This is a genomic window from Bradyrhizobium sp., assembly GCF_036735945.1.
GTDB lineage: Bacteria > Pseudomonadota > Alphaproteobacteria > Rhizobiales > Xanthobacteraceae > Bradyrhizobium.
The window spans coordinates 1-57,671 of record NZ_DAINNI010000022.1; the positions used below are offsets into that span (position 1 = coordinate 1).

Sequence of the window (57,671 nt, forward strand, 5' to 3'; positions counted from 1 at the left end):
TCTTCGCCCGCATCGAACAGTGGACGATGACCAAGACCAAGTTCGAGGCGATGGAGATCCTCAACAAGGACGACATCCCCTGCGGGCCGATCCTGTCGATGAAGGAAATCGCGGAAGACCAGTCGCTGCGCGCCACCGGCACCGTGGTCGAGGTCGATCACCCGACCCGCGGCAAATACGTCTCGGTCGGCAACCCGATCAAGCTGTCGGATAGCCCGAGCGATGTAACCCGCTCGCCCCTGCTCGGCGAGCACACCGACGAGATCCTGCGCCAGGTACTGGGCTTCACTGACCACCAGGTCGCCGACATCCACGATTCCGGCGCCCTCGATCCGCCGCGCAAGCAGGCGGCCGAATAAGCCCCGCTGTACCCAGAATGCAAAGGCCGCCGGGTTCCGGCGGCCTTTTTGTTAGGGCGAGAGGAAGTCAGGTTCAATCGGTTCGACGGCCGCCCCGCGGCACCTCTCCCGCTCGCGGTGAGGCTGCATCGAAGATGCGGCCCCCTGACTTTCCCCATTGATCATATCCCTTTGCAGGACTGGCGGCTTTACGTCGCAGAGGCGGACATGAGGCTTTGCTGCATTGGGCGCGCCTCTGGAACGGTCGTCTGATCCATCCTACACTGGTCGTCAGGTGGAGCGGCCATGGAGCAAGAGCGACCACGGCGAGGACGAAGACTGGCGGCCATAGTGGCCGCCGACGTAGCCGGCTATTCCCGGCTCATGCACGATGACGAAGAAGGCACGCATGCACGCCTTACCGCCCTGCTGGCGAATGTCGTTGAGCCAGCGATTGCCGAACATGGCGGCCGCGTCGTCAAGTATACCGGCGACGGCTTTTTGGCCGAGTTTCCCAGCGCGGTCGAAGCGGTTCGCGCAGCCCGGCATTTTCAGGAGAATATTCGGGAGCGCACGTCCGGAGAGACGGAAGACCAACGCCTCGTCTTCCGTGTCGGCATTAACATTGGCGATGTGATCGTCGAGGCGCACGATATCTTCGGCGATGGCGTCAACATCGCCGCTCGGCTCGAGGGCATCGCGGAGCCGGGTGGCATCTGCATCTCGTCCTCGGCGTACGATCAGGTCCGGGGCAAGGTTGCGGCTGATTTCATCGATATGGGCGACCAAAACCTCAAGAACATCAGCTGTCCTATCCGGACCTACGCGATTGGCCCGAAAGCAAATGTTCGCCGAGTTGCCCCGGCGCCTTCTCTTCCCCGACTGTCGATCGTCGTTTTACCGTTCGCAAACATCGGCGGCGATCCCGAGCAAGAGTACTTCGTGGACGGCATGGCCGAAAGCCTGACCACGGACCTTTCGCGGATCAATGGCGCGTTCGTGATTGCGCGCAACACCGCATTTACGTTCAAAGGCAAAGTCGTGGACGTAAAGAGACTGGGACGCGAACTGAATGTCCGCTATGTGCTGGAGGGCTCGTTGCAACGGGGCAGCCAGCGGTTGCGCGTTAACGTGCAGTTGATCGACGCCGAAACCGGCAAGCACCTGTGGGCCGAGCGCTTTGATAAGCCTCTTGCCGACCTCTTTGACATGCAGGACGAAATCGTATCGAGGCTCGCCAACGCCTTAGATGCCGAACTCGTCGCGGCCGAAGCTCGGCGAGCCGAGCATTCAGCAAACCCGGACGTGATGGATCTGGTTTTCCAAGGCAGAGCATTGTGGAACCGCGGGTGGACACCCGAATACACGGCACGAGCGCGCGGCTTTTTCGAGCGAGCCTTGGTACTCGATCCCGAAAACATCGAAGCAATGGTCGGATTGGCATCGGTCGATGTTACGGAGGGAGCCGCCCTTTTGACCGACGACCCGTCAGAGCGCTTAGCGGCAGCCGAAGCAATCTCCACCAAGGCCCTGTCCCTTGCGCCGAACCACGCTGTAGCGCACATCACTCTGGGCACCGCCCTGATATGTACGAAACGCGTGGCCCAGGGCATCGCAGAGTTCGAACATGCGTTGGCGCTGGACCGCAATTCAGCCCTCGCTCATGGCCTTATCGGGTGGGCAAAAAATCTTCTTGGTCGCAGTGCGGAGACCGAAACTCACATTATTGAGGCGCTTCGCCTTTCTCCTCGTGACACTCATGCCCACCAGTGGCTCGTATGGGTCGGCTTCGCCAAGGTGGTGCTCAACGCCGACACAGAAGCAGTAGCGTGGATGCGCCGGGGTCTTGAGGCAAACCGGAATTACCCCACCGCGCATTTCCATCTCGCGGCTGTTCTCGCGCGGCGCGGGGAGATAGATGAGGCGCGAGCGGCCGTGATAGCCGGACTTGGGCTCGATCCAAATTTTACAATGCGTCGCTGGCGCGCGGGCAACATGTGGAGCGACAATCCGGCTTACCTTGCCGGGCGCGAACGTCAGTGCGAGGGCATGCGGTTGGCGGGGGTGCCGGAGGGCTGATGCCCGCTGCCGGTCCAATCGCGGCAACCCGATCAAATCGTCGGACAGTGTGAGCGAGGTGACCCGCTCGCCTTGCTCGGCGAGCACAGCAACGAGATCCTGCGCCAGATGCTCGGCTTCTCGGACCATCAAGTCGCCGACATCCACGATTCCGGCGCCCTCGATCCGCCGCGCAAGCGGGCGGCGGAATAAGCGACACCGCCTTGAGTGAGACGAAAGGGCCGCCCGACGAGGCGGCCCTTTTTGCATGGCAATGCCGCGCGGTCGCGGCTCTCACCAAAAAATTGAAAAACAACCCCATGCAAAGTAGCAAGCCCGCCTTGTCGTCTGACATACCAAGGCCGCTGGGTTCCGGCTGCCTTTTCGGTCTGGAATGCCAAATCCGTTAATTTTGCTGCAATGCAACCAGCCAATTGCTGCCATGCAAACAAGAGCGTTGTACGTGGCATCTGGTATACATATTTTCTCCCCAGACACGAAGCGGAGCCGCTCCGCTGCTTCAGAAAGGGGACACACATGTCCAAGACTGCCGCCATCGGCCTCCGGCCCTCCAGTTCCCTGCTCGGCCGCCTGATGGCTTTGATCGACCGCCTGCTGACCCAGAGTGCCCGCATCGCCGTGCGCAATGGCGATCTCCCCTATTTCGGTCTCTGAGCCTGAAAACACAGGACTTGCGCGCGCCAGACGCGATCGGTTGAACGACGAGCCTTCGACGGCTTGAACAAATGGCCCCGGCTTCCGGGGCCATTTTTCGTTTTGCAACCCAAGTTCGGCTCCAACTGCCATCTGCGACAAATTGGCCGGGCCGACGATCCCCAGCATTATACAGTTGCTTCCTGGCATATCGCATACAAAGATGCCTTCCATAGCGTTCGGCTGAACAAGAGCGCTTTCGGGAGGGGTGGCCGTGCAGTCCAGAAGGACAGTCAGGTCGATGGGGCGAATGCCGCGAACGGATTTCGCGCGCCGCTTCCTGCTTTCCACAACTCTTCCCACGATTGGCCGAAAGGAGCGGATGCCGCTCCGAAAGGCCACGCCTACAATCCGACAATTCGAATTTTCAATCCTTGCATCGATGGAACCGTTGCGGTGTAGCGGTCTTGAGTGCGAGAACCCGCATGGGTGAATGACCAAGCCGGCAGCAGACCGGCGTAACGACAATTGGATGGGAGTGAAACAAATGAAGCATGCTGCACATACTGCGTTGGGGGTGCTCGCTGCGTTTTGCGCGTTCGGGATCCCGGCTCCTGCACTCGCCGCATGGGAGCCCGTGAGGCCCGTCGAATTCATCGTTCCCGCCGGCACCGGCGGCGGCGCCGACCAGATGGCGCGGACCATCCAGGGCATCGTCACCAAGCACAATCTGATGAAGCAGCCGCTGGTCGTCATCAACAAGTCGGGCGGCGCCGGCGGCGAAGGCTTCCTCGACGTCAAGACGTCGGCCGGCAATCCGCACAAGATCATCATCACGCTGTCCAACCTCTTCACCACCCCGCTCGCGACAGGCATTCCGTTCAACTGGAAGGATCTCACGCCGGTGGCCATGCTGGCGCTCGACGAGTTCGTGCTGTGGGTGAATGCGGAGAAGCCGTACAAGACCGCGAAGGACTACATCGACGCGGTGAAGGCCGCGCCGTCCGGCTCCATCAAGATGGGCGGCACCGGCTCGAAGCAGGAAGACCAGATCATCACCGTCGCGGTCGAGAAGACCACCGGCAGCAAGTTCACCTATATCCCCTACAAGGGCGGCGGTGAAGTGGCCGTTCAGTTGGTCGGCAACCACATCGATTCGTCCGTCAACAATCCGATCGAGGCGGTCGCGCAGTGGCGCGGCGGCAAGCTGCGTCCGCTCTGCGTGTTCGACGGACATGCGATGAACTATGACGAGCAGATCGCGGACGGCAAGAGCTGGAAGGACATCCCGACCTGCAAGTCGCAGGGCCTCGACATGGAATATCTGATGCTGCGCGGCATCTTCATGTCGCCGAAAGCGACCAAGGACCAGGTCGAATATTATGTCGAGCTGTTCAAGAAGGTCCGCGCCACGCCGGAGTGGCAGGACTTCATGAAGAGCGGTGCGTTCAACACGACTTTCCTGACCGGGGCCGATTACGCCAAGTGGGTCGAAGCCGAGGAGAAGCGTCACGAGACGTTGATGAAGGACGCGGGCTTCCTCGCTGGCGCAGGAAACTGACTGAACGATCGGCTCACGACGACCGCAGCACCGACGCCGGGCCTATCAGGCCCCAGGCCCGGCTTCGCATGGAGTTTTGATGACAACAGGCAGTTCCAGCAACGCCGGCCCCACCCACAAACTGGTGGAGGCAGGGGTCACGCTTCTGATCGCGCTCTTCGGCGTGATCGTCATCGCCGGCAGCCTGAAGGCAGGCATCAACTGGGGCGCAGAAGGCCCGCGCGCCGGCTTCTTTCCATTCTACATCGGAATCATCATCGTCGTATCCAGCGCGATCAATCTGTGGAACGGGCTTCACGAAGGCGATGACGGGCTGTTCGCGGAATGGGGACAGCTTCGCCAGGTCATGAGCGTCGTCGTTCCGACCGCGGTCTACGTCGGCGCCATGCCGTTCACCGGGCTGTATGTCGCCTCGATGGTCTTCATCGCATGGTTCATGCGGCGGCTGGGCAAATACCCCTGGCTGACCGTGCTGGCGGTCGCGATCGGCATGCCGGTCATCACCTATTTCATTTTCGAGCGCTGGTTCCTGGTCCCGCTTCCGAAGGGGCCGGTCGAAGAATGGCTCGGTCTGTAACTACTGGCAGCGGCAGGGATCGCGGGGATCACGGCGATGGAAGAACTCGTCAATCTTTTTCACGGCTTTGCGGTAGCGCTGCAGCCCTTCAACATCATGGTGATGCTCGTCGGCATTGTGCTCGGCGTCCTGATCGGCGTGCTGCCTGGACTGGGCGGCGCCAATGGCGTGGCGATCCTGTTGCCGCTGACCTTCAGCATGCCGCCGACGTCGGCCATCATCATGCTCTCCTGCATCTATTGGGGCGCGTTGTTCGGCGGCGCCATCACCTCGATTCTTTTCAACATACCGGGCGAGCCATGGTCGGTCGCGACGACGTTCGACGGCTATCCGATGGCGCAGAAGGGCAAGGCCGGCGAAGCCTTGACCGCGGCCTTCACCTCGTCCTTCGTGGGCGCCCTCTTCGCGGTGATCATGATCACGCTGGTCGCGCCGCTGGTCGCGAGCTTTGCGCTGCAATTCGGACCTGCGGAAAAATTCGCCGTCTATTTTCTGGCGTTCTGCAGTTTCGTCGGCCTCAGCAAGGAACCGCCGTTCAAGACCATCGCGGCGATGATGATGGGTTTTGCGCTGGCCGCGGTCGGTCTCGATTCCATCACCGGACAGTTGCGGCTGACCTTCGGCATTACCGAGCTGCTCAACGGCTTCGACTTCCTGATCGCCGTCATCGGGCTGTTCGGCATCGGCGAAATCCTGCTGACGATGGAGGAAGGGCTCGCCTTCCGCGGCGGCAGCGCAAAGATCAATCTTCGCGTGGTGCTGCAGACCTGGAAGGAGCTGCCGTCCTACTGGATCACCTCGCTGCGTTCCTGCGTGATCGGCTGCTGGATGGGCATCACGCCGGCGGGTGCGACGCCGGCATCCTTCATGAGCTACGGCATCGCCAAGCGCGTGGCCAGGAACGGCAACAATTTCGGCAAGGGCGAGATCGAGGGCGTGGTCGCGCCGGAAACCGCGGCGCATGCCGCCGGCACCGCGGCGCTGCTGCCGATGCTTTCGCTCGGCGTGCCGGGTTCACCGACCGCCGCCGTGCTGCTCGGCGGCCTCCTGATCTGGGGCCTGCAGCCCGGCCCGATGCTGTTCGTCGAACAGAAGGAATTCGTCTGGGGCCTGATCGCCTCGATGTATCTCGGCAATCTCGTCGGCCTGCTCGTCGTGCTGACCTGCGTGCCGATCTTCGCGGCGATCCTGCGCGTGCCCTTCAGCATCATCGCGCCGCTGATTCTCGTGCTGTGCGCGATCGGCGCCTATTCGGTGCACAGTTCGACATTCGACGTGGTGCTGATGCTGGTGTTCGGCGTGATCGGCTACCTGCTCAAGAAGTGCAACTACCCGCTCGCCCCGCTGGTGCTCGCCATCGTGCTCGGCGACAAGGCGGAAGAGGCCTTCAGGCAGTCGCTGCTGGGATCCCAGGGATCGCTCGGCATCTTCTTCTCCAACACGCTGGTCAGCACGATCATGATCCTGGGATTGATTGCGCTGTTCTGGTCGGTGATCCAGCAGGGTTATTCGCGTCTGCGAGGCGCCCACGCCTGAGGCGGTCCGTTAATGATGTAAAATCAAACACTTTCCCGCTTCGAAGAAGGGCCGCGCAACGTTTGCGCGGCCCTTTTCCTTCGCGCCTGCAGATCTCGCGGACGCAGACGATTTGTGATAACTCGGCAAGATTCCGCTTGTCTACTGGCATTACATATACCAAACTCCACGCTTGAGCTGTCGGCAAACAGATAGAACAGCCTTTGGAGGGAAGATGACTGACACTGTGCACGGAGCGGCAGCCCCAGTGGCGGCCCGCGTCAGCGATACCTATCGCTGGACGCAACTGGCCATCGGCGTGCTCGCGATGGTGATGATCGCCAATTACCAATACGGCTGGACTTTCTTCGTCCCCGACATCCAGAAAAAATTCGGATGGGATCGCGCCTCGATCCAGTGGGCCTTCACGTTGTTCGTGCTGTTCGAGACCTGGCTGGTGCCGGTCGAAGGATGGTTCGTCGATAAATACGGCCCGCGCGTCGTCGTCCTGGTCGGCGGCATCCTCTGCGCCGTCGGATGGGCCATCAATGCCCAGGCGACATCGCTCAACGGCTTCTATCTCGGCATGATCATCGCAGGAATCGGCGCCGGTGGCGTCTACGGCACCTGCGTCGGCAATGCGCTGAAATGGTTTCCCGACAAGCGCGGCCTCGCCGCCGGCATCACCGCCGCCGGTTTCGGCGCCGGCTCCGCGCTCACGGTCGCGCCGATCCAGGCGATGATCAAGGATTCCGGCTTCCAGACCACCTTCCTCTATTTCGGTCTCGGGCAAGGCATCGTCATCGTGCTGCTGTCGTTCTTCCTGTTCGCGCCGAAATCGGGCCAGGTGCCCGCTGTGACCCAGAACGCCAACATCATCCAGAGCCGGCGCAATTTTCAGCCGACCGAGGTGATCCGTCAGCCGATCTTCTGGCTGATGTATTTCATGTTCGTGATCGTCGGCGCCGGCGGATTGATGGTCACCGCCAACCTCAAGCCGATCGCCGTCGACTGGAAGGTCGATGCCGTCCCGGTCACGCTGATCGGGATGACAATGACCGCGGTGACGTTCGCAGCCACCATCGATCGCGTCCTCAACGGCCTGACCCGCCCGTTCTTCGGCTGGATCTCGGACATGATCGGCCGCGAGAACACCATGTTCATCGCGTTCGGCATGGAAGGCGTCGGCATCTGGGGCCTTTACATGCTGGGCCACGATCCCGTGTGGTTCGTGTTGCTGTCGGGCTTCGTGTTCTTCGCCTGGGGCGAGATCTACTCGCTCTTCCCCTCGACCTGCACCGATACCTTCGGCGCGAAGTTCGCGACCACCAATGCCGGCCTGCTCTACACGGCAAAGGGCACCGCGGCGCTGCTGGTGCCGGTTGCCAACTACATGCAGCAGTCTTCGGGAACGTGGGACAGCGTGTTCATCGTCGCGGCCGGCGCGAATATCCTGGCCTCGCTGCTGGCGATCGCGGTGCTCAAGCCCTGGCGCAAGGTGGTGGTCGGGAAGTCACAATTGGCGGCCTGACCCACAAATCACGCATCGAAAGACACGCGCTCATCCCTCGGGGTGGGCGCGTTTTCTTTTACGCAACTGGTATACCTGATCGGATTTATGATCGTTGGATTCCGCATCCCTACTCCCGACATGTCCCGGGCGCGAGGTCAGAAACGTCAGTAATACTGCCGGTTTATCTCCATTTTTTCCGACAGATTTGATCTGACGTGTTGACATATGGCATTATGTATACCAGACTTGCGCTTAATAATTCACCCCAAGGAGGTTGCCATGCAAGTCGGAGATATCCTGCGCAAGAAAGCCGCCCGTGTCGCAACGGTTCGCATGAACGAGACCGTCGCCATTGCCGCGCAACTGATGCGCTCCGGCAATATCAGCGCGCTGGTCGTCAAGGACGTTGTCCGCACCGAGGGCAACACGCCGGTGGGCATGTTCACCGAGCGCGACGTGGTGCGCGCGATTGCGCAATATGGCGCGGCCGGCGCCAACCTGAAGGTCTCGCAGTTCGTCTCCGTGCAGCAGCTCATCTCCTGCAAGCCATCAGATACGCTCGAGCAGGTTCGTCGCGTGATGAACCGCGAGCACATCCGCCACCTCCCCGTCATCGACAATTACAGCCTGATCGGCGTCGTCAGCATGCGCGATATTTCCACCGCATTCGATGAAGAGGCCACCGCGAAAGAGACCGTGTACGCCGCCTGAGCGGTCGCCTCGAACGCCGCCGGCTCCGGGGAGCGCGCCCGGGCCGGACGGCATCGCTCCGCATATTCAATTTAATTCCTGTCGCAAAGCAGGCGCTCGCAACTGCGCCGGCGCGATGACGCGCGCCGGACAACATCATCTGTGGGAGGGCGCATGGCGCGTAACATTCTGATCCTTGGAGCCTCGTATGGCTCACTGCTGGCGACAAAGCTCCTGATGGCGGGTCACAACGTGACCCTGGTTTGCCGCAGGCAGACGGCAGAGCTCATCAATCGCGACGGCACCGAGGTTCGCATCAAGCTGCGCGACGAGGCGACCCACCGGCCGATCTTCTCGCGCGGCCTGCCCGGAATCCTCGACGCGGTCGAGCCCGCCGACGTCGATCCTTTCCGCTACGATCTGGTTGGTCTCGCGATGCAGGAACCGCAATACGCCGCCCCCACGATGCGGCTTCTGCTGATCAAGATCGCCGAGGCGAAGCTGCCGTGCCTTTCGATCATGAACATGCCGCCTTTGCCCTATCTCAAGCGGATTCCGGCGCTGGCGGAAATGGATCTGGAGAAGGCCTACACCAACGCCGCGGTATGGGATCGCTTCGAGCCGGGCCTGGTGTCGCTCTGCTCGCCTGATCCGCAGGCCTTCCGTCCGCCGGAGGAAGCGGCGAATGTTCTTCACGTCGGCCTGCCGACAAACTTCAAGGCCGCGTCGTTTGCCGACGGGAAGCACAATCTGCTGCTTCGGGAACTGGAAGCCGACATCGATGCGGTGAAGCTGGATGGACAGGACGTTCCGGTAAAGCTCAAGGTGTTCGATTCGATGTTCGTCCCGCTGGCGAAATGGTCGATGCTGCTGACGGGCAATTACCGCTGCATCACCCCGCACGAGCCGCGCTCGATCCGCGACGCCGTGCATGGCGACATCCATCTCTCGCAGTCGATCTATGACCATGTCGATGCCCTCGCCCAGCGACTCGGCGCCGATCCCGGGGACCAGGTGCCTTTCGAGAAATACGCCAAGGCGGCCGAAAGCCTGCTCAGGCCCTCCTCGGCAGCCCGGGCGGTCGCCGGCGGCGCGACGTTCATCGAGCGCGTCGACCTGCTGGTGAAGCTGATCTCGCATCAGCTCGGCGTACCCAATGCCGAGATCGACCGCACGGTCCGGATCGTCAATCAGAGGCTGAACGAGAGCGTCGAGGCTATATCGGCCTAAAGCCACCACCGGCATCACCGCGCCCGGCGCGGTGATCGAGCGCCCCTCTCCTGTGACGGCAAGTCAACGGGCCACTATCATTCCAACATTCCGGCGAGGCGATAGGCTTCTTCTAACCTCGCAACGTCCTGATCTTTCCACCGAGATCGCTTCCGTGTCGCGGACACGCGATCACATGGAGAGAGCACAGCAACTTGCTGCCACAGCTTTTGTGCAGCTTCTGTGTCGCCCAACATTGCATGACAAGCCATCGTTATGCGCAGGCCCTGCACATAAGTTGGGTGATGACACAACACATCGGCAGCGCACCTAAGCGCCTCCTCATAGTTCCCAAGAAAGAAGTGAGCGAAAGCCAGCCCTTCGTGTGCGAAAATGATGCGGACATCCAGCGGGCTTAGTCTCAATGCGCGCTGATGGTAGTCAATTGCTGTTCTGTGGTCGCCCAAAATCGATTTGGTCCATCCACCCCACATCCATCCCGACATCCCGTTAGGATCGAGGCGAATTGCTTCATCCAAAAGACTGTCGGCCAGTTCGACTTCATCGCTGTTAAACGTCAGAACAAGTGCTGATCGCGCCAATACCAACGCGTCTTGCCTCCCCAGACGTAAAGCGGTTTTGGCGTACGTGATGGCTAGAGATTTGTCGGCTTCTGGATCGGCACTCCACCCCCAGGCTTTGCGAGTGCTCATCGTCACCGCCAGTGCTGCGTTAGCAAGCGCAAACTGCGGGTCCAACACAATAGCCAGCTCGTAGAGATCAACTGCTCGATCCGTGGCGTCCTTTGTATATTCGAAATGCGCGGCCTCCGCGCGCAGATAGTAGTCGTACGCATCGAGATTGTCGGTGGGCTTTCGTTTGGCACGTTCCATTTCAGCTTGGCTCACGCTAGGGGCGATTGCGCCAACCACGCTGGAAGCTACTTGATCCTGCAGCTCAAAGACGTCCTCCAGTGCTCCGTCATACCTGTCAGCCCAGAGATGCATGCCGGAAGCCGCATCTATCAACTGACCCGTTATTCTGACGCGACTCCCGGATTTCCGGACGCTCCCCTCGAGAATGTATCGAACACCTAAATCCCGAGCCACTTGCTTGATCTCGACAGACCTGCCCCTGAACGCGAAACTGGAGTTCCGGGCAATGACAAAAAGCTGCTTGTTTCGAGAAAGCGCCGTAACGATTTCCTCCACCATCCCGTCCGCAAAATACTCCTGCTCGGGATCGCCGCTCATGTTCTCGAACGGCAGTACGGCGATAGAGGGCTTATCGGGAAGCGCGAGCGTCAGTTTTTCCGATTCTACCCTGTGGCCAGGGACTGCCGGGCTTTTTCTCCCCTCTTCCCGTACCGGCCCAATGAAACGGAACCCCTTCCGCGGCAATGTCTTGATGAGGCGCTGCTCCTCGCCAGAATCGCCGAGCGTGCTCCGGACAACATTGAGGCGGGTCGTCAGCGCAGCATCCGAGACGAAGCGCCCATTCCAGATGGCGTCGATGAGATTATCTTTGCTGACGACACGTTCTCGATTGCTGATCAGGTAGTCCAGCAAGTCGAATACCTGCGGCGCGACGGCAACGATGTCCGCCCCGCGATGCAGTTCACGCGTTTCGGTATCAAGCGTGTAATCCTCGAAGAGATAGCGCAAATTGCCATTCCTTCTCGGGGTCACCTCTTAAACCCGCTGGAAGCGAAAGAATAAGCTGCCGGTAAGGGAAATGTAAGCCTCCGGTTAAGCGCGCCGACGCATCTTGCGGCAACCTTGCCTGGTGAAACAGTCCTGACAGGACACCGCCATGAGCACGATCCACGCGACCACCGAGCTGGGACCGGCAACCGCAAAGCGGCAGGTTTACAGTCCTTTCGAAACATATTGGAATGCACTTCTGGAGTGGCGCAGCCGTGATAAGGTGCGTACCCGATTGTGCCACCTGACCGACAGCGAGCTTGCGGACATCGGTATCTCGCGCGGCGACATCGACTACGTTGCATCGCACCGAGATACAGACCCGCGAAGCATCCTATCCGGCAGGTGAACGTCTGTTGCCTCCCCGGGGCGGCGTATCCCGCGACAGCAATCAGTTGGAACGGACGTGCGGGGTTGAGCTTCACACCTCGCGCAAGGCCGCTGCGGGTCAATAACTGTAGCGGCGATGCTTTTTTGGCTTTGGCGAAGCCGCCGGCGCCCGAGCGTTGGCATCGAGCGATGTCGACGCCACCGGCGTCGCACCCTTGATTCCTTCGCGTCCTATTTCGCGTCGCGGCCAGGCAAAATCGTCGGCGCGACCGGCGGGTGCCGACAAAGGCTCCCCTTTGATCAAGAACCGCGCTGCCTGCGCGTCGATCGTCACCGACCGCGACCCGGGACCACCGAGCAATTGATCCGTACCGACAGAAGAGGCCACCAGGGGAAGGATCGGCCCGGCGAGCGGACGCGGCTCCGGCTGATCCGGCCGCGCGCTCGCGTCGGGGGTTGCCGGTTCGGTGGGCAGCACGATCGGCGCGGAACGCGCGGCCAACAGCCGGTTGAGTTCGCGCTCGACATAATGCGCCAGCTTGAGCGCGCCGGCCTTGGTGAAGTACACGCCATCGGAGGAGCGCAGCCGGCGGATCTGGCCTTCGAAATCGGGACCTTGCTGCAAGAACTGCCCGGCTTCATCGACAAATCCGTCCCAGACATCGACATAGGCGATGCCCGCCTTGCCGGCCGAATCGCGATAGAGCGTATCCAGAAACGCCGTGTCGGCGGTCGCCTTGGCACCACGTACCGCCGGCAGACCCACCCACAGCACCGGCACCCCCTTGGCCTTGAGTATGCCGATCATCTCGTCGATCTTTTCTCTGTAGAGTTCGACCCAGCGTTTGTCACGAAACTCATGGAGCCCCCTCGGCGAGCCCGCGCTCTTTTCCGATTCCATGACCCGCCGCACATCATTGTCGTCGGCTGAATCTTCCGGCGGCAATTCGGGATCCGCCGCCTTGGATGCGCCATCCAGCTTCGCCGCAGGTTTTTCGCCCGAAGGCTTGCCGTCGGGCTTGGCCTTGGCGTCCTTCTTGTCCCCCGATCTTTTGTCGGATTTATCGGCTGCCAGCTCGCGGATTGCGACGCGGTCGTCAAGCCCAAGCATGACGACAATGGCGTCCGCTTTTTCGGTGGCGAGAATGCCTTTGGCAGCGGCGGCCCAATCGGCCGGATTGCCCTTCGGCTGATACTGGATCAGGCCGGAGGCCGTCTTGTGCTTGCGGATCACACCTATCTCAGGCTGATCGGCATAGACGTCCTCAAGCCCGTAGGCGAGCCAGTCCGCCATGGAGTCGCCGAGCACAACAATTTGGCGCTCGGCTACGGCGTTCCGCTTCTCGGGCGGCGGTGCCCTGGAAAAATCCTCGCGCGCCGCCTGGGTCGCTTGCCGCCTGTGCGAACGGGGCGGCGGCGCGTATTGCTGCTGGTACGGCGCAAACATGTCGTTGCCAAACCAGCCGCCCCCCCGTTGTTGGTTGCCAAACCAGCCGCCGCGTTGCGGTTGCGGTCGCTGCTGAAATCCACCGTAATTGAAAAACTGTGCAGAGGTAGGTCCCGCCATGCCCAGCACCAACCCCACCGCAACGGCCAACGCCGTCAGCCGACCACGCTCGGTAAAGATGCTTTTCTTTTTTGATTCCTTTGGCATGCGTCTGGACCACACACATGCAGAGCTTGGTTCCCTTAGACTAGCACAATCGCGCTATGGTAGGTCTCAGTTTACCGTGAAGCCTCCACTACGAATCAACAAGCAACAGCCCATATTCGCTTCGTGGCCGAAAGCGTCGCTTTGGCATGTCCGCAGCACGCCGGCAGCTTCGCAATGCCGGACGCCATTCGGAATTGTTCGCACTGCGGAACAAGTCCCCGCTTTTGCATGATGGCGTTGCCCTGACGCCCGTCTGCCCCCGTGGACTTTTGCGGGGGGTGACGGCATCCTGCCTCTCGAAATCTCACAACATGGCGTGCGCGGGTGCTTGCGGCCGTGCCGGGGGAAACAGAGGGCAGACATGATCAAGACGCGATTCACCGAGCTCGTCGGCGTCGAGCACCCGATCGTCCAGGGCGGCATGCAATGGGTCGGCCGCGCCGAGCTGGTGGCAGCGGTCGCCAATGCCGGCGCGCTCGGGCTGATCACCGCGCTGACGCAGCCGACGCCGGAAGATCTGACCAGGGAAATCGCGCGCTGCCGCGACCAGACCGACAAGCCGTTCGGCGTCAACCTGACCATCCTTCCCGCGATCAAGCCGCCGCCCTACGCCGAATACCGCCAGGCCATCATCGAGGCCGGCATCAAGATCGTCGAGACCGCCGGCAACAAGCCGCAGGAACACGTCACCGAATTCAAGAAGCACGGCATCAAGGTCATCCACAAATGCACCAGCGTCCGCCACGCGCTGTCGGCGGAACGAATGGGCGTCGACGCCATCTCGATCGACGGATTCGAGTGCGCCGGCCATCCCGGCGAGGATGACACCCCTGGCCTGATCCTGATCCCCGCCGCCGCCGACAAGGTCAAGATACCGATGATCGCCTCGGGCGGTTTCGGCGACGGCCGCGGCCTGGTTGCCGCGCTTGCGCTCGGCGCCGAGGGCATCAACATGGGCACGCGCTTCATGTGCACCAGGGAAAGCCCGATCCATCAGCTCGTGAAGGAGCGCATCGTCGCCAATGACGAGCGCGAGACCGAGCTGATCTTCCGCACCATGCGCAACACCTCCCGCGTCGCCAGGAACACGATCTCGACCAAGGTGGTGGCGATGGAGAAGGAAGGCGCAAAATTCGAGGACGTGCGCGAGCTCGTTGCCGGCGCCCGCGGCAAGATGGTCTATGCAACCGGCGATGCCGACGAGGGCATCTGGTCCGCCGGCCAGGTCCAGGGCCTGATCCACGACATCCCGACCTGCGCCGAACTGGTGTCGCGCATCGTGCGCGATGCCGAAGCGATCATCGCCGAACGGCTCGGAGGCATGACCTCGGGCGCGCAGCGCCAGGCCGCCGAGTAACCAGCTTTCGCAAGCCGAGAGGCCGCCCCCGTGGCGGCCTTTCGGCGAAAAACGAGAAGAGCCCATGAAAGCCTATGTCTACGGCGCCAGCGGCGCTGCAATCACCGATGTCGCCAAGCCAACCCCGAAGGGCACGCAGGTGCTGGTCAAGGTCCAGGCTTGCGGCCTCAACCGCGCCGACCTCGGCATGACCAAGGGCCACGCGCATGGCTCGGCCGGCGGCGTCGGCACCGTACTCGGCATGGAATGGGCCGGCGAAGTCGCCGAGCTCGGGCCCGACGCGAGGGGCGTCAGGGTCGGCGACAAGATCATGGGCTCGGGCGGCGCGGCGTTTGCCGAGTACACCCTGGCCGACGATCGCAGGCTGTTCCGGGCTCCCTCGAACATGAATTTCGAGGAGGCCTGCACCCTGCCCGTCGCCATCACGACCATGCACAACGCGGTCGTGACCAACGGCGCGCTGCAGCCGGGCCAGACCGTGCTGATCCAGGGCGCCAGTTCCGGCGTCGGGCTGATGGCGATGCAGATCGCGAAGTTCAAGGGCGCCAGGCTCGTGATCGGCTCCTCGACGGACGCGATGCGCCGCGGCCGCCTGAAGGAATTCGGCGCCGATCTCGCGGTCGATTCCAGCGATCCCGGCTGGGTCGATCAGGTGCTGAAGGCGACGGGCGGCGAAGGCGTCGACCTGATCGTCGACCAGGTCTCGGGCCCGGTCGCCAACCAGAATCTGAAGGCCACCAAGGTCAAGGGCCGCATCGTCAATGTCGGCCGGCTCGGCGGCACCCATGGCGATTTCAATTTCGACCTGCACGCCGCCCGCCGCATCAATTATATCGGCGTCACCTTCCGTACCCGCACCATCGAGGAAGTCCGCGAGATCTTCGACGAAGTCCGGAAGGACATCTGGGGCGCGGTGGAATCGCGCAAGCTGCAATTGCCGATCGACAAGGTCTATCCGTTCGCCGAGATCGGCAAGGCGTTCGAGCACATGGAAGCCAACAAGCACCTCGGCAAGATCGTGGTGACGATGTAGCTCACCGCGCCTCTCCCACAAACGCCTGCCGCAACGCCGACAGCCGGTCGAGCGCGGCTTGCGGCAGCGGGCCGTTCTGAACCGCGGCGAGTGCGTCCTCGAACTGCTGCGGGGTTGCCATGCCGACGAGGATCGTGCCCATCGCCGGATGCGAGATCGCGAACCGCGTCGCGGCTTCGGTCAGGCTCGCGGCAAAGCCCCCCTCGATCAGCGGCGTCAGGCGGCGTGCGCGATCGACATCTCCCGCGTAGCTCATCGCCGATCCAATCGGCTCCGGCGCCGGTCCCGCGATCGGGTGGCGTTCGGCCGAGCCCGACAGCGCACCGCCGGCCAGCACGCGGATGCCGACGACGCCGACACCTTCCGCCTTCGTTGCATCGAACAGCCGCCCATAATCCTGCGCCGGATAGCTTTGCGGCAATGCATCGGCGGCGGACGGATTGAGCATGTTGTAGACCACCTGCGCGCTGTCGAAGGCGCCGGCGCTGATCACCTCGTGCAGCGCCGCGGTATCGCCGAGCGCGGTCAGGCCAAGAAAGCGGATCTTTCCCTGATCACGCAGGCGCTGGAACGCCGGCACCACCTGCTCGAGCACCTGCCGCACGCTCAGCGCCGGTCCGCCGCCTTCCCTCGTGACTGAATTGTGCAGATGAAGGATGTCGACCCGGTCGAGCCGGAGCCGCGAAAGGCTGCCTTCGAGCGATGCCGTTACCGCGCCCTCGATGCGACCGAGATCGCCGGGCTGCAGGCGGACCTTGGTGCCGACGACCGCGTCCGCCGGCTTCAGCTTCTGCAGGATGCGGCCGAGGTTCTTTTCCGATTCCCCATCGCCGTATAGCACCGCCGTATCGAAGTAGTTGACGCCGACGGCGAGCGCCCGCGCGACGGCGCGTTCCTGGTCGGCCGCCTCGCCGCGTACCATCAAGCCGCCAACGGCGCCGCAGCCGAAGCCCAGCACCGAGAGCCGCATTCCGGTGCGGCCAAAGGTCCGAAATTCCATCACATCACCTCCCGAACACGCGGAATTCTCAGCGAACCGGGCTCGGCATCGGGCGCTGCTGGTAGCGAAGCCAGATGACGGCAACGGTGGCAGCCAGCATCAGCAGCACGGAGAACCAGTTGAGCGGTTGCCAGCCCCAGCGCTCCTGCAGAAAGCCCGCCATGAAGCTCGACGTCGCGGTCGTGCTGAAAACCAAGAGGTCGTTGAGCGCCTGGGCCTTGCCGCGTTCGTTCGGACGATAGCAGGTGGTCACCAGCGTGGTCGCGCCGACGAACAGGAAATTCCAGCCGACGCCGTTGACGGTGAGCGCGATCCGGAAATTCCATTCCGCCGTGCCGCTGAGTGCGGCCACGACGCCGGCCAGCATCAGCGCAATGCCGGCGAACATCACCGTCGTGGCGCCATAGCGATTGATCAGGTTGCCGGTGAAGAACGACGGCACGAACATGCCGAGCACATGCATGAAGATGACCCAGTGGGCTTCCGCATGCGGGTATCCGCAGCCGACGATCGCAAGCGGCGAAGCGCTCATGATGAAGGACATCGTGCCGAACGCCAGCATGCCGGCCATGGCCGATGCGATGAACCGCGGCTGGCTGGCAATCACCGATAGCGGACGCGGGGGTGCGGCGGCCTCGGCCGGGCTCAGTGTCGAACTCGCCGCCGCGACCGAAGGGAACGAGATGAAGGACATTACGGTGAAGACGATCAGGTGCAAAGCGAGAATGGCCGCGTAGGTCGCGAGATAGAGCGGCATCGTCAAATCGTGCGTCAGGCGCACGAGGCTCGGGCCGATCACGGCCGCCGCGACGCCGCCGGCCGTCACCCACGAGATCGCCTTGGCACGGTAATGGATCGGCACCAGTTCCGCGGCGGCGAAACGGTACATCTGCAAGCAGGCCACCGCGTAGCCGAGAATGAGGCCGCCGGCGCACATGATCAGGAAGTTGGCGGTGTACAATCCGAGGCACATCACGATGGCGCCCGCCATGCCGAACAGCGAGCCGACGCGAAAGCCGATGCTGCGGCCGACCCGCTGCATCAGCAGCGCCGCCGGGAACACCCAGATCATCACGCCGATGTGCTGCATCGTCACAGGCAGATTTGCGAACTCGGGATGACGATAGAAGGTGATGACGGACAGGCCGGTGGCCGCGAACATCATCGTGTTGCAGGATTGGCCGACCGCCTGGCAGCACGCCAGCAGCAGCAGATTGCGGCGGGCGCGTCGGTTCAGCCCCTGCTCGACTTCCGGCCTGAGATCGGACTCTGGATTTAATGCATCCATTGTTGTTCTTGCCCAACTGGCCGCGGGAGCGCGCACGGACGAAGCGTCTGTGGCCACGCTGACGTTCTGTAGGAAAAACAGCTCCAACTCAAGGCTTTGGCGGAAGATTCCTGCTGCCCTAACCGCATGGGAGCCATAAAAATTCCGCGGACGTTGACCTCTTCAAATCGCGTAAGCTTGCAACAAAGCGCCGGCCTGAAATCTGGCGGTATTGCAAGGGGGGCACCGGGGCACATGTCCGATGATCTGACCTTCACGGTCCAGCGCCCGCCGGCCTATGGCGAGCTGACCGACGTGCTCTCGGGCCTGTTCTGGGTGCGGCTGCCGATGCCGACGCTGCCCAACCACGTCAATTGCTGGCTGCTCGACAACGGCCCGGGATGGACGCTGGTCGATTGCGGCCTGAACACCGATGACACCTTCGAGATCTGGGACAGACTGTGGCGCGGCCTGCTGCGCAGCCGCCCCTTGCAAAGCCTGGTGCTGACGCACGCGCATCTCGATCATGCCGGGCTCGCCGCATTCCTGGTGAAGGAAATGAAGTGCACGGTGCGCCTGCCGCTGGCCGAATGGCTCAATGGCTGGAAGATGTGGCATGAGCGCGAGGAGCAGCCGGACGAGCAGTTGGCCGTCTTCATGAAACGAAACGGCGCCTCCGCCGACGACGTCGCGCAGATTATCGGAGGGTTGCGCCGCCCGACCTATCTCGGCCTGCGGCCGGTGCGCGAATTCATCCGCATCCGCGACGGCGACACCGTCGCGATGGGGCAACGCGAATGGCGGGTGATCACCGCGGGCGGGCATTCGCCCGAACATGCACTGTTTTACTGCGAGAGCGACAAGCTCCTGATCGCGGGCGACCAGATCCTGTCGCACATGACGCCATCGGTCATCGTGCCCTCCGCGCAGCCGGAGGCCAACCCGATGAAGGAGCACCTGGATTCTCTGACGCGGCTCGAAGCGCTGCCGCCGGATACGCTGGTGCTGCCGTCGCACGGCCTGCCGTTTCGCGGGCTTCATCCGCGGCTTGCGCGGATGCGCGAGCACCATATGGCGCGGCTCGACGACGTCGCATCCGTCGTCACGGGCAAGACATCCGCGTTTGCGGTCGCGCAGGAAGCATTCCCGCGCGTGCTCTACGCCAATCCGCGGCAGGCCTTCGGCGAATCGCTGGCGCACCTCAACATGCTGGCCTCGATCGGTCGGTTGACGCGCGATGTCGACGCCGATGGCGCGATCACCTTCGAACCGGCGTGACATCAGCGTGCCGTCGACGACCGAACCCGATCCTCCCAACGCATCGTCCGGCCTGCTCCGCTCCAGGGGATGGCAGGTCGCCATGATCGGGCTGGGCACGGCGACGGCGCAGCTCGACACGTCGGTCAACATCGCCTTCCCCGCCATCACCCGGGGCTTCGACCTCACGATCGGCGATATCCAGTGGGTCGTGATCTCCTATGTACTGACCTACGCAAGCCTGCTGCTGTCGCTCGGGCGCATCGGCGACACCATCGGTCACGCCGTCGTCTACCGGACCGGCCTGATCTGGAGCGCCGTGGCGTTGCTTCTTGTCGGCTACGCGCCGAGCTACGGCGCGATGCTGCTGTTTCGCTGCCTGCAAGGAATGGGCGCGGCGCTGGTGCTGAGCTGCGGCGTCGCGCTGGTGACATCCCTTTACGGCGAAGAAAGGCGCGGCCGTTCGCTCGGCATCTATACGATGATGATGGCGCTCGGCCTGATGGTCGGCCCCCTGCTCGGCGGCGTCCTGACCGCGATCTGGGATTGGCCTGCGGTGTTCTGGTTCCGCGTGCCCATCGCGATCGCGGCGTTGCTGCTGTTGCGCGGCCTGCCGGTATCGCCACCCCGCCTGACGAACGGTGGCTATGATGTCCTGAGCAGCATCGCGCTGATACTGGGACTCGTGACCATGCTGATGGCGCTCAACCGCCTGCGTGAATTCTCCGCCGTCTGGCTCGGCCTGCTGTCGGCGCTCGCCCTTGCGGGCTTCATCTTCCGTCAGTCGCGCTCGGCGCACCCGATCATCCCGATCGAGATCCTCCGCCTGCCCGGCTTCGCACTGCTGAACCTCGTCAGCGTGCTGGCCAATCTCGCGGCGTTTTCGGTGTGGCTGCTGGTGCCGTATCATCTTGCGCGCATACAAGGCTATTCGCTTGTCGAGAGCGGCGCCATCCTGGCCGCGGGTGCAGCCGGCGCGGTGCTGGCTTCCCCGATCGGCGGCCGCCTGATCGAGCGGCAAATCACTGCCGAGCGGCTGGCAATCGCAGGCGCCGCCGCCATCGGCGCCGGACTTCTGATGCTGAGTGGATGGACCGAGCAGACCCCGACAATCCTGCGGGTCGCCGGGCTGGTCGTGCAGGGCATCGGCCTCGGCCTGTTCCAGCTCGCCTATTCCGACATCGTGACCGCAACACTCCCGCTCAGGGATCGCGGGGTGGCCGGCAGCCTCGTCCTGCTGACCCGAACGCTGGGCACAGTGACCGCAGCCTCTGTGATCCTGATGCTGTTTGAAGTTCTGCAAGTCGGGAACGGATTCTTTGCAGCGTTTCATCAAACATTTCTTACTGCCGCCCTGCTGGCGTTCGTCTCTGCTGGGCTTCTGGCACTGTCTCCGCGCAAGGCCGCCAAGCCGTAGGTCCTGGCCCGCCGGGACGTACGGCCATGCGGCCGTCAAGGGTTAAGGCCCTGACGGCCAATGGATTCGAAATCGTTGGGGGAAAGCCCGAAATATTTTCGAACGCCGATGAACGCCTATATCGGCAATGTCAGAGAGATCGGCCGCAACAACAATCTCGAAATCGACCAGCGCGGGCCCATGCCCACTCTTCCCTGCAAGGCGGACATTCGACAGCACGATGGGCACCGTGCGTCGCGTGTTCGCAGGAATTCGAGACTCGATGAATGACAGGTGCTAGCGTCGCCGGCGCGACGACAAGAAACAAGCCTCGGGAGGCTGCACGGGCAACACCCGGGCTCAAGCAACAGGGAGGCGTCCATGCATCGAAAGGCCATTGGAATGATCTTCAGCATCGGCGTTGCGGCGGCGGCCTTGAACGGTACCGCGAACGCCCAGAATTCGGCTGCGAGCACAGCGCTCGACACGAGCCTGCGCGGCGCAGTCGAACGCAAGGATGTGCCCGGCGTGGTCGCGCTGGTCACGAACCGCGACGGCGTGCTCTATCGCAGCGCCTTCGGTGTCGCCGATGTCGCGACCGGCCGTCCGCTTGCCGCCGACGCGCTGTTTCGCATCGCCTCGATGACCAAGCCGGTCACGTCAGTGGCCCTGATGCAGCTCGTCGAACAGGGCCGCGTCGCGCTCGATGATCCCGCCGAGAAATATTTGCCTGAGCTTGTCGGGCTGAAGGTCTTTGAATCCTTCGATCCCGCCACCGGCGCCTATCAGCTTCGCCCCGCATCAAAGCCGCCGACGGTCCGCCACTTCCTGACGCACACCTCGGGCCTCGCCTATCCCTTCACGAGCACGATCTGGCGCGACTTCAAGCCGCGCGCCGGCGAGACCTATCCGTTCGGCGGGCCGCTGCTGTTCGATCCCGGCGAACGCTGGCATTACAGCACCAGTACCGACGTCTGCGGCAAGCTGGTCGAGGTCATTTCCGGCCAGAAGCTGGAGGATTACTTCCGCCAGCACATCTTCGCCCCGCTGAAGATGGACGACACCTCCTACAACGTGCCGGAAGCGAAGGGGCCGCGCCTCGTCGCCCAGCAGCAGCGGGCCGGCGTGCGCATGGACGGCGCCGTCGAACTGCAGAACCCGCAGCTCGGTCTCACCATCGCCGCGCCGGTCGGCGGCGGCGGCCTCGCCTCGACCGCCGATGACTACGGCCGCTTCGTGCGCATGCTGCTCAACGGCGGCGCGCTCGACGGAGCGCGCGTGCTCAAGGCCGAAACGGTTGACCTGATGGGCCAGAACCATATCGGCGCGGTCTCCGTCCCGGCGCTGAAGAGCGCGCTGGCGCGCAGCGCCGACTTCACCTTCATCGCCGACGGCCGCGACAAATGGGGCCTCGGCTTCCTGATCACGACCGATCAGGCGCCCGGCAAGCGCTCGCCCGGCAGCATGAGCTGGGGCGGCATCAACAACACCTTCTTCTGGATCGATCCAGCGCGGGGCATCGCCGGCGTGATCATGATGCAGTATCTGCCGTTCGCCGACGCCAAGGCGCTGGCCGTCTACGACGCCTTCGAACGCGGCACCTACAAGCTCGTAAGCGCCGAGCGGTAGAGGATTAGCCTGGCGCGTTACAAGCCCCTCATGTTGAGGAGCGCGAAGCGCGTCTCGAACCATGAGGCCCCGTCCGTGGCCTCTATCCTTCGAGACGCCCGCTTCGCGGGCTCCTCAGGATGAGGGTTGTACGGTGGACACGCGAAACGTAGGGCGGATTAGCCGAAGGCGTAATCCGCCGCTTCGGCCGGACGGCACGATGGCGGATTACGCTTGCGCTAATCCGCCCTACCCCTTCTTCGGCGACCAGCGATACGTCTTGATGCAGGCGCCGCCCATCAGCATCGCACGCTCGCTGTCGCTCAGGCGGCTTGTCCTGAGGAACGGCTCGACCGCCTGCTCGTAATTGACGACGGCGGCCGCCCGCGTCCAGTCGGTGCCCCACAGGCAGCGCTCAAAACTCCACGCGTCGAACACGCGGGCGAGCGGGTCCCAGATATCATTGAACGGATGCGGCTCGCGCGACAGCGTGCAGGCGCCGCTGACCTTAATCACGGCGTTCGGCCGCTTGGCGAGGTCCAGCACTTTCGGCAGTTCGGCCCAGGGCGCCGTCAGCGCCGTCGGCACGCGCGGCTGCAAAATGCCGAGATGGTCGATGATGAAGCGCGTATCGGGATTGCGGTCGATCAGCTTCATCCCGGCGTCCAGATTGTCCCAGCACAGGATGTTGACCGGGAAATCGTGGCGCACGGCCGAGCGCGCAATCCGGTCAAGGCCGGGGTGATCATGCGCGCGCCCGGCCTCCTTGGTCAGCATGATGCGGATGCCGACCGCGCCCGGCTGCTTCTTCCACTCAGCTACGACGTCGTCCACGCCGGGATCGTCCGGGTTGACCGGCTTGACGATCGCCATCCGGTTGGGATGCGCCCGCTGCACCTCCACGGCGTAGCTGGCGTCGTATTGGTACAGCGAAAAGGCGGAGATGAAGATCGCCCCGTCGACGCCCACCTTGTCCATCGCCGCCACCATCTCGTCGCCGGTGACGTGGTCCGGCCAGTTCGGCACGCTGTGCCACGGCCGCTTCGGACTGTTCGCCTCATAGGCGTGGACCTGGGAATCGACAATCGGCATCGGCGCACCTCCACTTTCTGTTTATCCGATGATTTTGGCCAATGCGGCGCGCCCGTGTCCAGACGGCAAGGACGCGGCGCTGCAATGCGTTTGGCGGCGTGGATTTGCCGCCGCGTCACTCGTCCCGGATCACACGCAACTTGCGGCCCACGCACTGTTATACTCGCCGTCGATCCTGGTGAAGAACTCGTCGAACGTGATTGTCTTCCTCGACTCCGCGCATCGCGCGGACAGGTCAGTGCGCGCTCGCGTCGGAATGAGGCTTGCCTCGATTCAAGGCATCGATGCGCCTGGCTTCGGCGACATCGGCGAATGCCCGCTTCTGGTCGCCCATGCGGTTCAGCACAATCCCGCGATCCACATAGCAGTCCGCACAAGCCGGATCCTGCTGGATCGCCAGATCGAAATTGGCCAGCGCAATGGCCAGGTCCCCGCTGCGATAGGCCGAGGCGCCGCGTTCTCGATAATATCTGACATCCCTGGGCCCCGGTTCGGCAACCGGGGGAACGTCTCTATCGGCAGGAGCGCTGCCAGTCGTCAGTGCAGGCGAGACGCTGGCCTCCTTGATCGGTTCTTTGAGGTCCTGCGGTTCTACGTCGGGCTTCGTGCCGGCTTCGATCTCTGCAGGCTTGTTGGACGGTTCGGTTCGCACCTGCGAGGAGATGTCGCTCGAACGGACGGCCGCAGCCAGCGCCGGTTCACTCCTGGAAATCTCGCTGACATGCGCGGAAGCGAGCGGCAACCTGTCGACCGGCTTGAGCAGGAAGTAGCCACCGATAAACATGACCGAGGCCACCGCGCTTACAAGCGCGTAAATGCCGAGTGTGCGAACGCCCGCGGAAAATGCGGCGCGCTTTGGCTTCTGCGGTTGCTGCTGGCGTGCGGTGGCAAGCAGCCGATCATAGGCCGCTCTTTGCCGCGGATCGCTCAGGATGGCATTGGCGCGAACGATGCGCCGGAACGCTTGCGGCGCTTCCGGATCGTCAGGATAGATGTCGGGATGGTTCGCCTTGACGGCCTTGCGAAACGCAACTCTCAAATCTTCCGCGTCGTCGTCCGCAAGTGCTCCAACAATATCGTAAAGGGTACGCATACATACTCACTAAGCGACTACTGCGCCTCAGCTATTCCCTCCCAGCCGAAACCCCTACCATTTAAACCGTGGAACCCGGAAGTGGCGAAAAAAGGACAGAAATAAGGTCACTGCCCCAAAGTTGCCACAATAATGGCAGGCGCGGAAAACCGGTAGTTGCTTTTGAATGGACTGCAGCCGCGAGCGGCCTGCACGCGGACCATACAAGCGAGTGAATGCGCTACTTGCGATAAGATCCGCCGATCCGCGCTGTTACCGGACCGATGCTCGCTGCGGAACGGGTTCGATTTCGCAGGTCGCAGCCGACTGCAGCGAACTCAGGCGGTCGCGCGCAGCCTTTTCTGCATCCTGATAGCACTGCCGCTCATATTCGGCCTTCAGGCGCGCCCATTGATCCGGATCCACGGTCTCGAGGTCCGATCTCCTGAACTCGCAATCGGGCGCCGGCTGCGCAGCAAGCAACGCCGGGTCCGGTCGGTGAATTCTCGGCTCCGAGTATCGACGCGGTTCGGAATGTCTGCGGATGCTCATGGCCGCACGGACCGGGGATGCCCTGGTTTCGCGCGGGGCTGCCTGGACTTCACGTGGCGCCGGATTGCGCGCGCAACCGGCAACCGAGATCGACACCAGGACCGCGCAGGCGGCAAGCAGTCCCGATGTGCGCGCGCGCGACCTGGCAGCATGCAGCCGCCGAGTTGCAAGCCCGCAAGGATTTTGAGCGCGAGAAGCTGCACCAACGATCGCCATGATGATGATTCCGTATCAGCGCGAACCGTGTTGGAGCCGTCGATCAATTGCACGAGAATACGGCGAGCATGGACGGAAAATTTGAATCGAACTCTAAAAATTACAATGAATAGAGTCTAAATTGCCCGCCGCGACGTCGGGATAAATTGGCAGGAGCCGTCGCCGGGAGGCGCCGTCAACGAAGTTCGACGAGCAAGGCCCTGGCCTTTCGCAGATCGCTGGTGTCAAATCCTTCGGTGAACCATTCGTAGATCGGCGCGAGAAGATCGCGCGCCATTTTCCGCTTGCCCTGACGACCGAGAAGCCGCGCCGAACTGGTAGCCGCGCGCAACTCCCACGATTTTGCCCGCTGCGCACGTGCAATGCTCAGGGAGCGCTCGAAATGCGCCTGCGCCTTCTCTTCATCCCGCTGCGGCCACCTCAGTGCGATCTCGCCGGCAACGCGATGAACTTCGGCCTCGCACCATCTTTCCCTGGTTGCTTGCATCGCCGTCATCGCATTGCCGATGCAGCGCCAGGCGTCACCGAACTGGCCTGAATCCGCGTGCGCAATTGCCAGCATGAATTCCTGCTCCGGCGTGAATATCGTCGATCCGGCCGATCGCCACAGATCAATACCCGAGGTGACGGTCTCGACCGCTCGTGCGGCTCCGGTAAGCGTCAGGATATAGCCCCGCCGCAACACGCCTTCGGCCTTTCGGAACGGGGCCCCCTTCTCCTCCGCCAACGCGACGAGCTCCTTGAGATGCTCGTTGGCGGCCTGGTAATTCCCGCAATAGGTATTGACGAGAATCGGGAAGTTCAGCGTAAACATCAACGTCGCAGCATGATCGATCTGGCGCGCTTCCGTCAGCGCGCAGTCCGCATCGTTCAGCGCCGCCTCGGGATAACCGAGCAGCCACGAGGACATCGACCGAAAGGCCAGGCACGTCACGCGCAGGTCCTGGCCAAATCGCGTCATCAATCGCCGGTGCTCGGCGGGAAGATAGAGGGCGAGCGCATCATCGTAGTGCGTCTGGGCCTCGACGAGGTCGCCCCTCAATGCCAGCGTACTCGCCATGGTACGGTGCCCGATCAGGAGCGGGACCGCCGCGCCTTCCTTCTCGCCAAGCTCGAGAAAGCGCGCGGCGAGCTCGCGCGCGACGTCGCCGTTGAAGTTTATGAAATTGACGATCCACTGGCCGAACAGGGCCGAGAGGAGCAGCGAAGTATCCTCGGGAGATTCTCCGAGCTGCTCCGCCTGTTCGATAAACGCCCTCGCCTGCGCCACGGCATTCTTGGTTTCGGGCGCGCCATATCCCCTGACATGCATCAGCGTGTTCAACAATGCGACTTGCAGGATGATCTGCTCGCGCCGCAAGTCCGGCGTGCTGTTCAAGATTGCGATTTGCGCCAGCGCCTGGCCCAGCTGTTCGGCGGCTTCGACCAGCGCCGAGCGCTCCTGTGACCGCAGCCCCGCCTTGCCCCACAGGCGCGCCGACTTCGCGATCAGTCCGGCCTTGGTGTAGTGACGTGCGAGCAGCTCCGGTTGGCTCTCGGCTGTTTCCGGAAGCTGGCGTTCGAGGATTTCGGCAATGCGCGCATGCAGCGCCCGCCTCGGCTCCCGCAGCAGCGTGCCGTAGGCTGCGTCCTGCACGAGCGCATGCTTGAACTGATAGCTGGCATGCGGCGGGACGCCTTCGCGAAACAGCAAACCCGCCGCGATCAGCCGGTCGAGGTCGGCATTCAATTCCGCTTCCGGCTTTCGCGCGACCCCCGCCAGCAGCATGTGAGGAAATTCCCTGCCGATCGCCGCGCCGACCTGCGCGACGCCCTTCGCCCGGCCGAGCCGGTCGAGCCGCGACATCAGCGAAGCCTGCAGGCTTGCCGGAACCGCCACGACGGGCGTCGGCGCGCTGGCGAAAGTCCGCGCCACTTCGCTCTCGCCCTCCGCATCCAGCACCGCCTTGGTCATCTCCTCGGCGAACAGTGGAATGCCGTCGGTGCGCTCGATGATGTCCTGGCGGATGTCTGCCGACAGCGATCGGCTGCCGACGACTTCCTCGATCAGGGAATCGATGTCGTATGGCGCCAGCCGGTTGAGGGTCAGCTCGCTCACGTGCGGCCGTCCGATCCAGGGCTGACTGAATTCCGGCCTGAAGGTAACGAGTATCAGGAGCCGATGGTTCACGGCCAGGTCCACCGCCCGGGCCAGAAATTCGAGGCTGGTTGGATCCGTCCAATGCGCATCTTCAAAAATCATCAGCACGGGATGGATGTGCGCGAGCGCGTCGATGTGCGCGCCCAGCGCCTTCAGGGTTTTCTGACGGCGGAGCGGCGGTTCGACTTCGAGCGGACGGTAGCGTCCATCGCTCGGTAGCGACAGCATTTCGGCGAACAGCGCCGCATCCTCTGGCGGCGTCGAGCTTTGCGCCAGCAGCGCGTCAAGCTTGTCTGCTTTCATTTGCTGGCTGTCGTCGTGAACGGCGCCGGCCGCACGCCATATCTCGCCAATGACAGGATAGAGCGTGCTGTCGGTGTGCTGCGGCGAACAGAAATATTGCAGGCGAATGTGCGGCTCACGAGCAAGCTGTTCCAGAAGCGCGACGGTGAGCCGTGATTTGCCGATCCCCGCTTCACCTGATAGCAGCACCACCTGACCTTCACCACGCCTGGCCCGCTTCCATCGGCTCAGAATCAGCTCCATTTCCTCATCACGACCGATCAGCGGCAGCACATCGCAGCTTTGCAACGCGTGCGAACGGCTGGTCACGGTCGTCTTTCCGGCGACCCGCCAGGCAGCGACCGGTCTTGCAAATCCCTTGATCTCGACCTTGCCGAGATCGAGATACTCGAATTGCGGTCCGGCGATGGTCCTTGTGCGCTCCGAAATAACGACGCTGCCGGGCTCCGCGAGCGATTGCAGACGCGCGGCAAGATTTGGGGTGTCGCCGAGGATGCCATGCTCTTCGGAAATCGCGCTATCGGACATATCGCCGACAATCGCCACACCCGTCGCGACACCGACGCGCGCGCTCAATTTCTCTTTCGCGGGCAACAGCTCGATCGCCCGCACCAGGGCAAGACTGGCGTGAACCGCGCGCTCGGCGTCGTCTTCGTGCGCCTGGGGATAGCCAAAATATACGACCGCGCCGTCCCCATGATGTCGCGCGACGAAGCCGTCGAAGCCGGCGACGGTCTCGACAATGCAGCGCCGGTAGCCCGCGATGATGGCGCTGAAGTCTTCGGGATCGAGTCGTGCGGAAAGCGCGGTCGACCCGACCAGGTCGCAGAACAACACCGTTAGCTGCCGGCGCTCGATCGGGCGCGCGTCACGGGCCGGCGGCGCGGAAGAATCCGCGCGCAATCCATTGCCGCAGTCGCCGCAGAACTTGTTCAGGGCCGGGTTTGCCGCGCCGCAGGCCGGACAGCGCCGCTCTACCGCCGCTCCGCACCGCCCACAAAACCTGCTTTGCTCCGCGACTTCCGTTGCGCAGTTCGTGCAGTGCATCCGGGCCTCAAGGAATATCGATTGCCGCGGCACAATGCGCCAAAAATCGAGAACGCCATATGACCTCGGTCACAATTCCGGGTGATCGCTGCAAAGTTCCAATGAATTCCAAAGTGAACTCCAACGCTGCAGGTGACCATGTCCGGCTTGCCGCTGAGACGTTACGGTGTTCAAACGACCGCCTGCGAGACGACGACAATTCTCGCAACGAGGATGCCGCAATCGAATGATGCACGGATGCCTGTCAGGTTCGTGCATGCGACGACGCGATCACGATACCGAAACGCAACAGCCGGACACATTCGGATTTCGAAATCCGAGTTGTAATGAAGGAACCTGACAGACTCAGGTAGATTCCGTGCGATTGGAATTTGGCACGGGGGCTGCAATGCCATACTTCAATTTTGATCTCGTCATCGGCGCGGAGTTCAAATGCCAGGGCCGCATGATCCTCGAAAATACCGAAAACGCGATCGACAAGGCCGATAGCCTGGCGAGCGAGCTTCGCATCGTTCGCCCCGAGCTGTGTGCGACTGGATGCTCCGTGCGCGTCACCGACTGCGAAAGCAACGAGCTCTACCGTACGCCGGTCGAGCTTGTCGGCCGCCCGCAGGATTACGGCAAGGGCGCCAGTTGAGTGGGTAGCGACTTGTTGCCCCGGGGGCAGCCGGTTCGTCCGGCGTAGGGCTGCATCTGGGCTGAGGAGTCGCTCGAACGGTTCGAACCGGATGCCGACGACCTCGTCGTATTCGTAAACTCGGCCACGGCACGGTTGGACGACCAATCCACGTATGTGACCACGGCAAGCACAAGCGCGAGCAAGGTGAGGCTCTCGACCATCGCGGTGGTGCCGATTCCCCGCCAGTCGATTTGGCGATTGAAAATGAGCATCGCACATCTCCCGAAATCGGATCTGCTGGAACCGCTTTAGGTCAAAGCCCGATTTCCAAACGTGAACTACTTCACGTCTCACGCCGACTTGATGCGGAGGCGGAACCGCGCGTGCTTGCCTGGTTCCGTCGCAATGGGCATGTTGAGAGCGGACAACGCTTATGAGTTCCGTAATTTTGCGGATTCGCTTCAGCACTCGAAGACAAACCGAAAAACAACAGGTCCGTTTCAAAAGAGAAGCTCGCGCAGAAATGTGATTCCATTTTTTCCCGAGTAATGGCCTCATTGGCTGCCGGGCGGTTCGTGTGATTCGCGGATGTCAAATTTGGTGACAGTCCATCACGGAGGCTGCCATGCAAGCGTTCGGTCGTTTGTTAGCTATCCTCAGTCTTCTTGTCTTGCTTTCCGTTCGAGTTGACGCTCACGACCCATCGATGCCGAACCATGAGTGGTTCAACAGGCAGGAAATGAACCCGGCCGCCCGGCAGCGCCTCGGCGTTCCCTGGAAATCCTGTTGCGACAACGGCGACGTGTACAAGACCCGCTTCAGGGTTGGCGAAGATCGCTCGGACCAGTGGCAATACCTGAAGGATGGCGAGTGGAAAACCATCCCGCCCGACGTCATCAAGGAAGAAGATACGCCTGACCACCTTCCCGTGCTGTTCATCAACAGACACACCGGCGTCGAACTTTGCTTCTTCGTGCCGCGCGGAGGGCTGTGAGGAGCAGCCTGTATCCGAGCCGCGACGGTCGGCCAACGTCCAACCCGCAGCACATCCCTCCGCATGCGGGGCGACAATGGATTGCTTCGCTCGCAATGACGGTGGTGCGAAACAACAATTCGCTCCTGCAAATCAGTCGCGATAACATCCTTCGCGCTTCCGCCTTTAATGTTGACCGACGCCCTGCTACACCGCCCGTCATGACAAGCTCCCCTGCTCTCAAGACCAACGTCGCCGCGATCTCGATCTTCGCCAGCGCCGGCATGGCGGCGACCAAGTTCGCGGTCGGCATCGCGATCGGCTCGCTCGCGCTGATCTCGGAAGCCCTGCACTCCTCCGTCGACGTGATCGCCACCGTCATCACCTGGCTGGTGGTGCGGGTATCCGACCAGCCGGCCGACAAGGAGCACCATTACGGCCACGGCAAGTTCGAGAGCCTGTCGGCGCTCTTCGTCATCGCGCTGCTCTATGTGCTGGCCGGCGGCATCCTGGTCGAATCATGGAGCCGGTTGCGCGAGGGCGCGCCGCCGCCCACTCTCTCCGCGATTCCCTTCGTGGTGCTGGTGATCGATATCGCGGTCAACTACTGGCGCGCGCGGGCACTGCACCGCGCGGCGCGCGAGACGCATAGCCAGGCGCTGGCGGCGGACGCGCTGCATTTCGCCTCCGACGTGCTCGGCTCCTTCGCCGTGATCGGCGGCCTCGCGCTGACCGGCCTCGGCTTTGCCTGGGGCGATTCGGCCGCTGCCATCGCGGTTGCCGTCATGATCTCGATCCTCGGCCTGCGGCTCGGACGCTCCACCATCGAGACGCTGCTAGACCGCGCCCCGGAAGGTGCTTCGGAAAAGGCGAGCGACGCGATCCGCTCGGTAGCGGGCGTGGTAGACGTCGAGCGCGTGCGCGTGCGCATGGTCGGGCCGACGCATTTCATCGACGCCATCGCCGAGGTGCCGCGCACCTACCCGATCGATCGCGTCGAGGCAATCAAGAAAAACGCGCAGGCCGCGGTCAAGGAGGCGCTCGGCGATGCCGACCTCACCTTCACCGCGGTGCCCGTGGCCCGCGACAATGAGAGCGTGCGCGAGCGCATCATGGTGATCGCGCGCAACTCCGGCCTCGCCGTGCACCATGTCACCGTGCACGATCTCGGCGACAAGCTGACGGTCAGCATCGATCTCGAGGTCGACGGCGACATGGAACTGAAGGCGGCGCACGACATCGCCCATGACCTCGAGCGCAGCATCCGCGAAGACTTCGGCGAGGACGTCGAGGTCGACACCCATATCGAGCCGCTCGAGCCGGAACTGCCGCACGGCACCAACGCCGCGCCCGAACGCGTCGAGACCATCCGCGCCGCGCTCGCGCAATTTGCCGGCAACACCGCGATCCATGACGTTCATAACGTGCGGGTGCGCGACACCGAGGCCGGCGAAATCGTTAACTTCCATTGCCGCGCCGCGCCGTCGATGAGCGTGATCAAGGTGCATGAGACCGTCGACGAGATCGAGCGCGCGCTGCGCCGCGCCTTCCCTTCGATCAAGCGCGTGATCAGCCATGCCGAGCCGTCGCGTGTATAAATTTTTTCGGCTGCGTTCTCGTTTCGGACTCATCGCGCGGCGATTAAATTTGCGTTGGACAACATTTATTTCGAATTAACGAATTGTTGACTCTCGACAGCCCCAAAAAAGTGGATTCAAATCGCTGTGATTCGGAAGTTGTGTGGGGTGCTTCCGGACAGTGTGCAAACAGGCTTTCGGCGGGGGTCTACTAGCATGGCGCGTGCGCATGCGGCGAACGTGCGTGTCCAATCCGACTCGATCAAGGGATTGGCGCAATCGATCGCGAAACCTGCCTATCACCGGCTGCTGACCGCAGAGCCGGCGCTTCGCCGCGCCGTGCCAACCCTCATCATCGCCTTCCTCATCACGATCTGCCTCGGCGCCGTCGTGCAGGTGATCGACCAGAGCCGGCAGAAGCGCGCCGCGATGAAGCGCGATCTTTCCTCCCTCACCGATCTCTTGGCCGAACGCCTCGACCGCCTCGCCTCGGTGCGGCAGGACCGCACCGCCAATATCGAGCGGCTGCAGAGCCTGCTGCCCGATCTGATTCCGGTCTGGGGCGTCGCGAGCGGCCGCCACGTCATCATCACCGGGTCTGATCACCGCGTTCTCGCGCGCGTCCCGATCGAGAGCAGCCTCGGTGGCAGCGATCGCGTCCTCGACATCATCAGCACGGCGCAACTGATTGCCGCTCCCGGCCAGCAGGGCGTCGTCACCGACATGACGCTGCCGAACGGCAACGGCGCGATGGCGATCTCGCGGCTGGTGAAGGCGCTGCCGGGCCAGGTGATCGTCATCCAGGAAAAGAACGAGCCGCTGTGGGGCTCTGACGCCGCGCTCTCGATGACGCTGTCGGCCACGACGGGCTTCGTGGTGCTGATCCTCGGCTTCGCCTTCCACTGGCAGTCGACGCGGGCCCGCGAGGGCGACCTCATCAATGACGCGGTGCGCGGCCGGATCGACACCGCGCTCAACCGCGGCCGCTGCGGCCTGTGGGACTGGGACCTCTCGCGCGGCCGCATCTTCTGGTCGGCCTCGATGTTCACCATGCTCGGCCTCGACTCCCGCAACGACCTCCTGACCTTCGGCGAGATCAACGCGCTGGTGAAATCCGACGACATCGACCTGTTCGCGATCGCCGACCAGATGATCGCCGGAGAGATCGACCACATCGACCAGAGTTTTCGCATGCAGCACACCGACGGCCACTGGATCTGGCTGCGGGTGCGCTGCGAACTCAGCCACACCCAGGCCGATGGCGGCCTGCACCTGATCGGCATCGCCGTCGACATCACCGAGCAGAAGAGCCTCGCCGAGAAGACCGTGGAAGCCGACCTGCGGCTGCGCGACGCGATCGAGACCATCCCGGAAGCCTTCGTGCTGTGGGACGCGGAAGACCGCCTCGTGCTCGCCAACTCGCATTTCCAGCGCCTGCACAAGCTGCCCGATACGGCGGTGGCTCCCGGCACGTCGTATGAGACCGTGATCGAGGTCGGCAGTATGCCGGAAGTGCGCACCCGACTGCAGGAGGCCGGCGCGCCGGTGCCGGGCGCGCGCACCTTCGAAGCCCAGCTCGACGACGGCAGCTGGCTGCACATCTCCGAGCGCCGCACCAAGGACGGCGGCTACGTCTCGGTCGGCACCGACATCACCCGCATCAAGGCGCATGAACAGAAGCTGATCGAGAACGACGCGCGGCTGCGCGCCAACGTGATCGACCTCAAGCGTTCGCAGGCCGAGCTGGCCGATCTCGCCGAAAAATATTCGCAGGAGAAGAACCGCGCGGAGGAAGCCAACCAGGCCAAGTCGAAATTCCTCGCCAATATGAGCCACGAGCTGCGCACGCCGCTGAACGCCATCATCGGCTTCTCCGAGATCATGGGCAGCGGCATGTTCGGCGTGCTCGGTTCCGACAAGTATCAGGAGTACTGCCACGACATCCTGACATCAGGAAAATACCTGCTCGAGGTCATCAACGACATCCTCGACATGTCGAAGATCGAGGCCGGCCGCATGAAGCTCGACAAGGAGCAGCTCGACCTCTCGAAGCTGCTGGCGGAGTCGCTGCGCGTGGTCTCGGGTCGCGCCGAGGACAAGAACCTGACGCTCGACGCCGACATCGAAAGCACCCTCTCGGTGGTGGCCGACCGCCGCGCCCTGAAGCAGATCTTCGTCAACCTGCTGTCCAATGCCGTCAAGTTCACCCCCGACGACGGCAAGGTGACCGTGCGCAGCCACGTATTGCCGGACTCGATCGTGCTGATGATCGCCGACACCGGCATCGGCATCGCGCCCGACTCGCTCCGCCGGCTCGGCAAGCCGTTCGAACAGGTTGAGAGCCAGCTCACCAAGACCTACCAGGGCTCCGGCCTCGGCCTTGCCATCGCGCGCTCGCTGACCCACCTGCATGGCGGCACGATGCGGCTGCGCTCCAAGCTCGGCAGCGGCACGGTGGTGCGTATTGTGCTGCCGCGCGAGCCTGGGCAGCCGAACGCGAAAGCCGGAATCGAGAGCGCTGCGGCCTGACCTATTCCAGCGTCGGCGCCACTTCGCGGGCAACCTGCACCAGCGCCGCGATCAGGGGCGTCATCGGGTCGCGCTGCGGGACCACCAGGCCGATGCTGTAGTCGACGACGGGATCGACGATCGGAATGCTGCGGACTGAGTCCGACAGACCCAGCGTCTCCGCAAGCTTGGCCGGCATGACGCTCGCCCACCGCCCGGTCTTCACATGGGTGTAGAGCACCAGCAGCGAATTCGAGGTCAGGCTCGGCGTAGCTTCAGCCGCGACGGAGGCGAGCGCGCGATCGATGATGCGGCGGTTCTGCATGTCTGGTGTCAGCAGGCACAGCGGCACCTGCCCGACCTCCTTCCAGGTGACCTGATCGCGATCGCCGAACATGGCGTCGGGCGCGGTCAACAGGCGGTAGCTCTCATTGTAGAGCGGAATGGTGCGGACCTTGCCGATCGGCTCGTTCTCGATATAGGTCAGCCCGGCATCAACCTCGAGATTTTCGAGCAGGCCCAGCACGTCAGCCGAGGTGCAGGACTGGATGCGGAAGCGCACGTCCGGATAGCGCGCGCGGTAGGGCGTCGTCAGTGAGGCCACCATGCCGAGCACGGTCGGGATCGCGGCGATGCGGATCTCGCCGGAAAGCTTGTCCTTGAGGCCGTGGATCTCCTGCCGCATCGCCCGCGCATCGCCGACAATGCGCCGCGCCCAGTCGAGCGTGCGTTCGCCTTCCGGCGTAAAGCCCTGGAAGCGGGAGCCACGCTGCACCAGCATGACGCCGAGGATCTCCTCGAGCTGCTTGAGGCTGGTCGACATGGTCGGCTGGGTGACGCCGCAGGCTTCCGCGGCGCGTCCGAAATGCCGCTCCTTCGCGAGCGCCAGCAGGAGTTCAAGCTTGTCGATCAAAGGGATGGCCCCGGAAGGTTGGGTGCTGCAGGAGGACCAGAAGTAGCACGGCCTCCGGGCCATCAAAACTTCAAAACAGCGTCGAGGGCGCTGGATTTCAGGAGCAATTCGGCTCTCATATCGCCCGATTACCCGACGTTATCAACCGGGGCGGCCGCTATGCCGTCTCGGCCAGCTCCAATCCCGGCCGCGGCCGCTTGAGACAAGGCTCGGCAGCGGGTCCGACGAGGCCTGACGATGCGGACGCATACATGCGGACCACGGAAAAAATCTCCAGCATGCGATCGTAGCCCTTGATCGGTCGCTCGCCGATCGAGGTGAGCGCGAAACTGCCCTTGATGTGTTCGGTGACCGCCGCGTCCAGCAATATCTGCCCGTCGTCAGCCAGGCTGCAAAGCCGCGACGCCAGATTGACCACGCTTCCGATCGCCGTGTAGTCGAGGCGTCCTTGATAGCCGAGGGTTCCGACCGTCGCGGTGCCCATCGCGACCCCAACACCGAAACCCATGGCGCAGCCGGCCGCGTACCACGTGCTGGACAGCGATTGCACCGCCGCCTGCATGTCGATGGCGAGCCGGATGCCCCGATCTGCGGGGTTCGCGCAGGCGACCGGCGCATTGACGAGAACCATCACCCCGTCGCCGGCAAAGCGGATCAAGGTTGCCTCGTGGCGGGCCGTGACGGCGCCGATCGCTTCATAGTACTGCCGCAACACCGCCAGAAGGACGTCGGGCTCGGCCTGCGCGGAGAACGCGGTGAAGCCTCGCAGATCGCCGAAGATGGCAACCACCTCCCGCCGCTGCCCATCCAGCAGCCGCTGGTCGGAATGCTCGACCAGCTCCGCAACCTGCGGCGCCAGGAATTGCTTCAGCCGGTTGATGCGCTCTGATTTGTGCTGCGAAACGCCGAGCTCCTCGGCCATCTGATTGAACCGGATCGCCAGTTGCTCGAGCTCGTCGCGGCTCTGGATGGTGATGCGATGGTCGAACTGCCCCATCCCGATCCGCTCGACGCCGTTCTCGAGCTGCCGGATCGGCCCCCACATGCGGCACGCACGCCAATAGGCCAGCACGAGCGCCAAAACGACACCGATCGCGATCAGGATCAGCGAACGCCACAGCGCGGCACGGATCGATTCATGCGCCTCCGGAACCGGCTGCTCGGCAATCACCGTCCATCCCAGATTAGGGGCGTGCACCGCGAGCGCAACGACAGGCTTGCCGTCCTCACCGGTCGTGGAAACCGCCGAGCCAATGGCCTGGCTGACGGCGGATTTCAGCCGGTCGAAATCACCCGCGCCTGCTCCGCTGCGCAGAACCAGGCTGATGTCGGGATGGGCAACCAGTCGCCCCGTGTCATCGACAATCAGCGCGTGGCCGGTATCGCCGATCTTGATCCTCGCAATGATGTCCCAGATCAGTTTCAGATTGATGTCGGCGACGACGATCCCGGCGGCCGCGCGGTTGCCCGCGAGCGCGATCTGCATGTAAGGCTCGGAATCGCGACGATAGTGCACCGGCCCGTACCACGCCTTGTTCGCCCGCGCGCCGACAACCGCGGGGTCCGCCGACATGTCGGCGCCCCGACCGGTCCGGTTCATGCTGACGCGGGACACGAAAACGCGTTCGGTGCCGTCAGGATCGACCATCGAGAGCGAAACGATTGCCGGCACCTGCTGCAGCAGGCGCAATCCATCGATCCGTCGCCGGTCGTCCTCGCCCGGGGTCCACGGAAACTGCACGACCCAGCCGAGTTGATCGCGAATGCCGTCGGTGAACGCCTGAATCCGGTCGGCGGCCGAACGGGCCTCGACCTGAAGAATTTCATTGAGGTAGAGGCGATTATCGCGAAAGGCGAACCAAGCCTCGGTGGCGGAGCCAAGCATCAGCGGCACCACCACCGCAACAAACAGTGTGATGAAATATTTGAAGAACAGGGAGCGGCGCGGACGGGTCATCGGACGTGACGGCCTCATTCGATCACCCGATTGGCGCGAAACAGGACGGAGGACTGGTCGAGGTCAATGCCGAGCCGCTCGGCGGTCCGGAGATTGACGACCAATTCGAACCTCGTGGGTTGAAACACCGGCAGATCAGCCGGCTTTTCGCCGCGCAGGATCCGGTCGGCATAAGTCGCGAGCCAGAAATACGTCGCGCGCTGGTTGGCGCCGTAACTCAGAAGGCCGCCGGCATCGCAATACTCGCTCCAGCCGAACATCGACGGGAGCCGATGTGCGATGGCGTAATCGGCAATCTTGGTCCGGTGCACCATCGTCAGAACATCCGGGAAGACCAGCATCGCGTCCGCCTGCACTTGCCCGACCTTGCCCAGCGCGGCGTCCAGTTCACCCGCGCCGGAAAAGGGAACGTAAATGGGTTCGATGCCGAGCTTCTGAGCGGCCTCCCTGGTCGCACGCCATTCGGACTGCTCGCCCGGATGATTGGCATTGGAGAAAACCGCGAGCTTGCGCAGGTTGGGCAGCACCTCCTTCAACAATTCGACCCGCTTGCCCGCCAGATCGAGCGACAGGAAGGTCGAGCCGGTGAAATTGCCGCCCGGCTGTCCCAGGCTTTTGACAAGGCCCAACTCCACGGGATCGCCACTCAGGGCGAACAGGACCGGCACTTCCTCGACCGCCGTCATCGCGCGCGTCGCCGGACCGCTCGAGACCGCCAGATCGACCTTGCCGCGCCTGAGTTCGGATGCCACCTCGCGCAGCGCCTGCGGATTGCCGATCGCATAGTGCAATTCAAGGATGACGTTCTTGCCCTCGAAATAGCCCCGGGCGCGCAAGCCCTCCCGGAAACCCTCCAGGAAGGGATCCGGCTGGGCCTGCGTGGAAAGCCAGTAGATGCGGTAGACCCGGGCCGAACCCTCCGCCAGTGCAGCGGCCGGACAGGTCAGCGCGGCTCCCATCAACGCTATGAAATCTCGTCTTTTCATGCAGGTAGCATGGCGCAGACCGGGCCTCGGCGCTTAGAGCCGATGTTCAGATTATCTGCAGATAATCTTGATTTTGACCCTCGGTGCGGCCGCTCGCCGTCAGCTACGGCACCATCGCGACGCAGGGACGCGACCGAATGCCCGATGACGTGCTATCATTCAATCGCTCTGCCTCGCGACGTCGCATGCCGATATGGAGGTTCAGATGATCACAATCCCGGAACTGGTGGCACAAGCCCTCGGCACATTCCTGACCGCGGAAACCAAGAGCCGGTTCGGCTCCTCCCAGGCGCGGCTGGCAGAGTTTCTGCCCTACGCCGCCCGGCTCACGCTGGAGTGCATCGGCAACAGCGACGCGCTTTATCATAACGTCGAGCATTCCCTGCTCGTCACCCTGGCCGGCCACGACATCCTGATGGGACGGGCGGTGCTGCGGCCGACGACGCCCGATGACTATGCCAATTTCATCCTGGCGTGCCTGACCCACGACATCGGATATGTCAGGGGTACCGTTCAGGGAGATGACGGCGAGTCCTACGTCGCCGACCTCAGCGGCCGAACCATTCGCCTGCCGAGAGGCTCGTCCGATGCGTCGCTGGCGCCCTACCATGTGGACCGCTCGAAACTGTTCGTCTTCGAGCGCCTCGATGCCGCAGAAGAAGTCGACGCCAGCCGGATCGCCAGGGCGATCGAATATACCCGTTTTCCCTACCCGGAAGCGTCAGGCGACGATCTGGTCGACGAGGAAGGATTGCTGCTGCGCGCGGCCGACCTCATCGGGCAGCTCGGCGACCCCAACTACCTGAAAAAGTCGAATGCCCTGTTCTATGAATTCCAGGAGATCGGCCTGACCAAGCAGCTCGGCTACGAGACGCCGGCTGATGTCGTCTACAAATATCCGCAGTTCTACTGGAACAACGTGGCGCCGCAGATCCAGACAGCGATACGCTATCTCAACGTCACCTCAAGGGGGCGTCAGTGGATTGCAAACCTTTACAGCAATGTGTTCCGCGCCGAGCGGGAGATGAACCTGTCCGGTCCGCAGCCGTGATCGCAGCGTCAGCGCGCCGCCGGAATCCCCGCCACATGTAGCCCTTCGACGAAGCGGTCGATGAAGCCGACATCGTTGCAGAAGAAGAATTCCTGCCGTGCCGTCCCGGTGCTGTAGGCCGGCTTGCGCTGCAGTATCTCGGCGGCCACCGCCTTCGCCTGGGTCGTATCGCCGAGCAGGCCGAGCGAGGAAGCAAGCGTGGCAAAGGCCTGATAGTTGACGTTGGGCTGGCGGGTCGCGCGCCGGGCGAACTCGACCGCAATGTCGTACTCGCCAAGCGAGAAATGCGCCCAGGAACGGACATGGTGGAACGAAGATATATGGCTGTCGCGCGGGCTCAGCATGGTCGCGCGATCGAGCAGCGTTTCCGCCTCGATCTCCCGCCCGTACCACAGCATGTTGAAACCTTGCGCGAAATAGGCCTGCGCGAAGCTCGGATTGAGCTCCAGCGAGACATCGAGCGCGGCCAGCGCCTCGTCGTTCTGATTGGTCAGGCACAAGGCGCGTCCGAGGGCGCAGTGGCAGAAGCAATCGAGCTCGTCGAGCGCCACCGAGTGACGCGACTGGCGCAGCGCCGTCTGCAGCCGCGCCGCGCGGTCCTTCGGCTCATCGATAAAGGCGCGCTGTATATTTACGTAGCCGAGCGCGCCATGACCGCGCGCGAAGTTGGGATCGGCCTCGATCGCACGCTTGAAATATTCCTCGGCCAGGTCGAAGCCCGGCGTCGTGAAGCGCCACAGGTTCCACAGCCCTCGCTGGTAGCAATCCCAGGCGTCCAGGTTTTCCGGCGCCTTGCGCGCCGCAAGCTGCTGCTCGACCTTCGACAGCTCGGGCTCGATCGTTGCCGAGATCTGGCGCGCCATCTCCTCCTGGATATCGAAGATATCCTCGAGCTGCAGGTCGTACTTGTCGGCCCATAATTGCTTGCCGTCCGCGGCACGAACGAGCTCCGCGGTGATCCGCACGGCGTCCCTGCTCTTGCGAACGCTGCCGACCATCACATAGCGGACGCCAAGCAGCTCGCCGACCTCGCGGGCATCGACCACCCGCCCCTGGAACGCGATGGTCGAATGCCGCGAGATCACCGAAAGCCAGCGGTTGCGCGCCAGCAGGCGAATGATGTCCTCGGTCAGCCCGTAGCTGAAATAGTCGTTCTCCGGATCGCCGGACATGTTCCCGAACGGCAGCACAGCGATCGACGGCCGCGCGTTGGCCTCGGCCTTCACCGCTTCAGAGACGATGTCATCGAGGCGCGATACTTCAGGCGATACCGACACGCCGGCGGGGGGATCGAGCGGTGAAACATTTTCATCGGGGACCAGCCGGGCCGCATCCGCTTCCGGCGCGCTGACGGTCTGAACCTCTCCGATGAAGCGGAAGCCGCGCTTGTGCAGCGTGCGGATAAACAACTGGTCGGTCCCGTTGTCGCCGAGCGCGCGGCGGGCCCCGTTGATACGGCTGGACAATGCCGCCTCGGAAATGATCCGGCCGTTCCAGACGGTGTCGATCAGTTCGTCCTTGCTGACGATGCGGTCATGGTTGCGCACGAGGTGCACGATGAGATCGAACACCTGCGGCTCGATGTGCACGGACTCGCCGAGCCGGCGCAGCTCCTGCTGGCTCAGGTCGAGTTCAAAATCGGCAAACCGGTACTGCATTACCACCTCTGCTGATGTTAATGCGATCCGCGCCGTCGCAGCCACCAGAGAATTCAGCGAACAAATTGAGCAAAAACAACATCTTCAGGAAGGAAAAACCAAGGTCTTCTGAAGAACTCCGCCAAGCTTGCGGGATCATCTCAATTTACAGACGGGTCAACCCGCATTCAACCGGAGACGGCGCATGACCCGCCTGTTTGATCTCACCAATTCCAATCCATCGCCAGAAGGCTTGATGCCGCAAGGCCGCGTGGCCGGCGCCATCCGCCTGCGCATCGCTTCATCCGGCAAACACGCCAGGCACCGGCCACGGAGGGCCGCCCCATGAGCATGATCACTACCATTTCAGCAGCAACGGCGCCGGAGCCGCGCAGAAGCGCCCTGCATGTGACGGCGCACCTGCGGCGACGCCTCAACCGCTGGATCGCCGCGGCCATCGCCTATCGCGAACGACAGGTAAGGCTGTCTGCGCTGTACCGGCTCGAGGGGCGTGGGCTGAACAAGGCCCGCATCTATCGCGGCCCGATCGACGACGCCGTGGAGAAGGCCGCGTATTTTCGCAAGCAACGCCGGCTCGGCTAGCTCCGGACCATCATTGTCAAACTGCATCATTTCAAAAGCAAGGAGATACAAGATGTCGATTACCATGCACACCGGGCCAAACAGCCCTCAGGCCGCGGTTTCATTTCCGGCGAGATTGCTCACGCTTTGCTACGGCGGCCTCGCCTATCTGATCTTTCTCGGCACGTTCCTCTACGCCATAGGCTTCGTCGCGCAATTTGTCGTGCCGAAGAACATCAATACCGGCTCGTCACATCCGCTGATGACTGCGCTGCTGACCAACCTCGTGCTGATGTCGATCTTTGCCGTCCAGCATAGCGGCATGGCGCGGCGCGGCTTCAAGCGGATGTTCGCGCGCTTCGCTTCGCCGGCGATCGAACGTTCCACCTATGTGTTGCTGGCGAGCCTGTCGCTGATCCTGCTGTTCTGGCAATGGCAGCCGATCCCTGCCGTGGCCTGGCAGATCGACGATCCCGTTCTCGCCGCCATCGCAACCGCGGGCGGCGCATTGGGCTGGCTCATCGTTCTCTACAGCACGTTCCTGATCAGCCATTTCGAACTGTTCGGATTGACGCAAGTGGTCTCGCATTACGCCGGCCGCGTGGTCGAGCCGATGAAGTTCAAGACGCCCGGTCTCTATCGCCTGATCCGGCACCCAATCTATCTCGGTTTCATCATCGCCTTCTGGTCCACGCCGATGATGACGTACGGCCACCTGCTGTTCGCCGCGGTGACGACGGCCTACATCTTCGTCGGCATCTATCTCGAAGAGTGTGACCTGATTGCGATGTTCGGCAGCGAGTATCGGCGCTATCGCGAAAAGGTGGCGATGCTGGTGCCGGGCATTTTCTGAAACTGACTTCAAAATGTGCAAACGCGCCCGTCAGGTCCGACCTGGCGAGCGCGTTCCGCTGTCGAATGTGACGACAATCAGGCGTTAACCTAATCCATCAGCCTATCACCCCATAGGCATTCCCTATGTCCTTGTCTTGATTGCGTTTTGTAATCGCAACATGAGACAGCTTTATTGATCTTCCCTGCGATTGCCCTACTCATCGGAGCACACAACCTCTGATGAGAATTTCGGAAATGACAGCGGCATACGAACCCTGGAATGAAGCGCGCGGTGCCGAGATCATCGCCGAGCACGACAAGCTCGAAGGTGCGACGCTTGTTATCCTGCATGCGATGCAGGAGGCGTTCGGTTACGTGCCCGAATCAGCCATTCCTATGATCGCTTCCGCGTTGAGCCTGTCGCGCGCCGAGGTGCATGGCGTCTTCACCTTCTACCACGATTTCCGCCACGAACCGGCCGGCCGCCACGTGCTGAAACTGTGCCGCGCCGAGGCGTGCCAAGCCGCGGGCGGCGATGCGCTCGCCGCGCGCGCCGAGGCCAGCCTCGGCATCGCGCTCGGCAACACCACGCCTGATGCACGCGTCACGCTGGAGCCGATCTATTGCCTCGGCCTCTGCGCCACCGCGCCGTCGGCAATGCTCGACGGGCGCATCGTCGGGCGGCTGGACGAAGAGCGCCTCGACGCACTGGTCGCGGAGGCGCAGCGATGAAAATGCGGATCTTCGTTCCACGTGATGCCGGCGCGGTCGCGGTCGGCGCCGATGATGTGGTTGCCGCGCTTGAGAAGGCCGCGGAGAAGCGTGGGCTCCCGATCGAGATCATCAGGAACGGATCGCGCGGGCTCTATTGGCTGGAGCCGATGGTGGAGTTGGCGACCGTGAAGGGCCGCGTAGCCTACGGCCCGGTGAGCGTGGCGGACGTATCTTCCGTCTTCGATGCCATGGCAAGCAACGGCGCGCACCCCCTCCGGCTCGGTCCCGCGGAGGAAATTCCGTGGCTGAAGCGGCAGACCCGCCTCACCTTCGCGCGTTGCGGTGTGATCGATCCCCGCTCGGTCAAGGATTATCGCGACCACGACGGCTACAAGGGCCTGGAGCGCGCGCTGACGCTGACCTCGGACGAGATCCTTGCCGACGTCACCGCATCGGGCCTGCGCGGCCGCGGCGGCGCCGGCTTCCCGACCGGCATCAAGTGGAAGACGGTGGCGCAGGCCAGCGCCGACCGCAAATATATCGTCTGCAACGCCGACGAAGGCGACAGCGGCACCTTTGCCGACCGCATGATCATGGAAGGCGATCCTTTCGTCGTGATCGAGGGCATGACGATCGCCGGCATCGCTGTCGGCGCCACCAAGGGCTATATCTACATCCGCTCGGAATACCCGCACGCGGTGGCGGCGATGAACGCCGCGATATCGGCCGCCCGGCGCACCGGCTATCTCGGCGAGCGCATCGTCGGCTCTGGCCATACCTTCGATCTCGAGGTGCGGGTCGGCGCCGGCGCCTATGTCTGCGGCGAGGAAACCTCGCTGCTGGAAAGCCTTGAGGGCCGCCGCGGTATCGTCCGCGCCAAGCCGCCGCTGCCGGCGCACAAGGGACTGTTCGGCCGTCCCACCGTCATCAACAACGTGCTGTCGTTCGCCGCGATCCCGTTCATTCTCGCCGGAGGGGCGAAAGCCTATGCCGATTTCGGCATGGGCCGCTCGCGCGGCACCATGCCGATCCAGCTCGCCGGCAACATCCGCCACGGCGGCCTGTTCGAGACCGCGTTCGGCGTCACGCTCGGCGAACTCATCGACGATATCGGCGGCGGCACCTTGAGCGGCCGCCCGGTTCGCGCCGTGCAGGTCGGCGGACCTCTCGGGGCCTACTTCCCCCGCGCGCTGTTCGATACGCCGTTCGATTATGAAGCCTTCGCCGCGCGCGACGGGCTGATCGGCCATGGCGGCATCGTCGTGTTCGACGACAGCGTCGATATGGCGAAGCAGGCCCGCTTCGCCATGGAGTTCTGCGCGGTGGAATCCTGCGGCAAGTGCACGCCGTGCCGGATCGGCTCGACCCGCGGGGTCGAGACCATCAACAGAATCATCAATGGCGAGCGGATTTCCGAAAACCTCGCCGTGGTCGAAGACCTCTGCAATACCATGAAATTCGGTTCGCTCTGCGCGCTCGGCGGCTTCACGCCCTACCCCGTGCTGAGCGCCTTGAAACACTTCCGGGAAGATTTCGGCCCGGCACCGGCCACCCTGCAGGCCGCGGAATAGGAGACTGACAATGTCCTTGATCGAGGAAATCGACTTCGGCACGCCCCGTTCGAAATCCGAGGCGATGGTGACGCTCACCATCGACGGGCAAAGCGTCACGGTGCCCGAGGGCACCTCGATCATGCGCGCGGCGATGGAAGCCGGCACGCAGATCCCCAAACTCTGCGCCACCGACATGGTGGATGCCTTCGGTTCCTGCCGGCTCTGCCTGATCGAGATCGAGGGGCGCGCCGGCACGCCGGCGTCCTGCACCACGCCGGCCGTGAACGGCCTCGTCGTGCACACCCAGACCGAACGGCTGAAGAAGCTGCGCAAGGGCGTGATGGAGCTCTACATCTCCGACCATCCGCTGGACTGCCTGACCTGCGCCGCCAACGACGATTGCGAATTGCAGGACATGGCCGGCGCGGTCGGCCTGCGTGACGTCCGCTACGGCTATGAGGGCGAGAACCACGTGTTCGCCAAGTCCCACGGCTGCGACAACGACAACTGGATGCCGAAGGACGAGTCCAATCCGTACTTCACCTACGACCCTTCGAAATGCATCGTCTGCTCGCGCTGCGTCCGCGCCTGCGAGGAAGTGCAAGGCACCTTTGCGCTGACGATTTCGGGGCGCGGTTTCGACAGCCGGGTGTCGCCGGGCATGAGCGAAAGCTTCCTCGGCTCCGAATGCGTGTCCTGCGGCGCCTGCGTGCAGGCCTGCCCGACCGCGACGCTGACGGAAAAGTCCGTGATCGAGATCGGCCAGCCCGAACATTCGGTGGTCACGACCTGCGCCTATTGCGGCGTCGGCTGCGCCTTCAAGGTCGAGATGCGCGGCGAGGAAGTCGTGCGCATGATGCCGTACAAGGACGGCAAGGCCAATCGCGGCCATTCCTGCGTCAAGGGCCGCTTCGCCTGGGGCTACACCACCCACAAGGACCGCATCCTGAAGCCGATGATCCGCGAACGGATCGAGGATCCCTGGCGCGAAGTGTCGTGGGACGAAGCGTTGAACTTCGCCGCCGCCAAGTTCAAGGGCATCCAGCAAAAATACGGCCGCGACGCGGTCGGCGGCATCACCTCGTCCCGCTGCACCAATGAAGAAACCTATCTGGTGCAGAAGCTGATCCGCGCCGGCTTCGGCAACAACAATGTCGACACCTGCGCCCGCGTCTGTCACTCGCCGACCGGTTACGGCCTGTCGCAGACCTTCGGCACCTCGGCCGGCACCCAGGACTTCGACTCGGTCGAGGATTGCGACGTCGCGATGATCATCGGCGCCAACCCGGCCTCCGCGCATCCGGTATTCGCCTCCCGCCTGAAGAAGCGGCTGCGCCAGGGCGCCAAGCTGATCGTCATCGATCCGCGCCGCACCGAAATGGTGGAATCGGCGCATGTGAAGGCGCTGCATCTGCCGCTGATGCCCGGCACCAACGTCGCCGTGCTTACCGCGCTGGCGCACGTCATCGTCACCGAGGGACTCGTCAACGAGGCCTTCGTGCGCGAACGCTGTGACTGGAGCGAGTTCGAGGACTGGGCCGCCTTCGTGGCGCTGCCGAAGAACAGCCCCGAAGCAACCGCGATCATGACCGGCGTCGATCCCAAGGCTTTGCGCGAAGCCGCGCGGCTCTATGCGACCGGCGGCAACGGCGCCATCTATTACGGTCTCGGCGTCACCGAGCACAGCCAGGGCTCGACCACGGTGATTGCGATCGCCAACCTCGCGATGGTGACCGGCAATATCGGCCGGCCCGGCGTCGGCGTGAACCCGCTGCGCGGCCAGAATAACGTTCAGGGCTCCTGCGACATGGGCTCGTTCCCGCATGAGCTGCCCGGCTATCGGCATATTGCGATCGACGCGGTGCGCGAGCAATTCGAGGCGGCGTGGAAGGTCAAGCTCAATCCCGAGCCGGGCCTGCGCATTCCCAACATGTTCGACTCCGCCATCGAGGGCACCTTCATGGGCCTCTATGTGCAGGGCGAGGACATTCTGCAGTCCGACCCCAACACCACCCACGTGGTGGCGGCGCTGTCGGCGATGGAGTGTGTCATCGTTCATGATCTCTTCCTGAACGAGACCGCCAACTACGCCCACGTCTTCCTGCCCGGCTCGACCTTCCTCGAAAAGGACGGGACTTTCATCAACGCGGAGCGACGCATCCAGCGCGTGCGCAAAGTCATGACGCCGCGCAACGGCTATGCGGATTGGGAAGTCACCCTCCTGCTTGCCAAGGCGATGGGCTTCGAGATGCGCTACAACCACCCGTCCGAGATCATGGACGAGATCGCAGCGCTGACGCCGACCTTTGCCGGCGTCTCCTATGCCAAGCTCGAGGAATTGGGCTCGGTGCAGTGGCCCTGCAACGACAAGGCGCCGGAAGGCACGCCCGTGATGCACATCGGCAGCTTCGTGCGCGGCAAGGGCAAGTTCATCGTCACCGAATATATCGCAACCGACGAGCGCACCGGACCGCGCTATCCGTTGCTGCTGACGACGGGCCGCATCCTGAGCCAGTACAATGTCGGCGCGCAGACCCGCCGCACCGAGAACGTGGTCTGGCACAGCGAGGACCTGCTCGAAATCCATCCGCACGACGCCGAACAGCGCGGCATCCGCGACGGCGACTGGGTGCGGTTGAAGAGCCGCGCCGGCGAGACCACGCTGCGCGCCGACATCACCGACCGCGTCGCGCCCGGTGTCGTCTACACCACGTTCCATCACCCGGACACGCAGGCCAACGTCATCACCACGGATTTCTCCGACTGGGCCACCAACTGCCCGGAATACAAGGTCACGGCGGTGCAGATTTCGCCGTCCAATGGTCCAAGCGATTGGCAGAAGGCCTATGACGAGCAGGCGCGTCATTCGCGGCGCATTGCGCCGGCGGAAGCTGCGGAGTGATCATGCAGGGTCCGGTCCATAGCGCCGAGCGGCGGATCTGGCGCGACGGCCAGTCCGGCGGCGGCGCACGGCTGATCCCGGAGGAGACCGCGATCGCGCTGACCTATAATGGCGGCACCTATGCCGTCATGATGGGCACCCCAGGGGACTTGCGGGATTTCGCGATTGGCTTCAGCCTCAGCGAAGGCATCGTGCAGTCACCGGACGAAATCGAGACGCTCGACGTCGTCGAACTCGCCGACGGCATCGAGCTCAGGATGTGGCTGAAATCTTCCCACGCCGAACTGGTCAATGAGCGGCGGCGGCATATCGCGGGTCCCACCGGTTGCGGCATTTGCGGAGTCGAGTCGATTGCGGAAGCCGTCCGCCCCGCTGCGATCGTGCCGGAGGGACGCAGCTTCGCGCCGTCGGAGATAATGGCCGCGATGGCTGATATCACCGTGCTGCAGCAGATCAACATCCAGACCCGTGCGGTGCACGCCGCGGCGTTCTGGACGCCGGCACAAGGCATCGTGGCATTGCGTGAGGATGTCGGCCGCCACAATGCGCTCGACAAGCTCGCGGGCGCGCTGGTGCAGGAGACTGTCCCGGCCAGCGAGGGCATCGTGCTGCTGACCAGCCGCGTCTCGGTCGAGATGGTGCAGAAGACCGCCGCGATCGGCGCGCCGCTGATGGTAGCGGTGTCGGCGCCGACCGCGCTTGCGGTGCGGACCGCGGATGCCGCCGGCATCACGCTGGCCGCCATCGCCCGGTCAGACGGGTTCGAAATCTTCACGCATCCGGGTCGGATCGTGCTCACACGAGATACTGGCGTTGCGGAGGCTACCCATGTCGCCTGATCGGTTGATTTACATGGCCAATCAAATCGGAACATTTTTTCAGAGCCAGGGCCATGACCGGGCCGTGCCGGGCATTGCCGAGCACATCAGGAAATTCTGGGATCCGCGGATGCGGAAGGCGATCTTCGCCCATCTGGACAGTGGCGGTGCGGGGCTCGACCCGCTTGTCCTCGACGCGCTTCAAACGCTTAAGAAGGCGGCTTAACTCGCAGGTGCTATCGTAGGATGCCGGTACCGCCGTGTTCCGGCCTTGAATTCCCTGTTGCCTGCCGATATCTAGAGTGCAACTGTGCTGCAACCGGGCGATCATGCTGAAGCAACGAATGATGTGCGTGTTGGGAGCGGCGATCGTCCTGATCGTGCTTTCGTTCGCGCCGTCTGTTGCGCTGGCTCATGCCAGCCATCCGCATCATGCCGCCGCCCATGTCCACAGCGGCCATGGTCGTGCCGCCCTTGATCAATCCGAACGGCCCACGACACAAGCCGTGTTGCGGCAGGCTCAGCGCGGCCAGACCGAGACGCCCGCCTCCTCGGAGCGGAATTGTGTCGGCGCCTGCTGCACATCCGTCTGCGCCTCCTGCTGTGCCGCCGGTTTGCCGAGTTTCGTGCAACTTGCCCCACTGCCGCGCGCGGCAATGCGGATTGCCTTTGTCCCGTCGGACATCAGGCCGGATCGCGCGCCCGAGTCCCTCAGGCGCCCTCCAAAATACTTCAGCTGAACACAATCGATCAGTGAATTCGCGCGGCCTCCGGCCCGTGACTGACGGTCATTCGGACTGAAGGATTTTGCTATGTTCTCCCAATTCGGGCGCGCCCTGCGCGCTGTCGCTGTAATCGCAGCCCTGTGCGCTGCGGTCGCTCCCGTTTCCGCCCATGAGGGTCATGATCACGGCGAGCAGGAACAGCCTGCCTTTTCAGCGGGCGCATTGCCGCGTGGCGAGGCTGATTCCAATGCGTTCGAGATCGTCGCCGTCGCCCGCGGCGACCAACTGGAGATCCATGTCGACCGATTCGCCACGAACGAGCCGGTGGCCGGCGCGCTCCTTGAAGTTGAGACGCCCACGGGCACCGCGAAAGCGACCCAGAACGCCGACGGCACATACCGGCTGGCGGCGCCATGGCTGGCAAGGAACGGCCGTGCCGATCTCATTTTCACCGTTACAGCCGATGGCGCGACCGACATCCTGCCGATGACGATTCACGCAGCCCGCGAGCCGGCACAAAGTGCCGGAAAAGGCGACGCAGCACATGGCGAAAGCATCGCCAGCACTTCGGTCCTTCCCGCTCTCGGCGGCCTGCTGGCGGGCACGCTGTTGACCGCCATCGCGCTGCGCAGGCGACGAACGGCGGCCATCGTCGCCATCCTTGCTGCGCTTGTCGGCATCCGCGAGACCAGGGCGCATGAGGGCCACGGTCACGAGGAAGAAAAGGCGCAAGTCGCGATCAACGTCGTTTCGGGGGAACGCGCCCAACGCCTGCCTGACGGCGCGGTATTCGTGCCCAAGACGGTGCAGCGGATATTTGCGCTGCGAACGCTGGTCGCCGAACAGGCAAGACACAGGAAGGTCAGCGAACTGCCGGGCCGGATCATTCCCGATCCGAACGCCAGCGGCTATGTGCAATCCGCCGTGGGCGGGCGGCTTTCCGCGCCGCCGGACGGATTTCCCCGCCTCGGTACACGGGTGAAGCAAGGCGACATTCTCGGCTACGTCACCCCGCCGATCCAGGCGATCGACGTATCCGACATGCGGCAGCGCCAGGGCGAACTCGATCAGCAGATCTCGATCGTGGAACGCCGCTTCGCGCGCTACGAGCAACTCGCGCCGTCGGGCGCGATATCGCGGACCCAACTCGAGGATACACGGCTGGAACTGGAGGGGCTTCGCGACCGGCGCGCCTCGATCGACAAATCGCGCCGCGAGCCCGAAGCGCTGATCGCCCCGGTCGCGGGCATCATCGCCGAAGGCAGCGCGGTCGCCGGCCAGATCGTGCAGCCGAGCACTGTCGTCTTCAACATCATCGATCCCGCCCGGCTGTGGGTCGAAGCGCTCAGCTTCGAAAGCCTCGAGCCGTCGCAAGGCGCGCACGCGTCGACATATACGGGGAGAACCTACGACCTGACCTATCGCGGCACCGGCTTCGCCGACCGCAGCCAGTCGGTGCCGGTGCATTTCGCCGTAACGGGCGACACCGCGGGCCTCAGGGCGGGCCAGTTCCTGACCGTGCTTGTTGCCACCGACGAAACCAAGGAAGGGCTCGCCGTGCCGCGCAGCAGCGTCGTGCGCGGATCGAACGGCCAGGACTTCGTCTACGAGCACGTCTCCCCTGAACGATTCGTGCCAAGGAGCGTGCGCACCGAGCCGCTCGACGGCGATCGGGTGCTGATCGTATCCGGCATCGCCTCCGGCAAGCGGGTGGTGTCGCAAGGCGCCGATCTGCTCGAGCACGTGCGCTAAGGGAACGGCTTCATGTTCACATTCCTGGTCAGCGCCTCCCTCCGCAACCGCCTGCTTGTGCTGGCGATGGCGGCCGTCCTCGTCCTGCTCGGCGCCTATACCGCGCGCCAGTTGCCGGTCGACGTATTCCCTGACCTCAATCGTCCGACCGTCACGATCATGACGGAATCGGAAGGCTACGCCCCGCCCGAGGTCGAGCAGCTCGTCAGCTTCCCGATCGAAACCCAGATGAATGGCGTGCCGGGCGTCAGCCGCGTGCGGTCGGTCTCCGGCATCGGGCTTTCGATCGTCTATGTCGAGTTCGACTGGGGCACCGATATCTACCGCAATCGCCAGTTGGTGGCGGAGCGCCTGGCCCAGGTACAGAGCCAGTTGCCCCTCAACGTCACCCCGCAGATCGGCCCGATCAGCTCGATCATGGGCCAGATCCTGCTGGTCGCGGTGACGTCGCAGACCGCTTCTCCAATGGAGGTGCGCGAGATCGCGGATTTCACGATACGGCCGCGGCTGCTCGCCATCCCCGGCGTCGCGCAGGTGATCCCGATCGGCGGCGAGGTCCGCCAGTACCGGATCGCGCCGCTGCCGTCGGCGTTGCGCGCGCTCGGCGTGAGCTATGAGCAGGTCGAACTGGCGCTCCGGCAGTTCGGCACCAATACCGGCGGCGGCTTCACCGACCAGAACGCCCGCGAATATCTGATCCGCAACATCGGGCGCACCACGAGCCTGGAAGACCTCCGCAACATCGTCGTCACCACCATCGAGGGACGCCCTATCCTGCTGCGGCAGGTGGCGAGCGTCGACTTCGCGCCCAAGGTCAAGCGCGGCGACGCCGGCTATATGAGCAGGCCCGCCGTCATCGTCTCGGTCGAGAAGCAGCCGAACGTCGATACCGTGCGGCTGACGCAGCAGATCACGCAGGCGCTGGCCGAGCTGGAGCCCACCCTGCCCTCCGGCGTGAAGGCCAATGAGATCATCTTCAGGCAGGCGGACTTCATCGAAAACTCGATCCAGAACCTCGAACGTGTCTTGCTCGAAGCGGCGCTCGTCGTGGCCGCCATCCTGTTCGCGTTCCTCCTCAACTGGCGCAGCACCGCGATCTCGCTGACGGCGATCCCGGTATCGATCCTGGCCACGGCGATCATCTTCAAGCTGCTCGGCCTGTCGATCAACACGATGACGCTCGGAGGACTTGCGATCGCGATCGGCGAACTGGTCGACGACGCCGTTGTCGATGTCGAGAACATCTTCCGCCGGCTCCGCGAGAACAGGGAGCAAGGCAATCCACGCTCGACCTTCGACGTCGTGGTTTCGGCATCCAACGAAGTGCGATCGGGCATCGTCTACGCCACGATGATCATCGTCCTCGTGTTCGTGCCGCTGTTTGCGCTCTCGGGCATCGAGGGACGGCTGTTCGCACCGCTCGGCCACGCCTACATCATCTCGATCCTCGCGAGCCTCCTGGTTTCGATCACGCTGACGCCGGTGCTGGCCTACTACCTGCTGCCGGGAATGAAGCGGCTTGCGGAACGGGAGAGCTGGCTGGTTCGCAGGCTGAAGGCCACCAATCATGCGGCGCTCCGGCTTGCTTTCGCCCACAGGGGATTGCTGCTTGGCGTGACGGCGCTCGCCGTGCTGGGCGCCGGCGCCGGCGTATTCGCCTTGAAGCGCGCGTTCCTGCCGGCCTTCAACGAAGGCACCTTCACGATCAATATCGCGTTCGCCCCGGGCGTTTCGCTTTCGGAATCCTCAAGGGTCGGCTCGATCGCGGAGCGCCTGCTGCTCGATGTGCCTGAGGTCATCAGCGTCGGTCGGCGAACGGGACGCGCGGAGCTGGACGAACACGCCGAAGGCGTCCATTCCTCCGACCTCGAGGTCGACCTCAAGCCCTCGCGGCGACCAAAGCCCGAGATCGTCGCCGACATCCGGGCCCGGCTTTCGGTGCTGCCGCTCTCGATCAATGTCGGGCAGCCGATCTCGCACCGGCTCGATCACCTGCTCTCCGGCGTCCGTGCCGAACTCGCCCTCAAACTGTTCGGCGACGATCTCGACACGCTGCGAAACAGCGCGGAAGAACTGCGTACGCGGCTTGCGAAGATCGACGGCATCCAGGACCTCCAGGTCGAAAAGCAGGTGCGCATTCCGCAACTCGAAGTCCGCGTCGACTATACGCGGGCCGCCCTGTATGGCGTGCAACCCGGCGCCGTCACGGAACAACTGTCGCGGCTGTCCAGCGGACGCGTCATCTCGCGCGTGGTCGACGGCTACAAGCGCTACGATGTGGTGATGAGACTGCCCGAGCGCCTGCGCACGACGGAAAAGCTCGGCGAACTCCTGATCAAGACGCCCTCGGGCTGGATACCGGCACGCCAGATTGCGGATGTGAAGGAGACCGACGGGCCGAACCAGATCCTGCGGGAGAACGGCCGCAGACGCATCGTCGTGCTCGCGAACTCCGACGGCAAGACCGACATGGCGGAGATCGTGCGCCGCATTCGCGCGGAGTTGCAGGCGACAAACCTGCCACAGGGCGTCACCTCGAGCCTCGAGGGCACGTTCCAGGCGCAGGAAGACGCCAGCCGCAGGATAGCCATCCTGTCAGCGCTTTCGCTCGCGCTGATCTTTGCGATCCTCTACAGCCGCTACCGCTCCACCGTGCTGGCCCTGATCATCATGGGCGGGGTGCCGCTCGCGCTGGTCGGCTCGGTCGCGGCGCTTTCGCTGACCGATCAGCCGCTGTCCGTCGCCAGCATGGTCGGCTTCATCACGCTCACGGGCATCGCCACACGCAACGGGATTCTCAAGATCAGCCACTACATCAACCTTGCCTTGCAGGAAGGACTAGCATTCGGACCGGAGCTCGTGATCCGGGGAAGCCTGGAGCGCATGACGCCCGTGCTGATGACCGCGCTTTCGGCGGGCCTTGCGCTGATCCCGCTGCTTGTCGGGGCAGACGAGCCGGGCAAGGAAATCCTGCATCCCGTCGCGGTGACGATCTTCGGCGGGCTTGTCAGCGCGACCTTGCTCGATGCCCTGATTACGCCGGTGCTGTTCCTGATGTTCGGCAAAAAGTCGCTGATGCGGCTGATGCAACGCCAATCCGACGAATCGGTCGGGAACCGCGCCGCTTCGCATTCGTACTGATCGCTCACGTCTTGAAAGGAGATCGAGCCATGAAGTCTGGATATCTCACCCTCGGCGCCGTGCTGCTGGCTGCGATGCCGGCCCACGCACACGGCTCGAAAAGTTCACATGGAGGACGCGTCGTCGATGCCGGCGCGTACCATGCCGAACTCGTCGTGAAAGAAACGACGATCGAGGTCTTTCTCACCAGCGAAGACGACAAGGCGATCGACCCGAAGGGGTTCAAGGGCGTTGCCATCCTGAACGCGGGAGGAAAGGCGGAGCGGATAGCGCTCACGCCGTCGGAGAAGAACGTGTTGAGCGGGACAGCGGCAACGGCCCTGCCCGCCCAGCCCAAGGGAGCGGTTCAGTTCACCGCCCCCGACGGCAAGACCGCGACCGCGCGATTTGACTGAGCCTATCGCACAATGTTGGGCGGGCCGATTTCTAATCCCCGCCCACCAGTGTCCGGAACACCCGCCTCACCTCGCCCTCGGTCTCGCGCACGCGCGCTTCCAGCGTCGAGAAATCAGGCGTGTCTCCGGCACGCGCCATCACGCGCAAGAGGTTCTCGCCTGCGGTGGCCGGATTGAATTTTCCGGTGACGCAGAGCCTCAGGATCTGCGTGAGATCGTGATAAAGGCGCGCCGCCTGCCGCAAGATCTCGGCATCGGACAGCGGCAGCACGCCGAGGCGCGCCGCGTTGTCGAGCACCTGCAGCGTCGAGACGCTGAGGATGTCGGGCCTCTCGGCGGCATGGGCGAGCTGCAGATACTGCGCGATGAAATCGATGTCGACGAGGCCCCCGGCGGCGAGCTTGAGGTCCCAGATATCGTCCTCGCCCTTTTCCTGCGCAATGGCCCGGCGCATGTCGGCGACGTCGCCGGCCGTGGACGTCGCATCGCGCGGCCGCGTCAGCACGCCGCGGATGATATTCTCGATCCTCTCGCGAAACGCCGGCGATGCCGAAATCACCCGCGCCCGCGTCAGCGCCATGTGCTCCCAGGTCCATGCCTCGCGCTCCTGGTAGTCGGCGAAGGAATCGATCCGGGAGGCCAGTGGGCCGGCGCGCCCCGAGGGGCGCAGCCGCATGTCGACGTCATAGAGCACGCCGTAATTGGTCCGTGTCGTGAACGCCGAGATCAGGCGCTGGGTCAGCCGCGCAAAATATTGCGCGCCATGCAGCGATCGCTCGCCGTCGGAGTCGGGACTCTCCGAGTCGAAATCATAGAGCAGGATCAGATCGAGGTCGGAGGACGCCGTCATCTCGCGGCTGCCGAGCCGGCCCATCGCGACGATCGCGGTCTCCTGCCCCTTGATGCGGCCGTACTGGCTGGCGAACTGATCGGTGACGAGGCCGTGGACCGTGTGCACGATGCCCTCGGCGACGTCGGCAAAGGCGACGCTGGCATGTTGCGCAGAGACGGTGCCGGAGAGGATGCGCGTGCCGATCAGGAACAGGCTCTCCTGTCCGAACAGACGCAGGCGATCGAGAAAGTCCTCATAGGAGCCTGCATCCTGCAGCGTCGTCGCCAGCCGCTCCGACAATTCCTTCTGGTCCGGCATCGCGCCGAAGAAGCGCGGGTCGATCAGGCCGTCCATGATCTGCGGCTGGCGCGCCAGCATGTCGCCGAGCCGCGGCGCCGCGCCGAGGATCAGCGCCACCAGCGCAACCAGATCGCGGTTCTGCCGGAGCAGCGAGATCAGCCGGCCGCCGCGCTGCAGCGCGCCGAGGAAGCGGTCGAACGAGATCACGGCGTCGTCAGGGTCCTCGGCATGCGCGAGCCCGTCGATCAGGCCGGGCATGAATTCGATGAAGGCCACCTTGGTCGCCTCGTTGCGGAGCGCGCGATAATTGCTGCCTTCCATCCAGAGCTGCAGCGTGCCGGCGACCGCGACCGGCTTCTTGAAGCCGAGCGTCGTCAGGTGATCCACCAGGCGCGCATCCTCCGGACCCGCGGCGTAATTGAGCTGCGGCAATTTCACCGTGCCGGCCGGATCGCCTTCGAACAGCTTGCCGTAATGGCCCTGCACGATGTTGAGATGTCCAAGCAGGTCCTTCGCAAAGGCCGCGCGGCTCTCGTAGCCGAAGAAGTGCGCAAACCGCTCCACCGCCTCGACATCGTCAGGCAGGGCGTGGGTCTGCTCGTCCGCGATCATCTGCAGCCGGTGCTCGACGCAGCGCAGAAACTCGTAGGCCGTCGTCAGCTCTTCACAGGCCTGCAAGGTGATCCAGTTGCTGGTGGCCAGCACCTGCAACGCGTGCAGCGTCGGGCGCACCCGCAAATCCGGATGCCGGCCGCCGGCAATGAGCTGCTGGGTCTGCGCGAAAAACTCGATCTCGCGGATGCCGCCGCGCCCGACCTTGACGTTGTGGCCTTCGACCGAGATATCGCTCTGGCCGCGATAGGTCTGCATCTGCCGCTTCATGTCGTGGACGTCGGAGAGCGCGGCAAAATCCAGGTGCTTGCGCCAGACGAACGGCGATAGTTCCGCCAGCAACGCTTCGCCCGCCCTGGTGTCGCCGGCACAGACGCGCGCCTTGATCATCGCGGCACGCTCCCAGGTCCGCCCTTCCCGCTCGTAGTAATGCAGCGCCGCCTCGGTCGAGATCGCCACCTGCGTCGAGGCGGGATCGGGCCGCAGGCGGAGGTCGACGCGGAATACGTAGCCCTCGCCGGAGCGTTGCTGCAGCATGCGGGCCATGCCCTGCGTCACGCGCACGAAGAACGGCGCCGGCTCGATGTCCGGCGCCAGCGAGGTCGCGGCAGGGTCGAAGAACACGATCAGGTCGATGTCGCTGGAATAGTTCAGCTCACCCGCGCCCATCTTGCCCATCGCGAGCACGATCAGGCCGGAGCCCTCCTCCGGACGGTCGTGACTGGCGGCGTTCATGCGGCCGCGCGCGATCTCCTGGCGCAGCAGGAAACGCAGCGCGGTCTGCACCGAGACGTTCGCCAGCTCGGTCAATGCCGCCGTCACCCGCATCACCGGCCAGACCTCGCCGATGTCGCACAGCGCGATCAGCAGCGCAGCCTCCGATTTCATGCGGCGAAGCAGGTGCATGACGTCGGCTTCGGTCGCGGCGGCGAGCACGTCCCCCGACGTCTTCTCGATCAGCGCGGCGAGATGCTGTTCCGGATCGCAGGCCAGCAGGCGGGCCAGCCGTGCAGGGTCGGCGCGGATCAGGTCGAACAGATAGGGCGAGAACTCGGCAATGCCGCGCAGGATGTCCCCGGCAAAGGGATGGTCGAGCCACGCGCGGATATCGGCCGATCGCGCCGGCTCGAGCTCGGCGAGCCAGGCTC

The 57,671-nt window shown here is 63.6% G+C and carries 44 protein-coding genes and 2 pseudogenes (1 of these 46 running past the window's edge); 31 read left to right on the forward strand and 15 right to left on the reverse strand.

Going from position 1 to position 57,671, the window contains the following annotated elements; translation table 11 throughout:
• The 10 genes and pseudogenes from V7E26_RS10505 to V7E26_RS10550 form a co-directional block, all read left to right on the forward strand.
• Positions 1–359 (forward strand): CoA transferase (locus V7E26_RS10505; protein WP_324415467.1); only part of this gene is annotated, 359 nt, incomplete at its 5' end.
• Between the two features lie 285 nt (positions 360–644).
• Complete coding sequence (locus V7E26_RS10510; protein ID WP_324415469.1) at positions 645–2,417, forward strand: adenylate/guanylate cyclase domain-containing protein; 1,773 nt, start codon at positions 645–647, stop codon at positions 2,415–2,417.
• A 22-nt stretch (positions 2,418–2,439) separates the two neighbouring features.
• Positions 2,440–2,609 (forward strand): annotated as a pseudogene (locus V7E26_RS10515) (formyl-CoA transferase); the annotation flags it as partial.
• 324 nt (positions 2,610–2,933) lie between these two features.
• Positions 2,934–3,071, forward strand: a complete 138-nt coding sequence (locus tag V7E26_RS10520; RefSeq protein ID WP_324415470.1) for a hypothetical protein — start codon at positions 2,934–2,936, stop codon at positions 3,069–3,071.
• A gap of 526 nt (positions 3,072–3,597) precedes the next feature.
• Positions 3,598–4,611, forward strand: a complete 1,014-nt coding sequence (locus V7E26_RS10525) for a Bug family tripartite tricarboxylate transporter substrate binding protein (protein WP_324415472.1) — start codon at positions 3,598–3,600, stop codon at positions 4,609–4,611.
• A 79-nt stretch (positions 4,612–4,690) separates the two neighbouring features.
• Entirely contained in the window at positions 4,691–5,188 is a 498-nt protein-coding gene (locus V7E26_RS10530) for a tripartite tricarboxylate transporter TctB family protein (RefSeq protein WP_324415474.1), read from the forward strand.
• Positions 5,189–5,224: 36 nt separating this feature from the next.
• Positions 5,225–6,724: a tripartite tricarboxylate transporter permease gene (locus V7E26_RS10535; RefSeq protein WP_324415476.1), complete on the forward strand. Its 1,500-nt coding sequence runs from the start codon at positions 5,225–5,227 to the stop codon at positions 6,722–6,724.
• A gap of 214 nt (positions 6,725–6,938) precedes the next feature.
• Positions 6,939–8,234 (forward strand): oxalate/formate MFS antiporter, encoded by a 1,296-nt coding sequence (gene oxlT, locus V7E26_RS10540; RefSeq protein ID WP_324415478.1) that lies wholly within the window; start codon positions 6,939–6,941, stop codon positions 8,232–8,234.
• Between the two features lie 261 nt (positions 8,235–8,495).
• Complete coding sequence (locus tag V7E26_RS10545) at positions 8,496–8,927, forward strand: CBS domain-containing protein (RefSeq protein WP_324415480.1); 432 nt, start codon at positions 8,496–8,498, stop codon at positions 8,925–8,927.
• Between the two features lie 153 nt (positions 8,928–9,080).
• Entirely contained in the window at positions 9,081–10,136 is a 1,056-nt protein-coding gene (locus tag V7E26_RS10550) for a ketopantoate reductase family protein (RefSeq protein WP_324415482.1), read from the forward strand.
• A gap of 77 nt (positions 10,137–10,213) precedes the next feature.
• On the opposite strand, the gene V7E26_RS10555 is transcribed toward V7E26_RS10550, so the two are convergent.
• Positions 10,214–11,779: a winged helix-turn-helix domain-containing tetratricopeptide repeat protein gene (locus V7E26_RS10555; RefSeq protein ID WP_324415484.1), complete on the reverse strand. Its 1,566-nt coding sequence runs from the start codon at positions 11,777–11,779 to the stop codon at positions 10,214–10,216.
• Positions 11,780–11,927: 148 nt separating this feature from the next.
• On the opposite strand from V7E26_RS10555, the gene V7E26_RS10560 reads away from it, so the two are divergent.
• On the forward strand, positions 11,928–12,167 hold the full coding sequence (locus tag V7E26_RS10560; protein ID WP_324415486.1) for a DUF1127 domain-containing protein: 240 nt from the start codon (positions 11,928–11,930) through the stop codon (positions 12,165–12,167).
• Positions 12,168–12,266: 99 nt separating this feature from the next.
• Here the strand turns inward: V7E26_RS10560 and V7E26_RS10565 are convergent, their stop codons facing one another.
• Positions 12,267–13,802: an SGNH/GDSL hydrolase family protein gene (locus V7E26_RS10565; protein ID WP_324415488.1), complete on the reverse strand. Its 1,536-nt coding sequence runs from the start codon at positions 13,800–13,802 to the stop codon at positions 12,267–12,269.
• Positions 13,803–14,163: 361 nt separating this feature from the next.
• On the opposite strand from V7E26_RS10565, the gene V7E26_RS10570 reads away from it, so the two are divergent.
• Both V7E26_RS10570 and V7E26_RS10575 read left to right on the forward strand, forming a co-directional pair.
• Positions 14,164–15,159: an NAD(P)H-dependent flavin oxidoreductase gene (locus tag V7E26_RS10570; protein ID WP_324415489.1), complete on the forward strand. Its 996-nt coding sequence runs from the start codon at positions 14,164–14,166 to the stop codon at positions 15,157–15,159.
• A gap of 64 nt (positions 15,160–15,223) precedes the next feature.
• The gene (locus tag V7E26_RS10575) at positions 15,224–16,192 is read left to right on the forward strand and encodes a quinone oxidoreductase family protein (RefSeq protein ID WP_324415491.1); all 969 of its coding nucleotides are present in this window, start codon (positions 15,224–15,226) and stop codon (positions 16,190–16,192) included.
• A gap of 1 nt (position 16,193) precedes the next feature.
• Here V7E26_RS10575 and V7E26_RS10580 read toward each other — a convergent pair whose 3' ends face one another.
• Positions 16,194–17,192 carry an aldo/keto reductase gene (locus V7E26_RS10580; protein WP_324415493.1) on the reverse strand — a complete coding sequence of 333 codons (999 nt, stop codon included), beginning with the start codon at positions 17,190–17,192 and terminating at the stop codon, positions 16,194–16,196.
• Positions 17,193–17,220: 28 nt separating this feature from the next.
• On the reverse strand, positions 17,221–18,480 hold the full coding sequence (locus V7E26_RS10585) for an MFS transporter (RefSeq protein WP_324415495.1): 1,260 nt from the start codon (positions 18,478–18,480) through the stop codon (positions 17,221–17,223).
• Between the two features lie 234 nt (positions 18,481–18,714).
• Here V7E26_RS10585 and V7E26_RS10590 point away from each other — a divergent pair, with 234 nt between their 5' ends.
• The 3 genes from V7E26_RS10590 (at position 18,715) to V7E26_RS10600 (ending at position 22,741) form a co-directional block, all read left to right on the forward strand.
• Entirely contained in the window at positions 18,715–19,737 is a 1,023-nt protein-coding gene (locus V7E26_RS10590) for an MBL fold metallo-hydrolase (protein WP_324415497.1), read from the forward strand.
• Complete coding sequence (locus V7E26_RS10595; protein WP_324415499.1) at positions 19,709–21,133, forward strand: MFS transporter; 1,425 nt, start codon at positions 19,709–19,711, stop codon at positions 21,131–21,133. Before V7E26_RS10590 ends, V7E26_RS10595 begins: the two co-directional genes overlap by 29 nt.
• A 360-nt stretch (positions 21,134–21,493) precedes the next feature.
• Entirely contained in the window at positions 21,494–22,741 is a 1,248-nt protein-coding gene (locus V7E26_RS10600; RefSeq protein ID WP_324415501.1) for a serine hydrolase domain-containing protein, read from the forward strand.
• Positions 22,742–22,969: 228 nt separating this feature from the next.
• Here the strand turns inward: V7E26_RS10600 and V7E26_RS10605 are convergent, their stop codons facing one another.
• From V7E26_RS10605 to V7E26_RS30025, 4 genes and pseudogenes are all read right to left on the reverse strand, one after another.
• Entirely contained in the window at positions 22,970–23,812 is an 843-nt protein-coding gene (locus V7E26_RS10605) for an amidohydrolase family protein (RefSeq protein ID WP_324415503.1), read from the reverse strand.
• Positions 23,813–24,047: 235 nt separating this feature from the next.
• Positions 24,048–24,905 (reverse strand): DnaJ domain-containing protein, encoded by an 858-nt coding sequence (locus V7E26_RS10610; protein WP_324415505.1) that lies wholly within the window; start codon positions 24,903–24,905, stop codon positions 24,048–24,050.
• 922 nt (positions 24,906–25,827) lie between these two features.
• On the reverse strand, positions 25,828–28,932 hold the full coding sequence (locus V7E26_RS10615; RefSeq protein ID WP_324415507.1) for an ATP-binding protein: 3,105 nt from the start codon (positions 28,930–28,932) through the stop codon (positions 25,828–25,830).
• 84 nt (positions 28,933–29,016) lie between these two features.
• Positions 29,017–29,142, reverse strand: a pseudogene (locus tag V7E26_RS30025) (double zinc ribbon domain-containing protein); the annotation flags it as partial.
• Positions 29,143–29,530: 388 nt separating this feature from the next.
• Here V7E26_RS30025 and V7E26_RS10620 point away from each other — a divergent pair.
• Entirely contained in the window at positions 29,531–29,779 is a 249-nt protein-coding gene (locus V7E26_RS10620) for a hypothetical protein (protein ID WP_324415509.1), read from the forward strand.
• On the opposite strand, the gene V7E26_RS10625 is transcribed toward V7E26_RS10620, so the two are convergent.
• Positions 29,758–30,033: a hypothetical protein gene (locus V7E26_RS10625; RefSeq protein ID WP_324415511.1), complete on the reverse strand. Its 276-nt coding sequence runs from the start codon at positions 30,031–30,033 to the stop codon at positions 29,758–29,760. The two genes, V7E26_RS10620 and V7E26_RS10625, sit on opposite strands and share 22 nt — an antisense overlap.
• 353 nt (positions 30,034–30,386) lie before the next feature.
• Here V7E26_RS10625 and V7E26_RS10630 point away from each other — a divergent pair, with 353 nt between their 5' ends.
• The 3 genes from V7E26_RS10630 (at position 30,387) to V7E26_RS10640 (ending at position 34,840) form a co-directional block, all read left to right on the forward strand.
• Positions 30,387–30,755: a hypothetical protein gene (locus tag V7E26_RS10630; protein ID WP_324415513.1), complete on the forward strand. Its 369-nt coding sequence runs from the start codon at positions 30,387–30,389 to the stop codon at positions 30,753–30,755.
• 200 nt (positions 30,756–30,955) lie between these two features.
• The gene (locus V7E26_RS10635; RefSeq protein ID WP_324415515.1) at positions 30,956–32,332 is read left to right on the forward strand and encodes a cation-efflux pump; all 1,377 of its coding nucleotides are present in this window, start codon (positions 30,956–30,958) and stop codon (positions 32,330–32,332) included.
• Between the two features lie 195 nt (positions 32,333–32,527).
• Positions 32,528–34,840, forward strand: a complete 2,313-nt coding sequence (locus V7E26_RS10640) for a PAS domain-containing sensor histidine kinase (RefSeq protein WP_324415517.1) — start codon at positions 32,528–32,530, stop codon at positions 34,838–34,840.
• Between the two features lies 1 nt (position 34,841).
• Here V7E26_RS10640 and V7E26_RS10645 read toward each other — a convergent pair whose 3' ends face one another.
• The 3 genes from V7E26_RS10645 to V7E26_RS10655 form a co-directional block, all read right to left on the reverse strand.
• A complete protein-coding gene (locus V7E26_RS10645) occupies positions 34,842–35,732 on the reverse strand; it encodes a LysR family transcriptional regulator (protein ID WP_324415519.1) in 891 nt (296 codons plus the stop codon).
• A 157-nt stretch (positions 35,733–35,889) separates the two neighbouring features.
• On the reverse strand, positions 35,890–37,707 hold the full coding sequence (locus V7E26_RS10650; protein WP_324415521.1) for an adenylate/guanylate cyclase domain-containing protein: 1,818 nt from the start codon (positions 37,705–37,707) through the stop codon (positions 35,890–35,892).
• Positions 37,704–38,675: an ABC transporter substrate-binding protein gene (locus tag V7E26_RS10655; protein WP_324415523.1), complete on the reverse strand. Its 972-nt coding sequence runs from the start codon at positions 38,673–38,675 to the stop codon at positions 37,704–37,706. The genes V7E26_RS10650 and V7E26_RS10655 overlap by 4 nt, the downstream gene beginning before the upstream one ends.
• 205 nt (positions 38,676–38,880) lie before the next feature.
• Between V7E26_RS10655 and V7E26_RS10660 the strand changes: the two genes are divergently transcribed.
• A complete protein-coding gene (locus tag V7E26_RS10660; RefSeq protein WP_324415525.1) occupies positions 38,881–39,726 on the forward strand; it encodes an HD domain-containing protein in 846 nt (281 codons plus the stop codon).
• Positions 39,727–39,734: 8 nt separating this feature from the next.
• On the opposite strand, the gene V7E26_RS10665 is transcribed toward V7E26_RS10660, so the two are convergent.
• A complete protein-coding gene (locus tag V7E26_RS10665; RefSeq protein ID WP_324415527.1) occupies positions 39,735–41,384 on the reverse strand; it encodes a winged helix-turn-helix domain-containing tetratricopeptide repeat protein in 1,650 nt (549 codons plus the stop codon).
• A 324-nt stretch (positions 41,385–41,708) separates the two neighbouring features.
• Here V7E26_RS10665 and V7E26_RS10670 point away from each other — a divergent pair, with 324 nt between their 5' ends.
• The 7 genes from V7E26_RS10670 to V7E26_RS10700 all read left to right on the forward strand — a co-directional run bounded on the left by V7E26_RS10670 (position 41,709) and on the right by V7E26_RS10700 (position 48,992).
• Entirely contained in the window at positions 41,709–41,966 is a 258-nt protein-coding gene (locus V7E26_RS10670; protein WP_324415529.1) for a hypothetical protein, read from the forward strand.
• 52 nt (positions 41,967–42,018) lie between these two features.
• The gene (gene mddA, locus V7E26_RS10675) at positions 42,019–42,798 is read left to right on the forward strand and encodes a methanethiol S-methyltransferase (RefSeq protein WP_324415531.1); all 780 of its coding nucleotides are present in this window, start codon (positions 42,019–42,021) and stop codon (positions 42,796–42,798) included.
• A 236-nt stretch (positions 42,799–43,034) separates the two neighbouring features.
• The gene (locus V7E26_RS10680) at positions 43,035–43,511 is read left to right on the forward strand and encodes a formate dehydrogenase subunit gamma (protein WP_324415532.1); all 477 of its coding nucleotides are present in this window, start codon (positions 43,035–43,037) and stop codon (positions 43,509–43,511) included.
• The gene (locus tag V7E26_RS10685; RefSeq protein ID WP_324415534.1) at positions 43,508–45,064 is read left to right on the forward strand and encodes a formate dehydrogenase beta subunit; all 1,557 of its coding nucleotides are present in this window, start codon (positions 43,508–43,510) and stop codon (positions 45,062–45,064) included. The genes V7E26_RS10680 and V7E26_RS10685 overlap by 4 nt, the downstream gene beginning before the upstream one ends.
• Before the next feature lie 10 nt (positions 45,065–45,074).
• Positions 45,075–47,948, forward strand: a complete 2,874-nt coding sequence (gene fdhF / locus V7E26_RS10690; RefSeq protein ID WP_324415536.1) for a formate dehydrogenase subunit alpha — start codon at positions 45,075–45,077, stop codon at positions 47,946–47,948.
• A 2-nt stretch (positions 47,949–47,950) separates the two neighbouring features.
• Positions 47,951–48,787 (forward strand): formate dehydrogenase accessory sulfurtransferase FdhD, encoded by an 837-nt coding sequence (gene fdhD, locus V7E26_RS10695; RefSeq protein WP_324415538.1) that lies wholly within the window; start codon positions 47,951–47,953, stop codon positions 48,785–48,787.
• The gene (locus V7E26_RS10700) at positions 48,777–48,992 is read left to right on the forward strand and encodes a formate dehydrogenase subunit delta (protein WP_324415539.1); all 216 of its coding nucleotides are present in this window, start codon (positions 48,777–48,779) and stop codon (positions 48,990–48,992) included. The genes fdhD and V7E26_RS10700 overlap by 11 nt, the downstream gene beginning before the upstream one ends.
• Positions 48,993–49,286: 294 nt before the next feature.
• Here V7E26_RS10700 and V7E26_RS10705 read toward each other — a convergent pair whose 3' ends face one another.
• Positions 49,287–49,451, reverse strand: coding sequence for a hypothetical protein (locus tag V7E26_RS10705; RefSeq protein ID WP_324415541.1), 165 nt, complete (start codon positions 49,449–49,451; stop codon positions 49,287–49,289).
• A 127-nt stretch (positions 49,452–49,578) separates the two neighbouring features.
• On the opposite strand from V7E26_RS10705, the gene V7E26_RS10710 reads away from it, so the two are divergent.
• Genes V7E26_RS10710 through V7E26_RS10720 form a run of 3 tightly spaced genes read left to right on the forward strand, consistent with a single transcriptional unit; the run spans position 49,579 to position 54,779 of the window.
• On the forward strand, positions 49,579–51,243 hold the full coding sequence (locus V7E26_RS10710) for an efflux RND transporter periplasmic adaptor subunit (protein WP_324415543.1): 1,665 nt from the start codon (positions 49,579–49,581) through the stop codon (positions 51,241–51,243).
• 12 nt (positions 51,244–51,255) lie between these two features.
• Entirely contained in the window at positions 51,256–54,384 is a 3,129-nt protein-coding gene (locus V7E26_RS10715) for an efflux RND transporter permease subunit (protein ID WP_324415545.1), read from the forward strand.
• Between the two features lie 29 nt (positions 54,385–54,413).
• The gene (locus V7E26_RS10720; protein WP_324415547.1) at positions 54,414–54,779 is read left to right on the forward strand and encodes a hypothetical protein; all 366 of its coding nucleotides are present in this window, start codon (positions 54,414–54,416) and stop codon (positions 54,777–54,779) included.
• Between the two features lie 31 nt (positions 54,780–54,810).
• On the opposite strand, the gene V7E26_RS10725 is transcribed toward V7E26_RS10720, so the two are convergent.
• A protein-coding gene (locus tag V7E26_RS10725; protein WP_324415549.1) for a bifunctional [glutamine synthetase] adenylyltransferase/[glutamine synthetase]-adenylyl-L-tyrosine phosphorylase crosses the window boundary here: on the reverse strand, positions 54,811–57,671 show its 3' portion. Its footprint extends 79 nt past the window's final position; only the last 2,861 of its 2,940 coding nucleotides appear in the window; its start codon lies off the right edge, out of view; its stop codon occupies positions 54,811–54,813.

What these genes read in the sequence shown, in the direction of transcription:
- V7E26_RS10510 (WP_324415469.1), top strand. Translation starts at nt 645, where the DNA reads ATGGAGCAAGAGCGACCACGGCGAGGACGAAGACTGGCGGCCATAGTG.
- V7E26_RS10520 (WP_324415470.1), top strand. Translation starts at nt 2,934, where the DNA reads ATGTCCAAGACTGCCGCCATCGGCCTCCGGCCCTCCAGTTCCCTGCTC.
- V7E26_RS10525 (WP_324415472.1), top strand. Translation starts at nt 3,598, where the DNA reads ATGAAGCATGCTGCACATACTGCGTTGGGGGTGCTCGCTGCGTTTTGC.
- V7E26_RS10530 (WP_324415474.1), top strand. Translation starts at nt 4,691, where the DNA reads ATGACAACAGGCAGTTCCAGCAACGCCGGCCCCACCCACAAACTGGTG.
- V7E26_RS10535 (WP_324415476.1), top strand. Translation starts at nt 5,225, where the DNA reads ATGGAAGAACTCGTCAATCTTTTTCACGGCTTTGCGGTAGCGCTGCAG.
- oxlT (WP_324415478.1), top strand. Translation starts at nt 6,939, where the DNA reads ATGACTGACACTGTGCACGGAGCGGCAGCCCCAGTGGCGGCCCGCGTC.
- V7E26_RS10545 (WP_324415480.1), top strand. Translation starts at nt 8,496, where the DNA reads ATGCAAGTCGGAGATATCCTGCGCAAGAAAGCCGCCCGTGTCGCAACG.
- V7E26_RS10550 (WP_324415482.1), top strand. Translation starts at nt 9,081, where the DNA reads ATGGCGCGTAACATTCTGATCCTTGGAGCCTCGTATGGCTCACTGCTG.
- V7E26_RS10560 (WP_324415486.1), top strand. Translation starts at nt 11,928, where the DNA reads ATGAGCACGATCCACGCGACCACCGAGCTGGGACCGGCAACCGCAAAG.
- V7E26_RS10565 (WP_324415488.1), bottom strand. Translation starts at nt 13,802, where the DNA reads ATGCCAAAGGAATCAAAAAAGAAAAGCATCTTTACCGAGCGTGGTCGG.
- V7E26_RS10570 (WP_324415489.1), top strand. Translation starts at nt 14,164, where the DNA reads ATGATCAAGACGCGATTCACCGAGCTCGTCGGCGTCGAGCACCCGATC.
- V7E26_RS10575 (WP_324415491.1), top strand. Translation starts at nt 15,224, where the DNA reads ATGAAAGCCTATGTCTACGGCGCCAGCGGCGCTGCAATCACCGATGTC.
- V7E26_RS10580 (WP_324415493.1), bottom strand. Translation starts at nt 17,192, where the DNA reads ATGGAATTTCGGACCTTTGGCCGCACCGGAATGCGGCTCTCGGTGCTG.
- V7E26_RS10585 (WP_324415495.1), bottom strand. Translation starts at nt 18,480, where the DNA reads ATGGATGCATTAAATCCAGAGTCCGATCTCAGGCCGGAAGTCGAGCAG.
- V7E26_RS10590 (WP_324415497.1), top strand. Translation starts at nt 18,715, where the DNA reads ATGTCCGATGATCTGACCTTCACGGTCCAGCGCCCGCCGGCCTATGGC.
- V7E26_RS10595 (WP_324415499.1), top strand. Translation starts at nt 19,709, where the DNA reads ATGGCGCGATCACCTTCGAACCGGCGTGACATCAGCGTGCCGTCGACG.
- V7E26_RS10600 (WP_324415501.1), top strand. Translation starts at nt 21,494, where the DNA reads ATGCATCGAAAGGCCATTGGAATGATCTTCAGCATCGGCGTTGCGGCG.
- V7E26_RS10605 (WP_324415503.1), bottom strand. Translation starts at nt 23,812, where the DNA reads ATGCCGATTGTCGATTCCCAGGTCCACGCCTATGAGGCGAACAGTCCG.
- V7E26_RS10610 (WP_324415505.1), bottom strand. Translation starts at nt 24,905, where the DNA reads ATGCGTACCCTTTACGATATTGTTGGAGCACTTGCGGACGACGACGCG.
- V7E26_RS10620 (WP_324415509.1), top strand. Translation starts at nt 29,531, where the DNA reads ATGCCATACTTCAATTTTGATCTCGTCATCGGCGCGGAGTTCAAATGC.
- V7E26_RS10625 (WP_324415511.1), bottom strand. Translation starts at nt 30,033, where the DNA reads ATGCTCATTTTCAATCGCCAAATCGACTGGCGGGGAATCGGCACCACC.
- V7E26_RS10630 (WP_324415513.1), top strand. Translation starts at nt 30,387, where the DNA reads ATGCAAGCGTTCGGTCGTTTGTTAGCTATCCTCAGTCTTCTTGTCTTG.
- V7E26_RS10635 (WP_324415515.1), top strand. Translation starts at nt 30,956, where the DNA reads ATGACAAGCTCCCCTGCTCTCAAGACCAACGTCGCCGCGATCTCGATC.
- V7E26_RS10640 (WP_324415517.1), top strand. Translation starts at nt 32,528, where the DNA reads ATGGCGCGTGCGCATGCGGCGAACGTGCGTGTCCAATCCGACTCGATC.
- V7E26_RS10650 (WP_324415521.1), bottom strand. Translation starts at nt 37,707, where the DNA reads ATGAGGCCGTCACGTCCGATGACCCGTCCGCGCCGCTCCCTGTTCTTC.
- V7E26_RS10655 (WP_324415523.1), bottom strand. Translation starts at nt 38,675, where the DNA reads ATGAAAAGACGAGATTTCATAGCGTTGATGGGAGCCGCGCTGACCTGT.
- V7E26_RS10660 (WP_324415525.1), top strand. Translation starts at nt 38,881, where the DNA reads ATGATCACAATCCCGGAACTGGTGGCACAAGCCCTCGGCACATTCCTG.
- V7E26_RS10665 (WP_324415527.1), bottom strand. Translation starts at nt 41,384, where the DNA reads ATGCAGTACCGGTTTGCCGATTTTGAACTCGACCTGAGCCAGCAGGAG.
- V7E26_RS10670 (WP_324415529.1), top strand. Translation starts at nt 41,709, where the DNA reads ATGAGCATGATCACTACCATTTCAGCAGCAACGGCGCCGGAGCCGCGC.
- mddA (WP_324415531.1), top strand. Translation starts at nt 42,019, where the DNA reads ATGTCGATTACCATGCACACCGGGCCAAACAGCCCTCAGGCCGCGGTT.
- V7E26_RS10680 (WP_324415532.1), top strand. Translation starts at nt 43,035, where the DNA reads ATGACAGCGGCATACGAACCCTGGAATGAAGCGCGCGGTGCCGAGATC.
- V7E26_RS10685 (WP_324415534.1), top strand. Translation starts at nt 43,508, where the DNA reads ATGAAAATGCGGATCTTCGTTCCACGTGATGCCGGCGCGGTCGCGGTC.
- fdhF (WP_324415536.1), top strand. Translation starts at nt 45,075, where the DNA reads ATGTCCTTGATCGAGGAAATCGACTTCGGCACGCCCCGTTCGAAATCC.
- fdhD (WP_324415538.1), top strand. Translation starts at nt 47,951, where the DNA reads ATGCAGGGTCCGGTCCATAGCGCCGAGCGGCGGATCTGGCGCGACGGC.
- V7E26_RS10700 (WP_324415539.1), top strand. Translation starts at nt 48,777, where the DNA reads ATGTCGCCTGATCGGTTGATTTACATGGCCAATCAAATCGGAACATTT.
- V7E26_RS10705 (WP_324415541.1), bottom strand. Translation starts at nt 49,451, where the DNA reads ATGTCCGACGGGACAAAGGCAATCCGCATTGCCGCGCGCGGCAGTGGG.
- V7E26_RS10710 (WP_324415543.1), top strand. Translation starts at nt 49,579, where the DNA reads ATGTTCTCCCAATTCGGGCGCGCCCTGCGCGCTGTCGCTGTAATCGCA.
- V7E26_RS10715 (WP_324415545.1), top strand. Translation starts at nt 51,256, where the DNA reads ATGTTCACATTCCTGGTCAGCGCCTCCCTCCGCAACCGCCTGCTTGTG.
- V7E26_RS10720 (WP_324415547.1), top strand. Translation starts at nt 54,414, where the DNA reads ATGAAGTCTGGATATCTCACCCTCGGCGCCGTGCTGCTGGCTGCGATG.